Source organism: Streptomyces sp. NPDC045778, from assembly GCF_056431945.1.
Genome location: NZ_JBWKJZ010000026.1, coordinates 57,672 through 114,272, shown reverse-complemented (window position 1 = coordinate 114,272; position 56,601 = coordinate 57,672). Strand labels below are relative to the sequence as shown.

The window sequence follows — 56,601 nt, the reverse complement described above, 5'->3', positions numbered from 1 at the left end:
AAGGGCTTCCTCGGCAAGCCGGCGGACAAGGGGACCGGCCTTACGCACGTCGGGGCACGCGAGTACGACCCGGCCATCGGCCAGTTCATCAGCGTGGACCCGCTGCTCGCGCATCAGAAGCCCGGCAGCCTCAATGGCTACAGCTACGCGGAGAACAACCCCGTCACGTCGTCCGACCCGTCGGGTCTTGACAGCTACACGTGTACGGGCACCGGCTGTGACGGTGGATCGGCCGACTTCATCGATTCCAATGCCTCGCCGGACTTCTCCTCCGGTGAGACGTGGAGCGACAAGTACCCGAACTTCCCCTCGAACAATTCCGGCTACAGCCGCGAGAGGGACAGGTACCAGTGCGGACCCGGTTGCGGCGCTGGGGTGACGGGCTACGGGCCGCGCATTGACAGGCTGCACTCACTCAAGAAGGGGCCCGGCGACAACGGCAATTGGTTCACCAGGGCCGTCGGCGCTGTGATCGGTATGATCGCCCCCGATTTCGGTGCGTGGCAGCGCTGCTCGAAGGAACTGAGTGCGGGCTGCGGCGTCCTGCTGCTGGACACCCCGGTGGGCAAGCCCTTCAAAATCGGGAAGGGCGTCTTCAAGCTGACCAAGAGGGGCGAGAAGGGCGCGAGCGGGGCGAAGAAGGGGGGAGCCCGAGTCGACTGCGCCAAGTGCTTCCTGGCCGGCACCGATGTCCTCATGGCGGACGGTAAGACCAAGGACATCGAAGACGTCAAGCTGGGCGACCGGGTCCTCGCCACGGACCCGAAGAGCGGCCGAACCGAACCCAAGAAGGTAACGCGCCTCATCGTCACGGAGAGCGACAAGCACTTCAACAAGCTCTCCATCGCCACGGATGACGGCATCGAGACCCTCACCGCGACCCATGAGCATCCGTTCTGGTCACCGTCCGAGCGCCGCTGGGTCGAGGCCCGTGACTTGGCACCCGGCATGACGCTGCGCACGAATGACGGTGACACCGTCATCGTGACCAACAACCACTCCTTCTCGCAGCGAGCCCGGACCTATAACCTCACGGTCGAGGACATCCACACGTACTATGTGCTGGCAGGCGAGACGCCGGTACTCGTTCACAATGCAAACTGTGGTCCGGGAACCAAGTTTGACGTGCCGACCGAGCCGGGCGTGTACTCGATCCATCTCAAGGACGGGACAACCTACGTCGGAAGTTCCACGACAAGCATTCGGGAACGAGTGAACAAGTCGATGCGTTCCAAGCATGCGGTTCGGAAGGCTGGATACACAGCGGACGACATAGCCAACGTCACCTATTTCACTCTGCCTAGCGGAACGAGCAAGACGGCGATCCGTCGGATGGAGCAGACTATGATGGAGGGCGTCAAGACCAGAGGGGGAACTCTACTCAATCGGAGAGACCCTGAAATCGACGTACCAAGAGGCGGCTACATGCCGTAGCACTCGACTGGAGTCTGCGATGGGAACCTGGGGACCGGGTCCGTTTGATAGCGACACTGCGGAAGACTACCTGGACGAACTGGAGGAACAGCCTGCGTCCGGGCGGCTCGCAGCCGTCACGACAACATTCCGCGCAACATCCGAAGGCGGTTCTTCCGAAGTTCTTCCAGAAGAGGTAATGGCGGCCGCTGCGGTCGTTGCAGCCAACCTTCCGGCCGGCGCTTCCCTGGAATGGAGTGAGGATTACTCGGGAGTTACTGATTGGCTACCAAAGCCAATCGACTCGACCCTCGCTTCTTCTGCGATGCGGGCACTGGAAAGCGTCTTCTCGGAGAATGAATCATTCTGGCGGAGTTGGGTGAATGAGGAAGAAAGGGAAGAGGCGCGAGCAGAGTTGGATCGCGTGAAGGCGCTGTTGCGATCCGCCCACGGCGGTGGGTCGCGATAGGCCTCGGCCCCCTACGGACCAGGCAGGTGAATTCACGTTCGCGAATTCCGGCGGCAAGGGTTGTCCGGTTTGACTGGATCGCTCCGCGCTGACGGCAGTAGTTGACGGCAACGGCGGCGAACATCGGGGGTGTTCGCCGCCGTTGCCGTGCGCCCGTGCGCGGGGTCAGGGGCGGTTGAGGGCGTCGCCGAGGGCGGTCATGGCTTCGCGTTGGAGGCGGAGGCGTACGTGGGCGTAGACGGTGGCGGTGACGCCGATGTGGGCGTGGCCGAGGAGTTCCTTGATCACGACGAGTTCGACTCCCTGCTCCAGGAGCAGCGTCGCGGTCGAGTGGCGGAGGTCGTGAAAGCGGATGCGGCGGAGGCCAGCACTGCGGAGGAGCGTGAGGAAGGCGCGGGTGAGGTTGGTGGGGTCGATCGCACTGCCCTGCGCAGTGGTGAACACGTGCCCGCTGTCCTGCCACGCCGTGCCTGCGGCCTCACGTTCGCGCTGCTGCTGCTCGCGGTGGAGCTTCAGCGACTGGACGCAGCGGGCGGGGAGGGCGATGCGGCGCTCGGAGGCTCGCGTCTTGGTGGGCAGCGTGGTGAGACCGCCGGCATTGGTGCGCTGGAGTGTGCGGCGGATGGCGGCGGTACCTGCGTCGAGGTTGAAGTCTTCCCAGCGGAGGCCGAGGAGTTCGCCTTTGCGGAGTCCGGTGTGGAGGGCGAGTTCGAACAGGGCGTGCAGCCGGTGTCCGCGCGTGGCCGCGAGGAGCTGGCGGGCTTCGTCGGCGGTGAGTGGTTCGAAGCGTCGGGGCCGAGGTGTGCCGGTGCGGACGTTGCGGGCGACGTTGCGCGGGATCTCCTCCTCGCGGACGGCGTGCTCCAGGGCGGACTTGAGCACGGAGTGGATGTAGGTGAGCGTCAGAGGGGAGAGCAGCTTGGAGCAGCACTGGCCGATTGCGCAGCAGCGGGGCTGGTCGCGCCGAGCGTCGATGCGGCGGGTGCAGCACTGGCAGGTGGTGCGGAGCTGGTTGAGCCAGGTGCGGATGTCCTTGGCGGTGAGCTTGGTGAGCTTCTTCTTGCCCAGGCCGGGGATCAGGTACCGGTTGACGCAGGCGGTGTAGCGAGTGTGGGTGTTCTCGCGGAGGTGGTGGAAGGCGACGTTCTCCAGCCAGTAGGTCAGGTACGCGGCCACGCTGCCCTGTGCGGAGGGGATGGGGAGGCCGCGGTTGCTGGCGGCGATCTTCTCGGTGAGCTTGGCCAGGGCTTCCTTGCGGCTGGTGCCGTAGACGCGGACGCGCTTGCGGGTGTTTCCGGGGGCGAGGACGTACCCGGCAGCCTCCCACCGGCTGTCCTTGCGCTGGTAGACGGTTCCGTCGCCGTTGGCGCGGACGCGGCGGGAGGCGGGGGTGTCGCGGGGCGTGGTCATCAGGCGGCTTCCTGGTCGAGGCGGGTGCGGAGGAAGTCGGTCAGCGCGTGCGCGGGGATGCGTCGGGCGCGGCCGAGGGTGATGGAGGCGAGCTGGCGGGTGCGGAGGAGGTCGTAGACGGCGGAGCGGCCGAGCTGGAGGCGGGCCATGACCTGGGGCACCGTGAGCAGATCCAGCGCCGGTGCCGCCTCCGTGTGGAGGACGGCGGGCGGGGGCGAGGCCATCAACAGCCCCCTTCGGCCGCGAACTGCCGTCAAGGGCGTCCCGCTGACGCGGGCCGCCGCGCGCCGGCGGTCGGTGACCGCCGCCCGCTCCTGTCTGCCGCCCCGCTGGCGACGGCCGCCGACCACTCGGCGCGCAGGGCCGGGAGCATAGGCCGGACTGCCAACCGAGAGCCCTGCTGTCCGACCACTCACCAGCAGACCGACCGGGCGCCCGAGAGACCGTCCGGCAAGCTCGTGCCCTGCGGCGTCGGTATCCCGGCGGTGCTGTCGTCCGGAACGCCGGCCCTGGTGCCTGGCTGGGGCCGTGACGATGGAGATAACTGGGCTGATGCCGGTGCGGGGTTGAGCGAGACACACGTGACGGGTGATCGGTCGGCGCGCCCGCCGTCGTGGCTGACGTTCTGTGGCTGAGGCCAGAACCTCATGGCCATGGGCACGGCACGCACGTAAGGGCCCGCCCCTGCCAGGGCTGACGAGGAGGGGGAGCCTCGATCGACCGTGCCCGGCAGGGACGGGAGTTGGGTAGGTCAGCGCGGTGCGGCTCCTGATCGAGCGGGACTCACGTCTGCCGCCAGGCCCGCCAGGGCCGCGTGATGATCTCCCGGTAGGTGTGGTGGGACGGATTCTGGCCGCAGTGCCGCAGCACCCAGTTCTGCGGTTCGGCGAAGTCCTCGCTTGTCGGCGAGGTCTCTCCGTCCACGGCGCACTGCATCGCGTAAAAGACCGGCTCCGCGTCCGGCTCGCGGTCGGGCTGGAGCGTCCAGGTCTCGTAGCGCAGGACCGAGCGCGGGGTCACCGTCCCCACCTCCGGTTGGCCACGGCCACCTTCGCGCTCAACTCCTCCGTCGGAGTCGGCGTACGTACGTCCTCGGGCGGCACGTCCCACTCCTGGCCACCGCGCGGCGGCCGAAGCTGCACGTACGTCCCCACATGCCCCATCACCACGCCCACCTTGCCGCTACGCCGGTCGACCACCAGGGCGCCGGCATCGGGCGAGACGGTGTGCCCGTCGGCATCAGGGGTGGGGGCCGTCATGGTGACCACCCCGGCGAGGCGGCGCGCGACCGGGCGTCCAGGCGCAGGGCAGGAACACATGGGGTGGTGCTCTTTCGCACGGTGACGCTCCTCGGCGGCGTGGATGCGTGCCCCTGGGCCTGTTGGAGCCACAGGGTCGGCACCGATCCTCACGCCGGTCACCGGGACGAAGGAACCTCCGCCAAACCCCACTTCGGGACGTCCTGCACTGTGTAGAACGTCCCTAGTGCCGTCCTGAGACGAAGGGGAGACTCGTGCCGAACGAGAGACTACGAGCCGTCATGGCGGCGGGAGGCTGGACGTACGCCGCACTCGCTCAGCAGGTCGAGGTCGACCCAAAGTCGGTCGAGCGCTGGGTGAACCTCGGGCGTATCCCACGTCGTGCCACCGCCCTCCAGGCGGCCAAGGCCCTGGGAGAAGACGTGCACGCACTCTGGCCGGCGCTCCGCCAGGCCCGCCCCGCCCGCGCCATCAGCCCTGAGCTGGTGGCGCTCTACGAGCAGCGGGCCGACATCCCCGTCTCGACGTTCACCGACCTGATGGCCCAGGCCCGGGAACGGATCGACATCCTCGTCTACGCGGCCGTCTTCCTCCACGAGGCGTACCCGCGGCTGAACGAACTCCTCACCGAACGCGCCGCCGAAGGCTGCACCGTCCGCATCGCGATCGGAGACCCCGACAGCGACAACGTCCAAGCCCGCGGCCAAGAGGAGCGGTTCGGCCACGGCATCGAATCCCGCTGCCGTCTCGCGCTCATGCACTACAGGCCGCTCGCCGGCACCCCTGGCATCGAAGTCCGCACCCACGGCACCACGCTCTACAACTCCCTCTACCGCGCCGACGACCAGCAACTCGTCAACACCCATGTCTGGGGCCTCAACGCCTACGGCGCCCCCGTATGGCATCTTCGCCGACATGAGACAGGCGGCATGTTCGACACCTACGCCGAGAGCTTCGACGCTGTGTGGGCGACGGCAACGCCCGTGCGAGAGGAAGGCTGACCGTGGCCCGCACCGAGTACTACGACGACCCGAACGCGCCCAAGCCGAACAGCATGGTCGTCGCCGCGTCCGCCGTCGTCACAGACGATCACGGGCGCATCCTCCTCCAGCGCCGCCGCGACAACGGCCTATGGGCCCTGCCCGGAGGCGGCATGGACCTCACCGACTCCCTGCCAGGCACAGCCGTCCGCGAGGTCAAAGAGGAGACCGGCCTCGACGTAGAGATCACCGGCCTGGTCGGTACCTACACCGACCCGAAACACATCATCGCCTACACCGACGGCGAGGTCCGCCGCCAGTTCAACGTCTGCTTCACCGCCCGCATCATCGGCGGCCGGCTGGAGATTTCCGACGAGTCCACCGAGCTCCGGTTCGTGCCGCCGGACGAGATCGAGCAGTTGCCGATGCACCACACCCAACGGCTCAGGCTCCAGCACTTCCTGGAACAGCGCGAGAAGCCGTACCTGGGCTGAACCGTCTGACGGCGGTAGCGACGGCAACAACCCCGCGCAACCACGGACGCCCACGCACTTCACCGGACCAGCAAACCGCACTTGACCTGCGGAAAAGCAGGTCGAAGGCTTCGCGTAGCACACGTATTATGTGCTGGCGGGCAGCACTCCGGTGCTTGTGCACAATTCATGGTGCTCTGACGAGGATCGCCTCGAAGATGCCGGTGATATCGCCAGAGGGCACGCGGACAGCAAGCACGCGAAAGACTTCCCGGGCGTGTCCGCTGAGGATCTGTCGGATCTCGCCAGGGGCACGATCAAAGATCCGTCACGCACTAAGGAACTAGGCAGCGGACGAAAGGCTTTTTTGGGTAAGGACGGGTCAACTATCGTGATTCACGATCCGATGCATCCAGATGGTGGAACTATCTTCCGTAGAGACCCAAATAGGCTGGACAAGTACTGGGAGGAGCTGGAGTGATGCCGGGGGAAGACGTGGCAGCGAGTGACGTGCTCACCGCTTACGAGGTCAAGCTACTGAGGCGAGCCCTGCTGGAGTGGGGTGGGCCGGCTCGATGTAGCCACCAACTCGCGGTAGGTATGGGTTTTGCAGGGGTGCAGGATCTATATGATCAATGCGAGAGGCTGCGCAGCGCACTTAGTGGCGACACCCCGCTTTCTTCGGCGGATTGGGCGCGTGTGCTCCTGGCGGCCGAAATCGTCTTCGTTAGTGACCTCTCGGGTTCCGGGTTCGAATGGTCGACAACTACAGGAATTAGCGACGAACTGGCCATCAGGACTCTGCGGTCAATTCAACGCAAGCTGGCCAAGACCGTCAGTCCCTACTATGGGAAGACCCCGAGTGGGTGAAGTAGGTAGTCGCCTGACTGGAGCGGCACCTCGAGATGCATTGTGTCGTAACTTCAGAGGGTATAGGAGTGTTGTGAAGCGGCTAAGGGCTCCAAAGTGATGCGGGCCGCCGAAACGTTCGGAGGGGCGTAGGATCGCCTGGGCCTGATCACAACTCGTCCCCAGCCACTGGCGGTTGGGGACGAGTGGGGCGGTGACGGACGGCGCCCTGATCGCTATCTCGCTGATTGATGGCAACTTCAACGATGCCATAGCCTGACATGGCAGCGAACTCGATCTGGCCTGGGGACCAAGCGGCGGATCGTCGAGCGGGCCATCGGGCTGCTGTACAAGTTCAGTCTCTTGCGCATCCGCTGGGACTCTGCCGTGGCCTCCGTGAGGCGCCCCTCGAACTCGTCGGCTCACGGACCTGCAGGCGTCGCCCGCGAACCCGGAGCGGACCCATCCCACAACCCAGAGGTGAACAGTGGGAAGTTGGGTGTTAGCGCGGCCCCCGCGTGGATATGGTGCACAGCTAGGAGCGCACGTGAACGTCGGCGTGCGCGGACGGGAGTGTGAGGACTCGGAGCCGGGGGTGCGCGCATGCCGACCGCGATAGCCGTGACCAGCCCGGACCTGGTGCTGCCTTCGCCCGACCGGCACACCCCTACCGCCCCGGTCCTGAAGAGCGCGGCCGAGCCACCGAAGACGTACTCGCTCGACCGGGCGCTCACGGAGATGCACCAGCTCATCGAGTACCACGGGTACGTGATCGTGCTGTGCCCGGCGTCCGCGCCGCAGAGCGTGCGGCACCGGCTGCACGCGATCCGGGCCGTGCTCGAAAGTGATCGGATCGCGTTCGTCAGGAGCGAGCTGCCGCCGCTCGGGCTCTCCGTACTGGCGCTCCAGTTACGGCAGTTGTCCATCTGCGACTTCAGCCCGGGCGTGCTCGCGTCCGCCGCGCGGCTGCTCAGCCACTACATCTACGCGGGCGCCCTGCTCGGCTCCGTCGCCCGGCTCGACCGCGTGCCCGTGACGCTGCGCTCGCACACCAAGTCGTGGGTTCCGGGCACGCACTTCGCGGTACTCGCCGCCCCGCGGACCGCGATGGTGAAGGCGACGCGAGAAGCGGTGCTGCCGCCGCCGGAGTTCGGCACGAAGCTGTTGTACGCGCCGGGCCAGCTCGACCCGGCCTGGGTGACCGACACGCTCGCCGACGTCTGGCAGGTGCAGGGCGCCGTCGATGTCCCCCTACCCGCCGAGTCCGCGCGCTGGTGGGCCACCGGCAAGCTCGTCGAGTTCGCCGCGGCCATCCCGGACATCTCCGTGCTCTACCAACTGGTCTCGTCCGTGCGGAGGGAGGACTGCCACTGGTGCGGCCTCGAACTCATCGGCGACCGCTGCGCGTTCTGCGCCGCCCCGCTGCTCCCGCCGTCCGAACGGGTCGCCGCCGCCCCCGAGGTGACCTCCGGGGCGCGGGCGCTGCTGCCCCGCGGCGCCACCTAGGCCCCCTTCCGCCCAGGGCCCCACCGGCTCACGCACCACCCCGCTCACCGTCCGTAGCCACACGCAAGCCACCCGCACTCGCCGTACGAACGAACGAGGTAGGTAGTCCGGCCCATGAACTCACGCCAGCGCCGCGGTGTCATCCTGATGGTCCTGTCGGTCCTGTGCGCGATCGGCGCCTTCGCGGGCGTCCTCTCGGTGATCCGCGACGTGAACTCCAAGGTCGGCCCCGAGACCGGGGCGTACGAGCTGAAGACGGACATCGCCCCGTACAAGGAGCTGGAGCCCGGCCAGTTCAAGAAGGTCGAGATGCCCGAGCGGTGGCTCTCGGAGAACGCCGTCACCGACCTCCGCGAGATCCGCGGGAAGATCGCCGTCACCCAGCTGCGCAAGGGCTCCCTGCTCCAGAACGACATGATCGTGAAACGGCCGCGCCTGGCGCCCGGCCAGCAGGAGATCGCCATCATGATCGACGCGGCGACCGGCGTCGCCGGAAAGATCACCCCCGGCTCGACCGTCAACATCTACGCCACCTTCAAGGCCGAGACCGACCGCGGCAAGGACCAGTCGAAGGTCATCGTCGAGAAGGCCAGGGTCATCGACGTCGGCAAGCTGACGGCCCTCGAACCCGACCGCGACGACCGCAGCCGCCGCCGCACCGACGAGGCCGTGCCCATCACGTTCGCCCTCGACACGCGGGACGCCCAGCGCGTCGCGTACGCCGAGTCGTTCGCCTCGCACGTCCGGCTCGCCCTGGTCGGCAGGGGCGGCGACGCGGACGTACCGCGCGGGGACCGCACGTACACCCTCGACGAGGACAAGTAGGGGAGCCGCCAGATGAACGGTCCCTGTGGCCGGAGCCACCCGTCGCCCGAGGGAGGCCGCCCATGACCATCCGCGTGCTGCCCGCCGTCGGCGACCCGGACGCCGCCCGCACCCTGAGCGGGCTCGCCGCCCAGCTCCCGGACGCCGAACCCGCCGCGCCCGTCGCCGACTCCACCGCGCTCCTGGACACCCTCGCCCACCTCGCCGCCGAGTCCGTCGACGAGCTGCCCGAAGTCGTCCTCGTGCACGAGCGCATCACGCCCGTGCCCGCCCTCGACCTCATCCGCGACCTGGTCCTGCGCTTCCCCGCCGTCGGCGTCGTCCTCGTCACGGCCGACACCAGCCCGGCCCTGCTCACCGCCGCCATGGACTGCGGCGCGCGCGGCATCGTCACCTACCCGCTCGCCTACGACGCCCTGGCCGAGCGCGTCCAGGCCGCGGCAGGCTGGGCCACCGGCATGCGGCGCCACCTCGGCACCGGCGCCGTCGAGCTGTACGGCCCGGGCTCCGGCCAGGCGCCCCCCGGCAGCGGCCAGGTCATCGCCGTGACCGGGGCGAAAGGCGGCGTCGGCACCACCCTCACCGCCGTGCAGCTCGCCCTCGCCGCGCAGGCCTCGGGCCGCAGCGCCGCCCTGCTCGACCTGGACCTCCAGTCCGGCGACGTCGCCTCGTACCTCGACGTGCAGTTCCGCCGCTCCGTCGCCGACCTCGCCGCGATCAGCGACCTCACGCCCCGCGTCGTCCAGGACGCCGTCTACGCCCACGAGACCGGCATCGGCCTCCTCCTCGCCCCCGCCGACGGCGAACGCGGCGAGGAGATCACCGAACGCGTCGCCCGGCAGACCGTCAACGCGCTGCGCGGACGGTACGACGTCGTGGTCGTCGACTGCGGTACGTACGTCACGACCGCGAGCGCGGCCGTCGTGGAGATGGCCGACCAGGCCGTCCTCCTCCTCACCCCCGACGTCGTCGCCGTACGCGCCGCCAAGCGCATGGTCCGGCTCTGGGACCGGCTCCAGATCCGCAAGGCCGAGGAGACGGTGACCGTCGTCAACCGGCACGCGCGCGGCACCGAGATCCAGCCCGCCCTCGTCGCCCGCGTCACCGGCACACGCGCCGCCCGCACCACCGTGCCCGACGTCCCCAAGGAGCTGCACACCGCCGTCGACGCGGGCCGCCTGCACGACCTCGACGCCAAGTCCACCGTCAAGCAGGCGCTGTGGGGGCTCGCCGGTGAACTGGGCCTCGTGGAACAGGAGACCGGCGGCGCCCGCAAGGGCGGCCGCGGCCTGCGCCGCGCCGCCAGGTCGGACCGGGGTGCCGTCACCCTCGAATTCGCCGGCATGTTCCCGCTGCTCCTCGCTGTCCTCGGCATCCTGTGGCAGTGCACGCTGTACGGCTACTCGTACTCCCTGGCGGGGAACGCGGCGGACGAGGCGGCGCGGGCGGCCGCCGCGGCGACCGCCGTGGACGGCGACATGGCCGGGGCCTGCTCCCAGGCCGGCCAGAAACGCCTGCCCTCGGCGTGGCAGGGCGGCGCGGACATCTCCTGCGGGCAGGACGGCGACGTCATCAAGGCCCGGGTGCGGCTCCAGGTCCCGGTGTTCTTCCCCGGGGCGGACGCGGGCTGGACCGTCGACGCGGAGGCCGGGGCGGCGGACGAGCGGGAGGTGACGCCGTGAGAGGCCTGGCGTTACGAGGGCACTGCCGCGGCAGGCGCGCGCCCGCCCCCGGGCCGGCCCCTGCCCGGGCCGACAGGCGGCCGCGCGGCGACAAGGGCGTCTCCATGCTGGAGTTCGCCGGCTTCCTCCCCATCCTGCTCCTCGTGGGCCTCGCCGCCATCCAGCTCGGCCTGGTCGGCTACGCGACCGGCCAGGCGGGCTCCGGCGCCCGCGCCGCCGCCCGCGTCGAGTCCCGCGAGGGATCGGGCGGCGAGGCCGCGGGCCACGCCGCGATGGACTCGGGCCTGGAAGCGGACGTATCGGTCGGAGGGGGCGGCGACACCACCACCGCCACGGTCACCGTCCAGGTGCCCACCCTTCTGCCCTTCGTCGACACGGACTGGGAGGTCGAGAAGACCGTGACCATGCCCAACGACGACCCCGCGGAGCCCGGCGGCCCCGGGACAGGAGGCTGACCCGCATGAGCCTGCGCTCCCGCATCGCGTCGCCCGCCGACGCCGCCGCGCCGAGCCGCGACGACAGCCTCGTGGCGACGTACCGGGCGAAGCTGCTCGAAGAGATCGACCTGGCCGAGATGTCGTCCCTGTCGGCCGCCGACCGCCGGGCCCGCCTGGAGCGGGTCCTCGGCCACATCATCAGCCGCGAGGGCCCCGTCCTCTCGGCCTCCGAGCGCGCGCACCTGATCCGGCGCGTGGTGGACGAGGCCCTGGGCCTCGGCGTCCTGGAGCCGCTCCTCGCCGACGCCTCCATCACCGAGATCATGGTCAACGGCCCCGACTCCATCTTCGTGGAGCGCGCGGGCCGCGTGGAGCAGCTCCCGCTCCGCTTCGCGTCCGACGACCAGCTGATGCAGACGATCGAACGCATCGTCTCCACGGTCAACCGCCGCGTCGACGAGTCGAACCCCATGGTCGACGCCCGCCTGCCCACCGGCGAGCGCGTCAACGTCATCATCCCGCCCCTCGCCCTCACCGGCGCGACCCTCACCATCCGCCGCTTCCCGCGCGCCTACACGCTGCCGGAGCTGATCGGCCTCGGCTCCCTCGACGAGCACATGCTGATGCTCCTCGCGGCCTTCGTACGAGCCCGCTTCAACGTCATCGTCAGCGGCGGCACCGGCTCCGGCAAGACCACGCTCCTCAACGCCCTCTCCGGCCTCCTGCCGGGCCACGAGCGCATCATCACCATCGAGGACTCCGCCGAACTCCAGCTCCAGCAGGACCACGTGATCCGCCTCGAATCCCGCCCGCCGAACGTCGAGGGCAAGGGGCAGATCACGATCCGCGACCTGGTCAGGAACTCCCTGCGCATGCGCCCCGACCGCATCATCGTCGGCGAGGTCCGCGGCGGCGAGACCCTGGACATGCTCCAGGCCATGTCCACGGGCCACGACGGCTCCCTGGCCACGGTCCACGCGAACACGGCGGAAGACGCCCTCACCCGGCTCCAGACCCTGGGCTCCATGTCCGAGGTCCAGGTCCCCTTCGAGGCCCTGCGCGACCAGATCAACTCGGCCGTGGACGTCGTCGTCCAGCTCGCCCGGCACGCCGACGGCTCCCGCAAGGTCGCCGAGATCGTGCTGCTCGTCTCGCACGGCCGCCAGCAGTTCCGCATCGCGCCCGTCACCCGCTTCGTCCCGCACCCGGCCGGCCCCGACCGGGTCGTCCACGGCTACTTCGAGCACCTGCCGCTGCCGCGCCCCGTCGCCGAGCGCCTCTACGTCGCCGGTGAGCCGGTGCCGCCCGCGTACGGGGTGGCGGAGGCCATCGACGTACTGAACACGCGCGAAGCGATCGGCTGAGGAGACCAGAGGAGACCTGAGGACAGCCCATGGACAACCCCACGCTCCTGGCCCTCGGCGCCACGCTGCTCACCGGCACCCTGGCCGTCGCCGGAATCCAGACGTACGCCTCCGGCCGCGCCCAGCGCCAAGCGCTCGTGGACCGGCTGTCCGCCGAGGGCGGGCCCGCGGCCCTGGAGGGCGGCGGGCGCAGGCGCCGGTTCACCGCGGTCGACCGCAGGCTGCGGCGCACCCGCCTGGGCCGCGAACTCCATCTGCGGCTCTCGGCGACCGGTCTCGACCTCACGCCCGGCGAGTTCTTCACGTACGTCACGGCCGTCGTGGCGGCCGTGTGGCTGATAGCGGCGGCGTCCCTGGCCCCCTTCTTCGGCCCGATCGCGGGAGTGGTGGCCGTCTGGGGCGCGGTCATCTTCCTCAACTGGCAGCGGCAGAAACGCATCGAGGCGTTCATCAACCAGCTCCCGGACGTGGCCCGCATCCTCGCCAACGCGACAGCCGCGGGCCTGGCCCTGCGCACCTCCCTCGCGATGGCGGCGGAGGAGCTGGAGTCCCCGGCGGGCGAGGAACTCTCCCACGTGGCCCACCAGCTGACCGTCGGCCGCTCGATCGACGACACCCTGGAGGAGCTGGCCCGCCGCCTCCCGTCCCGCGAACTGATAGTGCTGGTCACGACGTTGGTCCTGGCCAACAAGGCGGGCGGCTCCGTGGTCAACTCCCTCCGCAACCTCACCCAGACCCTGGAGGACCGCAAGGAGACCCGGCGCGAGGTCCGCACGATGCTCTCGGAGGTCCACGCCACGGCCTTCACCGTGCCGCTCCTCGGTCTCGGCTCGCTCCTGCTGATCAATTCCTCGAACGAGGGCGCCCTGGAGCGCGTGACCGGCTCGCCCCTGGGGCAGACCCTGATCCTGATCTCACTGGGCCTCTACGCGGTGGGCTTCTTCGTGATCAGGCGCCTGGGCAAGATCGAGGTCTGAGGGGAGGTGGGGTCACGGTGCCGGGTCTGCTGCTCGCCCTCCTGATGGGCCTTGCCGTCGCGGGAGCCTGCCAGGGCGTCCGCATGTACCGCGCGGAGGCGAAGCTCCCGCCCGACCTCGCCGTCGCCCTGGAGGTGGGCGCGACGCGCGTCTCGGCGGCGGGCGGCGCGGTGGACCGCCTGGGCATGCGCTTCGCGCCCCTGGTCCTGCGCCTCATGGGCCCGAAGCGGGTCACGGCCAAGCGCCGCAGGATCGACATGGCCGGCAACCCCGGTGGCCTCACCATCGACCGCTACGCCGCCCGCCGCGCGGTGTACGGCCTCTTCGGCCTCGTCCTCGGCCTGGTCTTCCTCACCAACGGCCAGCCCCTCTTCGCCGCCATGACCTTCGCCTTCGGCGCCCTGGCCGCGGACGCCCTGATCTGGCAGGCCGTCCGCGAACGCCGCGAGGTCATCGACCGCACCCTCCCCGACTTCCTCGACGTCCTCGCGGTCGTCGTCTCCGCGGGCCTCGGCTTCCGCCAGGCGCTCGACCGGGTCGCCGAGAAGTACGAGGGTCCGTGGGCGGACGAACTCCGCATCACCCTGCGCCAGATGGACATGGGCGTCAGTCGCCGCCAGGCCTTCGACGAACTCCGCCGCCGCAACACCTCCGAGCAGGTCGCCCAGTTCGTCTCCGCCCTCCAACAGGGCGAGGAACTCGGTTCCCCCATCGCCGAGACCCTGATCCAACTCGCCACGGACATGCGCCGCACGGACGCCCAGAACTCCCGCCGCAGAGCGGCGAAGACGATTCCCAAGGCCACGTTGGTGACGTTGGTGTTCATGTTGCCGGCGACGATGATCCTGATCGGGGCGGGCATGTTCCTGGGTTCCGGTTCGGACTTCGGCTCGATTCTGGGGCGGTGATGTTCGTGAAAGCTTCTTCGCCCGTGCAAGCCGGTGTGGGACAGTCGCCGAGGAGCGGCGGACCGGCGTGGAGGGGCTCGGGATGATGCCAGCACGAGCGAGCGGGAGAACGAGGGAAATACGCCAACTCGTGTGTGAACCCGGGAAGGCGTTGCGCAAGCGCTCCCGACGGGCACGTGTTGTGGCGTACGTTGCGCCAATCGAGCGCGAAGTCGGTTTCCAGTGGGAGAGAAAGGTCGTCCGTCGTGCTGAAGGAACGCGTACTGGAGGCATGGGTGAAGTGGACGCTGACAGTGTCTTCGCGGCTGAGCCGGACCCGAGGGAGCGCCGGGGATCGGGGAGCGGGGTTCGTGGAGTACGCGGGGCTGATGATCCTGATCGCCGGGATCTACACCCTGATCGACGGTCTGGCTCTGGACAGCAAGATCTCCAAGGCCATCGGCGATGCGGTCGGCGACGTCATCGGCGGCTGACAGCGGGCTTCGCCCGGGAGGAACGAGGCCAGACACTGCCGATCTACATCTGGCTGACGGCCATCCTGCTCTTCGCCGCGCTCGCGTTCTTCGCTTTCGCCCAGGCGGCTTCAGCTCGTAATGGCGCTCAGTCGGCCGCGGACGCCGCCGCCCTGGCAGCCGCCCAAGCCGCGCGTGACGGCTTGCTCGACGAACTGGTCGAGGCGATCGGCTCCGGTGAGGACGGCGAGTGGCTCGATTGGCTCGACGGCATGGAATTCCCGGCCGGGGAGGGCGGCCCCGAGGCAGCGGCCCAGGCCCTGGCGGCCGACAACGACTCCAAGGTCACAGGGTTCGAGCCCCGTCAGGTGGGTGGCTACCTGGGCTACTGGGCCCAGGTCACCACGAACTACAGCGTGGGCGACTCGATCATTCCTGGCACGGAATCACAGCACGCCAAGGCCGACGCCATCGCCGTCATCAAGCCCCGATGCGAGGTCGATCCCTCGAGCGAGCCGGGGGACTCGGTGAAGTTCTCCTGCGACGGCGAGCCCATAGAGATCGATCCGGACGACTTCGACCTGGACGACTTGCCGGACGCAGCGGAGCTGTTTTCCGTGCATCTGGCCAAGTGACAAGCGACGACTGGGAAAAGGAAGCCGCTGACATGAAGCTTCGGCACACCATGAAGACCCGCAGGGCAATGACCGCGGCGGCGATCACGACTGGGCTGGTCCTCACGGTGGTCGGCTGCGGAGGCGGCGACGACGAGGGCTCCAAGTCGGACAAGCCGGATTCCTCCGAGTCGGCCGCCGGGAAGGACGACGAGGGAGACAAGGGCGAGCAGCAATCAGAAGCGCCGACTGGAGAGCAGCCACTTGCGGAGGCCAAGGGCGACGGCGTCACCCTGGTGATCAATTCGGCCGAGCGCGATCCCGGCGGCTTCGTCACGGTCTCCGGCAAGGTGACCAACGGGTCCGGCGGCCTGTGGACCGGCGGTGAATGGCGCGGTGACGAACAGGAATTGCGCAAGAACGGCGGCTCCATCGCGGGAGCGAGCCTCGTCGACAGCAAGGGAAAGAAGAAGTATCTGGTGCTGCGCGATACCAGCGGTCGCTGTCTCTGCACCAAGTTCGAGGGTGGAGTCGAATCCGGCCAGACCGTCGAGTGGTTCGCTCAATTCCCCGCTCCCCCTGAAGAGACGTCCAAGGTCAGCTTCCAAGTCGGTGCGATGCCTCCCGCACCCATTGAGATCGCCGAGGGCGAGTGACCATGACTCCCCGCCCCCACAGGACGGCCACGGCGACGGCAACCGTCATCGTCGCGGCACTCACTCTTCTCGCCCCCGAGGCCCGGGCCGACGACGACCCCAGCACACCCCCCGGCACCTCCACCACCTCCCCGCCCCCCGAAGTCGACTCCAACAGCCCCGGCCTGAAGCTCGCCGACGGTGCGACGCTCGCGCCCGCCAAGGTCCTCGACATCAAGTCCGTCGTGGAGGACCTGGGCGGGGAGGAGCGCCGCGAGGACACCAACACGGACGTGAAGTTCGCGCTACAGGCGGAGGTCCTCTTCCCCAAGGACAGCGCGAAGCTGAACCCCGAGGCGGACGCCCGTATCGAGGCGATCGCGGACGAGGCGAAGGCCCAGAAGGCGACCGACGTCCGCGTCTTCGGCTTCACGGACAACCTCGGCTCGTACGCCCACGGCAAGAAGCTCTCCAAGAACCGCGCCGAAGCCGTCCACGACCGCCTGGCGAGCTTCCTCGGCCCGCAGGTCACGTACTCCGTACGCGGCTACAGCGAGGACTACCCGATCGCGGACAACGGCTCGGAGGAGGGGCGGAAGAAGAACCGCCGGGTGGAGGTCTCGTTCCCGCGCGGAGCGTGAGGCCCCGGCTGCCACCGGGGACACAGCGGCACCCCCGATCGTTCTCCTCGTACGTACATACATACGCGACCGACAGGAGAACGTGGTGCCCGAGTACGACGCCACCGCGCGCCCGGCGACCGCCCACGACGTCCCCCGGGCAGTCCGTACCCTGGGCCGGGCCTTCGCCGACTACCCCTGGACCCGGCACACGGTGTCCGCCGACGATCACGTACGACGCGTGACGGGTCTCCAAGAGCTGTTCCTGACGCGAATAGGCCTGGTACACGGGCGGGTGTGGGTCGCCGGAGACGGCGCGGCGGTGGCCGCGTGGACCACGCCGACGACGGCGGACGCCGCGGGCGCCTTCGCCGAACTGGCTCCTTGCTTCGCCGAGTTGGCCGGGGATCGCGCGCAGGCGTACGAGGAGGCCGAGGCGGCACTGGCCCCGCACCGGCCCACGGAGCCGGTCTGGTTCCTGGGGACGGTCGGCGTCGACCCCGACCGGCAGGGCGCGGGCCTGGGCCGGGCAGTCCTGCGCCCCGGCATCGAGGCGGCGGAGCGGGAGGGCGTACCGGCGTTCCTGGAGACCTCCACCGAGACCAACGTCCGCTTCTACGAACGCCTCGGCTTCGAGGTCACGGCCGACCTCACCCTGCCCGGCGGCGGCCCACGCACGTGGTGCATGCTGCGCCGGGTGCCCTGAGCGCCCCGCGCTCAGCCGGCCCGGTACCGCACCCGCGCGAACGGCCACGCACCCGCCAGCCAGGCGGCCACGGCCTCACGCACGGGCGCGTCGAGGTGACGCCGGTCGGCCCGCACCCAGGAGCGCACGTAGGGGACAGAGGGATCGGCGCCATCGCCCTCGTACGGATAGATGTACAGACAGCCGATGACTTCGTCGCCGGGCTCCTCCAGGATCGAGTAGGTGAACCCGCGCCGCGCCGCGAAGTCGTCGGCGTGCATTTCCAGGTCACGCAGGTTGTCGGCGCGGCTCATCCCCGCGAGCGGCGGCCACTGGCGCCCCTCGAAGTCCGGCGTGGACCGTATGTACGCGATGCTCGACGTCCAAGCGGCGTGATCGGAGCCGTTGTGCCGCGGCCCGAGGGGTTCGAGCCGGAAGCCGGCACCGCTGAGAGCGAGGGGGACGGCGAAGTCGTCGGGTACGAAGGAGGGGGAAGGCATGCTGGGCAGGCTAGCGGACGGGGGCGGGGCTGCCTCGGCCGCCGCCCACCGCGACGCAGCCGCAAATACGCCGGTACTGGCCGCGGCCCTGGCCCTGTGATGCAACGGCCCCAGCTGGCCCACCGTTCACACAGCGCACACTTCTAGCCATAGTGAGCAGACGTGAGATTCGCCGTACAGCCCGTGGTGAGAGCGATGAGTGCCGGGGCGTCAGCGACGACGCGGCATGAACCCGGCGCGGGAAGTGGCGGGATCACGCCACGCACCGCGCAACTGCGTTGCGCCTGCAATGCGTTGTCGGGAGTATGTTCGATGAGCTATGAGGCATGAGCGCAGCGTGAACGGGCTGAAGCGGGGGTTGGGTGCATGAAGTTCGACATGGGCGAGACGACGCTGGCCACGCTGGGGAAGCAGACGTCAGGGTCGAGCGATGATCTGGGCGCGTTGATCCGGGCGCTGGTGTCGGCGGCGGAGCCGCTGGAGGGGAAGTTCAACGGCGCGGGCAAGGCGACGTTCGACTCTTTCAAGCTGCGGGCGGACGAGATCACGGCGGCGCTGAACGGCTCGCTCCAGTCGATCCTGGGCGGCCAGGCGGGCATGGACGAGGCGTTCGGGACCGGCACGCAGGAGCAGTCGGACAACGCGCAGCGGAACATGGGCGCGGCCAATTTCCAGGCGGCGCGTTTCTCCGGCTGAGCGGGAGCCGTGCCCGGGCCGTGAGGGCCCGTACGTCCACATTTCATCGTTGCGGGGAGTTGTGAGTCATGGCTGGGAATCAGGACCGGCGTTCGTACGACACGGGTGCGTCGGCGGATGTGCAGGGCGGGCTGCACGTCGTCATCGGCCAGCTGGAGCGGGTGCTCGGTGACCGCGACCGCGCGGTGAAGGCGGCGATGGCCGACTACCAGGCCGATGGTGTGTCGGATGAGTACCACGGCAAGGAAGTCCGCTGGAACAAGGCGGCCAACGAGGTCCGCGAGATCATCCGCCTCGTGCGCTCGACGCTGGAGGAGAACGACGGCACGGCCCAGACGACGCTGTCCCGCGCCCGGGCCGCTGTCAACAACATCGGCTGACCACAGCAGCACACCGTGCGGCGGGACGACGGGGAGCTAGGGGGCGTGTGGTGACGGCTTGGGACATCGAGCCAGGCGGAGTCGGCGGCGTGCTGCGGCGGGCCGGTGAGTCGGCCGAGCGCATGGCGAAGGCCGGCGGTGAGATGCAGAAGACGCTGCCGAGCGCGGCGGCTTCGGCGGGGACGATCGCCGAGGGCGGGCACGAAGGGGACGGGAAGGCCGGCCCTGGCGGCAAGGGCGGGGTGCAGGGGCCGGTCGGCGCCGCGCTCGGCGTGTTCGCCCGGCAGTGGTCGCAGGACCTGAAGTACGTCTCGCGGCGGACGGCCAGCTCCCTGCTCGGCGCGCGCCTCGCCACCGAGGCGTACGTCAGGGGCGACTTGGAGATGGCCGCGAACAAGCACGGTGCCGCGATTAAGGGGATCGTGCCGAAGATGCCCGGCGTCAATGGCGGTGACGGCAGGCGGGGCGGTGGCGGATGAGCGACGACGTCATCGACCCCAATGGGATCCCGCAGTTCACCGGTGACCTGGAGCAGTTGGAGCGGGACGTCGCGGACCTGCGCAGGGAGGCGTCGCGGTTCCGCGACGGGGGAGCGGACGTGCACTCCGACTTCCAGGGGCTTTCGGCCTTCTACGAGGCTCCGGAGGCGGAGCAGCTGTTCGCCACGACGAAGCCCGTGCAGACGAAGACGGACGCCTTCGCGGACGATCTGGAGAAGGTCGCGCAGGCGCTGGACGAGTACGCGAGCGAGGTGCGGCCGCTGGCCGAGAAGCTCAGGCGGCTGCGTATGGAGGCCAGCGCCTTCTACATCGACGAGGTGTCGACGGACGACGACTGGCGCAAGGACCAGGACAAGATCGACCAGAACGAGCGTCTCGTCGAGGAGGTCGGGGCGGCGGTCCTGGCCTTCCAGGCGGCCGAGCGGGACTGCCACAACAAGATCACTGCGCTGGTCGACGGCGTACAGCTGGGGGCCAGTGACGACGGCTCGGCCAGGTGCGACACCTACGGCTTCACCTCCGACGTCCTCGACCAGGCAGAGGAACTCCCCTGGGGCGGCGTGGCCGAACGGGACTACGACGGCGTCGCCTGGCTCGCCCATCAGGCCAAGGAGTTCGGCAAGGGCTTCGTCGTGGACGGCATCGTCGGCACGGCCAAGGGCCTCGGCACACTGGTGGGCAAGGACGGCTGGGGCGCGGCCGGAGAGGCCTGGACCAACCTGGCCAAGCTGTCCACCGGCCTGACCCTCACCCTCACCCCGGCCGGGGCCCTCCTCTGGAACGCCCGCGACGACCAACTCCCCTTCTGGCTCCGGGACTCGCGGCGCTCCGTCGTCGAAACGGGCAAGGGGCTCATCGCGTACGACCAGTGGGGCTCGAACCCCTCCCGCGCCGCGGGCCTGGTCGGCTTCAACGCTCTCACCATCGCGGCGACGCGGGGGGCGGGGGCGGCTGCCAAGGGGGGAGTGGCGGCGAAGGCGGGAGCGGTCATCGGTAAGGCCGGCCGGGCGGTGGATCCCTTCACGTACGCGGCGAAGGGCGTCACCTTCACGGCCACCAAGGTCGGCGACCTCCTGACTCCCCTCCGTACGGCCCGCACAGCCACGCGTCTCGATGTTCCGACAGGCCCCTACCGCCTCGCGGATGAAGGACCGGGCGCGACGGCGCGGCCCGCGGTCGTGCCGGACAACGCACGGGTGTACGCCGACAGCAAGGGCCACACGCTTTACATGACGCGTGACGGGGTCATTGTCGACGAGCACGGCAGAGCCTTGGGAGACATGAAGAAGGAGAGGGGAGGGCGGCAGGAGTTCTCTGCCGCGGAGCGTGCAGCCGCATCCAAGGTCGAAAAGCCGCTTGTTCTCCGGCCTTCTGACCGAGCTCCTGTGTCGATGGAAGCCCAGGTGGGCGATGGGACGGCAGGTGCCGCCGGCCGGACGGGCGACGGGCTGCTGAACGGCGGCACGACTCGTGGTACTCCCGGGGAAACCGGACACCACATGCCAGGAGGGAGTAGTCACAACGCGGGCAGCAGTCCCTCTGCCAGCCATGAATCGGCGAATGGCCGTGGCCACGGTACCGATGGGGGCCACGAGGGTACCGACGGGAACCGTAGCGAGGCTGCTCACAGCGGCAATGATCACGCCACAGCGGCTGATGAAGGCTGGCAGGGTGATCGACATTCGAGAGGTGGTGAGGAAGGCGGAACAGGCGACTTTCCCGGCTCACAGGGTCGAGACACCGTTCCGCCGCCGCCCCCCGGCCCAGGCGAAAAACTCTTGGACCACCTCAACGAGGCACGAGTGGAGCGCGTTGAGGGGATCATTACGCGCGTCGACGGGCAGCCGGTTGCCGACTACCTGGACGGGCTCGCTCGTGACCGTGGTGCGGCGTACCGGGCAGCGAAGGAAGCCGGGATCTTCTCTCGCAAGCAGACGGGTGCCTGCGTCGGGGCCGTGATCGACTTGCGCACGGGGAGGGTCATCGAGGGCATCAACGGCAAAGCCGAGGTCATCATTCCGCGCGACAGGCTCCATCCGACCCTGGCTGCGCGCTACGACTCCATCGGAGATCCGCCGCCGCACAACGACCACCCCTTGGGGCACGCGGAGGTCAAAGCGGCCAACGAACTACTCTGGGAGCGTCGGAAGCAAGGCTTACCGGACGGGCAGTCGGCCCTGTCAGAGATGCGAGCATCTGTGGACTTCCCTTTCTTGCTGAACAAGGCAACAGGCAATCCAGGGCGGCCTGCTCCCTTTTGTGCGAACTGTAACCATATGCTCCAAGGTGTTTCCAGCGGCCACGGGCGATTCACAGGTTTCCCTCCGAGTGATGAGAACTGGATCCCATGACGAACCATGTCAATCGAATTGACATCGACGACCCCGACGTCGATATGGACGCGGGACAGCGCCTGCTGTACCGAGGCGTCCCCTTCACCGGGGAGGTGGAAGAACGCCTCGGCGGCAGTCTGGTCAGCCTGGACAACTATACCGAGGGAGTGCAGAACGGCACTTCGCGCGAGTGGTACGAGGATGGGACCCTTCGCTCTGAAGGGACGGTGCGGATGGGCCTTCCTCGCGGGGAGTTCAAGGAATGGCATCCCAATGGTGTACTGGCGTCGCGAAAGCTGTTCGAGCAGGACGGTTTGACTCTACGTGAAGAATTTGCCTGGGATGAAAGGGGACAGCCAACACGGAGTTGGCGACTCGAGGGCGACCAGGCGACCAGCTGAGGTGACGGCGAGGGTCGCACTGCCGATGTTGTGTGACACGACGCCAGCGTGCTGGGTGAGATGCGGGCTTCTGTGTACTTCCCGTTCAAGAAGGACCGTTCACTGGACGTCCCTGCGCCCCGGCTGGCCGCCCCGTTCTGCGCGAATTGTGCAAAGATGCTTCCCGAAGTCCCAAGCAGGTGCGGCCGATTCACTGGGTGGCCGCCTGATAGGGATGCGAACTTCCTGCCGTGGTGATGAGAGTGCAACGTATCGATATCGACGATCCGGACATGGACTACGGGTACGTCTTGCTGTACCGGGACGAGCCCTACACAGGTGAGGCTGTGGAGTACCTGGCGGGCCATCTCGTGAGCAAAGTGATGTACACCGAGGGGGTCAAAGACGGTCCCTATCGCGAGTGGTACAAGGACGGCACGTTGCGAGCCGAGGGTGTGATGCGTATGGGATTCGTGTCGGGGGAATTCAAGCGTTGGCACCCTAATGGCGCTCTGGCCAAGCACATGATTAACAGTGAGGACGGCAAGACGCCCTTGGCCGATTTTGAATGGTACGAGGAAGGGCGCCCCATTCGTACGTGGCGGAAGTCGGATTAGGGGCGCTTCACTCTCAATTAGTCGGAGGGGGGATCATGGCATCTCAGGACTACGACAGTCAGTTGCTGGAGTCCGTCTCGGTTCGGCGGCGGCGGCTTCGGGATGCGTTGTTGTTCGGAGGGGAGCGGCAGCGGCGGTCCGTGGATGAGCGGTTGGGGAAGCTGTTCGGCGGGATCGTGATCGCGGCCGTGCTGTGTGCGGGCTGCGTGGGGTGGTCCTTTGTCTCTAACCGGGTGATGAATGAGAGGCCGGGGGATTCGTCGCCGGTGTCGCATTCTTCGTCACCGGGTGCGACTGAAATGCCTACTTTGGCTCCTTCTTCTCGGTGATAGGTTCGAACTTGTGATATCTGCGGGGGCGCTGAGCCGGAATCGGAGCCAAGGGGCCGTGGCGTTGAGCCGGGTGACCCTGGTGGGGGAGCGGCGGCGGGTGGATCTCGTACTGCCCTCCCAGGAACCGGTCGGGCTGCTGTTGCCCGAAGTGCTGCGGCTGCTCGGGGATCAGGTGGGGGAGCGGCCCCAGCCGCGGTATCTCGTCGGGGTCGACGGGACCGCGATCGCGCAGGACGCCACGCTGGAGTCCGCCGGCGTCGCCGATGGGGCGGTGCTGCGGCTCGTGCGGGCGGAGGACGCGCCTTCCGCGCCCGTCGTGCACGACGTCACCGATGAGGCCGCCGATGACGTGGACGTGCGCGGCTGGAGGTGGGGGCCGCGGGCCCGGAGCGTGGTCTGTGGGGTCGCCGCCGTCACCTGGGCCCTGGTCGCCGGGGTGCTGGCCCGGCAGGAGTTCGCCGACGGCCGGGCGGGAGCCGGGCTCGTCGGGGCGGCGGTCGTCGCGGGGCTCGGCGGGGTGCTGTGCGGGCGGCTGCGGCGTACCGAACTGGCCGCCACGTCGACGGCCGGCACCGGCGCCCTGGGCGTCCTGGGCGCCTGGTGCCTCGCGGACGCCGACGGCTGGTCGGCGGCCGGACGCCTCGCCGGGATGGGCGGCGCCCTCGCCGTCGCGCTGCTGCTGCTCGGGTGGTGCACCCCGCTGGGGCGCGGCGCGTTCGTCGGCTGCGGCGCGCTCGTGGGGTGCGTGGTGGCCTGGGAGGTCGCCCTCGGCGTACAGGACGGCGACAGCGCTGCGCGCGTGGGCGCCGTGCTGGCCGTTCTGTCGGTGGTCACGCTGGGGGTGCTGCCGCGCCTCGCGCTGATGACCTCAGGTCTCTCCGGGCTCGACGACCGGCGGTCGGCAGGCGCGTCCGTCAGCCGCTACCAGGTCGGTGTCGCCCTCGCCGCCACGCACCGGGGCCTCGCCCTCGCGAGCCTGGTCCTGGCCGTGTCCGCCGCAGTCGCCGGTGTGCTCGTCCTGGGTGAGGCGCCGGTATCCGTGTGGTCGGTGCTGCTCGCCGTGGTCACCGCGCTGGTGCTCGCCCTGCGGGCGCGGGCGTTCCCGCTGGTCGCGGAAGTCGTCGCCCTGCTGGTGGCCGCGGGCGTCGTGGTCGTACGGCTCGTCTGGGTGTGGCTCGACGACTCCGGCGCGGCCGCCGGGCCGCTCGCGCTGCTCATCGCGCTCGCGGCGGCACCGCTGCTCGCCCTCGCCGTACGTCCCGCCGAGCACGTGCGCGTACGGCTGCGGCGTGCCGGGGACCTGCTGGAGTCGGTGGGCGTGATCGCCCTCGTACCGCTGCTCCTCGGCGTGTTCGGGGTGTACGGGCGGCTCCTCGACACCTTCGCGTAGGAGGCCGGGACATGGCACAGGAACGGAACTGGCAGCGTGACGTGCTGCGGGAGCTGAGCACATACGCGGGACCGGGTGACGCGCCTGCGGAGCAGACCGGTTCGAGGGCGGGCACGGCCGTGGCGCGCACGGTGGAGAAGAGCACGCCGGTCGTGCCCGCGGCGACGGACGCTTCCGGGACGGAGAATTCCCCGGCCGCTCGGGCCGCTCGGGCCGCTCGGGCCGCTCGGGCCGCTCGGGCCGCTCGGGCCGCTCCGGACGCCCGGGCCCCCGAGGCCGTGAGCCCGACGCGTGCCCCCGCCCCGGCCTCGGCCCCGGCCCCGGCCCCGGCCGCCCCGCCGCCCCCGGCCCCCGTCCCCCAGCCCACCCCCACCCTCGACCCCCGCCTGGCCCTGGCCCAACGCCGCCCCCACCACGGCGACTCCGCCCTCCGCCGCACGGGGCGTACGCTCCGGCGGCTCACCGCGTCCGCCGCGCAGGAGGTAGCCGAGGAGTCCCGTACCGCGCAGGAGATTCAGCGGCCCGTGACCACCGGCAGGGTCGTGGCCGTGACGTCGATCCGGGGCGGTGTCGGCAAGACGACCGTCGCCGCGCTGCTCAGCCGGGCCTTCACGCACTACCGGCACGACCCGGTGCTCGCCCTGGAGGCGGACGCCGCGCTCGGGACGCTGCCGGTGCGGATGGGCGCGGAGTCGGTCCGGTGGGCGTGCGGGGACCTCGCCCGGATTCTCACGCCCGCCATGCAGCTCACCGACGTCACGGGCTATCTGGTGCCGGTCAGTGACGGCGGCTGGCTGCTGCCCGGCAGCCAGGGGAGGGTCGGCGCGCCCCTGGACGTGGCGACGTACCGCACCGTCACGCTCGCCCTGCGCCGCTACTTCGCCATGACCGTCGTCGACTGCGAGACGCTGCCGGGCGAGGTCGCGCGGACCGCCATGGACACCGCGCACGCGCGCGTGGTCGTCGCCCCGATGACGCCCGAGGGCGTGGGCGGGACCCGGCTCGTCCTCGACTGGCTCGGGCAACTGCCGCACTCGGCGCTCGCCTCCACCGTCGTCGCGCTCACCGCCGCCGCACCTGACATGACGCTGAACGCGAAGGCCGCCGCCGGACATCTGAGGGAGACCGGGGTGACCGTCGTCGCCGTACCGTACGACCGGCATCTGGCCGGCGGCGGCGCCATCGACCCGGCCCGGCTCGCCGACGCCACCCGGCAGGCGGCCACCCGGCTCGCCGCCGAGGCGATGCGGCGGGCGGTGCGGGTGCGTTGAGGAGAGACACGCCATGACCCACCGCCTCGTCCACCGCCCGGCCCGCTCCACCCGCCCCCCGGCCGCCCCCGCCCAGCACGTCATCGAGCCGCCCCCGAACCTGCCCGAGGGCAAGATGGGCAACGCGGCCACCGCCCTGCTGCCCATGGCGGGCGTCATGGGCTCGGTCGTGATGATGACCGTGATCCGCTCCAGCCGGTTCGCGGCCCTCGGCGCGGTCGTGCTCGTGTTCGCGCTGCTCGGCGCGGTGGCCCTCTTCCTGTCGCAGCGCGGCAAGGCCCAGCGCACCCGGCGTACGCAGCGTGAGCGCTATCTGGAGTACGTGGAGGAGCAGCGCCACGAACTCGGCGGCAGGGAACGGGAAGCCCGTGCCCGGGCCCGCCTCCTGAACCCGCCGCCCTCGGCCCTCTACGACCTCGCCCGGGACCCCGCCCGCCGCTGGGAGCGCCGCCGCGCCGACGCCGACTTCCTGCACGTGCGCGTCGGTACCGGCGACGTTCCCGCGCAGGACGTCGTGATCGGGCAGAACAGCGGGAGCGGCGTGCTGACGCCGCCCGACCCGTTCATGCTGAACGAGGCGCGCGCCTTGCAGGCGCGGTTCACCGTGGCGCCGGACTTCCCCCTGACCGTGCCGCTCGACCGGGCGGGCAACGTCAGCGTCATCGGCGACCGCGACGGCGTGCTGCGCGTGGCCCGCGCGCTGCTCGTGCAGACGGCCGTCACACACGCGCCGGACGACGTGGCGATCGCGCTCGGCGTGCCCGGCGACCGGATCGCCGACTGGGAGTGGGCCAAGTGGCTGCCCCATGTGCTGGATCCGAGCGCGGTACCAGAGGCTCACGACGATCCTGTCGCCGTACGGCGTATCGCTCCCGGTCTCGACGGGGCCGACGGGCTCGCCCGGCTGTGCGCCGCCGACCTGCGCCGCCGCGCCTCGTACGCCGCCGAGGTCCGCCGTGGCCTGTCCGACAAGCGGGCGCTGCTCATGGCGGACCGGATGCTCGTCGTGAGCGACATACACGGCACGACCGCCGTCGAACTGCCGCGTCCGGACGCCGCCGTGGGGCTCGGCGACATGGGCGTCACCGTGCTGCACTTGCTGGCCGAGCAGATCCACGAGCCGGACGAGGTCAGCGTCCGCATCACCGTCGGCGGGGAGGGAGACCAGGTCACCGTCGAGGACCTCCGCGCCCCCGAAGACCGCCGCTCCCAGGGGCTCGCCGACACCGTCAGCGTCCCCGGCGCCGAAGGCCTCGCCCGCCTCCTGGCCCCCCTCCGCCTCACCCCCGAATCCGCCGCCGAAGGCACCCCGGTCTCCGGCCCCGTCGGCTTCCCCGCGCTCCTCGGGGTCGAAAACCCCGCCGACCTGGACATCGGCGGGCTGTGGGCGCCCCGCGGCGAGCGGGACTTCCTGCGGGTGCCGATCGGTCTCGACGACCGGCACGAGCCCGTGCTGCTCGACCTGAAGGAGTCCGCCGAGCTGGGCATGGGCCCGCACGGCCTGTGCGTGGGGGCCACCGGCTCCGGCAAGAGTGAGCTGCTGCGCACGCTCGTCCTCGCCCTGACCGCCACGCACCCGCCCGAGGACCTGGCCATGGTCCTCGTCGACTACAAAGGCGGCGCGACCTTCGCCCCCTTCACCGGCCTGCCGCACGTCGCCGGAGTCATCACCAACCTGGAGAACCAGGCCGACCTCGTCGAGCGCGTCCACACCAGCCTCGCCGGCGAGATCACCCGCCGCCAGCAGGTCCTGAAGGACGCGGGGAACGTCGCCGACATCGGGCACTACGCGGCGCTGCGCGCCAAGGAGCCGGGGCGAGGACTCGAACCTCTGCCGCATCTGTTCGTCGTCATCGACGAGTTCGGCGAACTCATCACCGCCAAGCCGGACTTCATCGACCTCTTCCTGTCCATCGGGCGCATCGGGCGGTCGATCGGCGTGCATCTGCTGCTGGCCAGCCAGCGCATCGAGAGCGGCAAGTTGAAAGGCCTGGAGACCTATCTGTCGTACCGGCTTGGACTGCGTACGTTCTCCGCCGACGAGTCGCGGACCGTTCTCGACACCGTCGACGCCTTCCAGCTGCCGCCGCTGCCCGGCTTCGGCTATCTGAAGGTGGACACGTCCACGTACACGCGCTTCAAGGCCGGGTACGTGTCCGGGGCCCACCACGGGTCTTCGGCGCACGGCCAGGACACCGACGCCGGGCCGCCCGCGTGGACGTATCCGGCCTACAACACGCCGGTACGGGACGACGGCGGGCCGCGCGAGGAGGGCCCGGCGCGTGAGCGCGAGACCGGGCCGACCGTGATGTCCACGATGGTGGACCAACTCGCCACGGCGGCACCGCCCGTACGCCGCATCTGGCTCGCCCCGCTGCCCGGCGCGATCCCCCTCGACGCCGCGGCCGGGCCCCTGCGCGTGTCCGAGCGCGGCCTGCACCTCGCGCGCGGCGACGGCCGGCTGCGGGTGCCCCTCGGCGTCCTGGACGACCCGGCCAAGCAGTGGCAGGGCCTGTGGACCCTCGACCTGAACGTCGCGGGCGGGCACGTCGCCGTCATCGGCGGCCCCCAGTCCGGCAAGACCACGCTGCTGCGCACCCTGACGCTGTCGCTCGCCCTCACCCACACCCCCGCCGAGGTCGCCGTGTACGGCCTCGACCTGGTCGGCGGCGGGCTCACGGCGCTGGTGGGCCTGCCGCACGTCGGGGGCGTGGCGTCCCGGGCCGACCGCGAGCGCCTCGCCCGTACCGTCGCCGAGCTGACCGCGCAGCTCGCCCTGCGCGAGGAACTGTTCCGCGAGCACGGCATCGACTCCCTCGACCAGCTGCGGCGCATGCGTGCCACCGGGCAGCTGCCCGAGCTGGGCTCCACGGACCTGGTGCTGCTCGTCGACGGCTTCGGCGCGCTGCGCGAGGAGTTCGCGGAGCTGGACGACGCGATCGCCGAACTGCTCAAGCGCGGCGGCGGCTACGGCATCCACGTCGTCGCGGGCATGCTCCGCTGGAACGACGTGCGCATCGCCACCCAGTCGATCTTCGGCACCCGGATCGAGCTGCGCCTGAACGACCCCACCGACTCCACGGTCGACCGCAAGCTCGCGGAGACGGTCACGGCGGACACCCCCGGCCGGGCCCTCACCGACGGCAAGCTCTTCGCGCAGACCGCGCTGCCCCGCACCGACGGCGGCACCGGCACGGGCGACCTCGGCACCGCCCTGGAACACGCCGCCCGTACCGTGGCGGCCACCTGGCACGGCGAGCCGGCCGCCCCCGTCCGGGTCCTGCCGCTCGGCCTGCCCGCCGCCCGGCTGCCCTCGCCCGCCGCGGAGCCCGACCTGGTGCCGATCGGCGTCGACCAGGACACCCTCGGCCCCGTCCGCCTCGACCTCTTCGACCGCGACCAGCACCTGCTGATCCTGGGCGACAACGAGTGCGGCAAGACCAACCTGCTGAAACTGATCACCGGGCAGCTCATCGCGCGGTACGGCACCGAGGACCTCGTGTTCGGTGTCTTCGACCCCCGCCGCGGCCTGCGCGGCCACATCCCGGAGCCCTACCGCGGCGGCTACGCCCACAACGCCAAGCTCGCCGCCGCGCTCGCCACCGGCATCGCGGGCGAGCTGGACAAGCGCCTCCCGGACACCGCGGATCCCGACGACCCCGACACCGGCGACCCCGCCTTCACCGGGCCCCGCATCGTCATCCTCGTCGACGACTACGACATCCTCACCACCGCGGGCCAGCAGCCCCTCGCCCCTTTCCTGCCCTACATCTCATCGGCCCAGGACATCGGCCTGCACTTCGTCGTGGCCCGTCGTGTCGCCGGGGCCTCCCGCGCCCTGTACGAGCCCTTCCTCACCGCCCTGCGCGAGACCGGCGCCACGGCACTGCTGATGACAGGCGACCGCGCGGAGGGGCAGCTCTTCCCCGGCGTCCACCCCTCCGCGCAGCCCCCCGGCCGCGGCACCCTCGTCCGCCGCGGCCACCGCCCCCTGCTCATTCAGACGGCCCTGACGCCAGAGGCGTCCGCCGAGGAGAAGCCGTGACCAAGGACGTCATCGCCCTGACGCCCGAGATGCCCGACGCGGCGGCCCTGCTGGCCGGACTCCACGCGGGCGGCCCGGACCTCGGCGTGACCATGAGCGCCGACGACGCGGTGATCCACCTGTGCACGCCGACGGGCCGGCCGCTCGTGTCGGTCGAGGCACCCGTCATCGTCCACACCCGGGGCGAGGCCGAGCGCCTCCTCGGCTCTCACATGACCGTGCCGGAGGTGCCGTTCTGGTGGACCGAGGCCCGCGCCTCGACGGCGGCGCCGGAGGCCGAGGACCTCGCAGGATCGTTCTGCGGCCGCCTCACGCTGCTGCTCGGCGGTACCACCTGGCCTCCGGACGCCGCCACCGTGCGGGTGGTCGACACCCCTGGCGGCGGCGAGGTCACGGCGGCCCCGGCCCCCGAGGGCGCCCTGCCCGCCGTCGACGTCCTCACCGACTCCACGGCCGTCGTCATCCTCGACCGGCCCGTCATCGGCCTGAGCACATGGCTCTCCGACGTCCTGCGCACCACCGTCACCTCCGGCCGCGCCCTGCACATCGTCACGCCGCCGCACGCCCGCCTGAGCCTCCCCCTGCGCACGGCCCTCACAGGACCGCCGAACCGCTGGGTCGTCCAGGACCCCGACCACGGCTACTACGACGGCCTCACCGGGGCCGTGCTGCGCTGGCAGGACGGCACCTTCGCGCCCGCCCTCGACCAGGGCGGCGAGGCCACCGTGGCGGAGGCCTTCGCCCCGCCCGGGCCCACCGCCGAGCGGCAGCTCACCGTCTCCTTCCGCACCCGGCACGCGCCGGACCGCGACCTCGTCCTGGGCCAGGGCCTCGAAACCGCCTGGCAGCACCTCACCGGCACCGCCCCCGCGGGGTGGGGCACCGCCGAGCCCGTCAACCTGCCCTGGTCACCGCGGCAGTTGACCGCCCTCGCCCGCGACCGCGCCCCGGAACCCAGCCATCTGCTCGCGGTCGGTCACCCGGACCGCCCCGCGCTCGCCACCCTCCGCGTCCAGCGCACCCGGACCGGCGTCGCCCAGGAGGTCACCCTCGACCTCGGCCTCCCCGCCGGTGAGCCCACGCCTCTCGACGTGATCGAGCCGCTCGCCGAGGCCCTCGTGGCGCGGCACGGCCTGTGCACCATGCTCGTCACGCTGCGCCCCGCCCGCGCCGACCTCACGGTCGCCGCGCGTCTCGCGCACCCGCCCGTGCCCGTCTCCTTCACCCTCGGCGCCGCCGACGTCCGCGCCGTCGGTCTCGCGCACGCCCGCCGCCCCCCGCTGCCGCACCGGCCGGTCCCGCTCGGCCCCGCATCCGGGCCCGCGCTCCACTACCGCTTCGGCGACGGTACGGATCCCGCCGCCTGGGACCGCGTCGACCAGCTCACCCGGCACCTCTCGGTGGCGCGTACGTAATTCCGGGCGGGTCGGGCCCGCGCTTGAGAGCATCGGATCATGAGCACCTCCCGTGACAGCACGCCCACCGGACCCCGCACGTTCGACGACCTCGTCGCCGAGGCCGAAGCCGCCCCTACGGCGGGCTGGGACTTCTCCTGGTTCGAGGGCCGGGCCACCGAGGCGCGGCCCTCGTGGGGATACGCGCGGGCCATGGGGGAGCGGCTGGGGGCGGCGTCGGCCGCGCTCGACGTGCAGACCGGGGGCGGTGAGGTGCTGGCGGCCGCGCCCTCGCTGCCCCCGGTCACCGTCGCCACGGAGGGCTGGCCGCCGAACGTGGCGAAGGCGACGGCGCTGCTCCACCCGCGCGGCGCGGTCGTCGTGGCCTCGGCCGAGGACGCGCCGCTGCCGTTCGCGGACGGCGCCTTCGACCTCGTCACCAGCCGGCACCCGGTCACGCCGCACTTCGCCGAGATCGCGCGGGTGCTGCGGCCCGGCGGGACGTACTTCGCCCAGCACGTGGGCCCGAGCAGCGTGTTCGAGCTGGTCGAGTACTTCCTGGGGGAGCAGCCCGACGCGGTCAGGAAGGCCCGCGACCCCGAGGACGAGCGGGCCGCGGCCGAGGCCGCGGGGCTCGACGTGGTGTCGCTGCGCGCCGAGCGGTTGCGGATGGAGTTCTTCGACGTCGGGGCCGTCGTCCACTTCCTGCGGAAGGTGGTGTGGATGGTGCCGGGCTTCACCGTCGACGCGTACCGGCCGCGGCTGCGCGAGCTGCACGAGCAGATCCGGGCGGAAGGGCCGTTCGTGGCCCACAGCACCCGGCACCTGTTCGACGCGCGCAAGCGCTGAGCGCTGCTTCGGCGGTACTGTCGATCCGGTAAGTGAGCGGCCGTTCATCCACGCGGACGAGGAGTTGGCACATGGCGAAGGGCAAGGGGCCGTACGTGTGCGGTCTGGACGCGGCCGTGGACGTCGTCGGCGGCAAGTGGAAGCCCCTGATCCTGTGGGCGCTGCACGCGGGCGGCACCCTGCGGTTCGGCGAGCTGCGGCGGCACGTCCCCGGGGTCAGCGAGAAGATGCTGATCCAGCAGCTGCGGGAGATGGAGACGGACGGCATCGTGCATCGCGAGGTCTACCGCGAGGTGCCGCCCAAGGTGGAGTACTCCCTCACCGATCTCGGCCAGTCGCTGAACCGGGCCCTGGGGCCGCTCGGGCAGTGGGGCGACGAGAACATGGAGCGCCTGGTGGCCAACCAGGAGGCCAAGGTCGCGGCGGTCGCACGCGGCGCCTGAGAGCCAGTAACCGGAAGGCCGGTACGCGGAAGGCCGGTACGCGGAAGGCCGGTACGCGGAACACCGGTGCCCGGCCCGTCAATTCGGGCAATTCGGGGCGACTTCGTCATGAGGTGGCCGCCGATTCAACATCGTTATCGATTGTTGCGCACACGGGCTCGATTCGGCCGCTGAACTCACGTAAGTTCAGACCAACGGTAATTCGCGGGCGCAAAGCTGCGCGGGGCGGTGCCGCGCAGTGGAGGGGGCTGCGCGGCCTCGTGCACGCCCCTGCCGGGCGCGAGCGCCGCAGCGTACTCCTAGGCGCCGCCGCGGTCCGCCCCGTCCAGGTCCACCACCAGGCGCACGCCCCCGCGGATCCCCCACCCCGCCATCGCGCCGGCCTCCGCCTCCACGACCCGCCGGGCCCGGAGCCGGGGCAGGCCCACCCGGCCCGGCCGCATCGTCCGCACCACGAGGACACGGGACCGCCGGTCCAGGTAGGCCACGTCCACGGCGAACCGCATCCCCAGGGTGTGCACGGCACTCGTACGCGGAAGCAGCAGGGCACCCCGGACGCCGTCGCGGCCGAGCAGCCCGCGCCGCCGCGCGCGGGGCGAGTCCGCCACCTCCAGGGGCACCACCACCGGGCCCCCGGGCCCCGCCACCGTCAACGTCGCCATGGCGCGACGCTAGCGCCCGCCGCGTCAAGCGCGCGCCCCGCCTCCGCATCACCCTTCGGAGCTACCGGCTCCGGCGGCCGGAACGCGCCGCGGGGGCCGGAATCCGGTGGGGGGCGGGGGCCAGGCAGTCGCCGGGCGGTCTCGGAGAGTAGTTGTGGCACGCCGATGCACCGCGAAGCACTTACGAAGGGTTATGGTGGAAACCCCCCCTCGGGCCGGTCCGTCTCCCCCCCCACGGACCGGCCCGTTTCTTTTGGCCGCGCCGCGACCGACGGCTCAGCGCCGCCCGGCCCAGATGTTCGTCCCCGGCGTCGACACCGCGAAGGCGTCGATCTCGGCGAGGTCCGCGTCCGTGAGCTTGGGCCCGGACAGGGCCGCCACGTTCTCCTCCAGCTGCCGCACGCTGGACGCGCCGATGAGCGCCGACGTCATGCGCTCGTCCCTGAGCACCCAGTTCAGCGCCAGTTGCGCGAGCGACTGACCCCTCCGCGACGCGATGTCGTTCAGGCCATTGAGACGGCGTACGACTTCGTCGCTGAGGAGGCCGGGGTCCAGCGACTTGCCCTGGGTCGCGCGCGAGCCCTCGGGGATGCCCTTCAGGTACTTGTCGGTCAGCAGGCCCTGCGCGAGCGGGACGAAGGAGATGCAGCCCATGCCCTCCGCCTCCAGGGTGTCGAGGAGGCCGTCGTCCTCGGTCCAGCGGTTGATCATCGAGTACGAGGGCTGGTGGATGAGGGGACGCACCCCCATCTCGCGCAGCAGCCGCGCGGCCTGTGCGGTCTGCTCGCTGTTGTACGAGGACACGCCGACGTACAGCGCCTTGCCCTGCTGGACCGCGGACGCGAGCGCGCCCATGGTCTCCTCCAGCGGGGTGTCCGGGTCGAAGCGGTGCGAGTAGAAGACGTCGACGTAGTCCAGGCCCATCCGCGCGAGCGAGGCGTCGAGCGACGAAAGCAGGTACTTGCGCGAGCCCCACTCGCCGTACGGGCCCGGGTGCATGAGGTAGCCCGCCTTGGTCGAGACGATCAGCTCGTCCCGGTGGGAGGCGAAGTCCTGCGCGAAGAGCTTGCCGAAGTTCAGCTCCGCGCTGCCGGGCGGCGGGCCGTAGTTGTTCGCCAGGTCGAAGTGCGTGACGCCCAGGTCGAAGGCGCGGCGCAGGATCGCGCGCTGGGAGTCGAGGGCGCGGTCGTCGCCGAAGTTGTGCCAGAGGCCGAGGGAGACGGCTGGCAGCTTCAGGCCGCTCCTGCCGGTGCGGCGGTACTCCATCGAGTCGTAGCGGGTGGGGGCGGCTCGGTAGGGGGAGACGTCGTTCATGAAACGAAGCTACGCCACTGCGTTTGGCTTGGGCGGGTTGTGTCGGCCTGCGGCCTCGTCCTCAATCGCCGGACGGGCTCGGTGTCGGCCTGCGGCCTCGTCCTCAATCGCCGGACGGGCTTGATCTGTGGCCTGCGGTTTCGTCCTCAGGTGCCGGACGGGCTTGGTGTCGGCCTGTGGCCTCGTCCTCAAGCGCCGGACGGGCTTGATCTCGGCCTGCGGCCTCGTCCTCAGGTGCCGGACGGGCTTGGTGTCGGCCTGTGGCCTCGTCCTCAAGCGCCGGACGGGCTTGATCTGTGGCCTGCGGTTTCGTCCTCAGGTGCCGGACGGGCTCGTGGGGCTCAACCTCCGTCGTTGGGGCCCGGTTTCTGGGGTCGGGGTGGTACCCGGGCCGGGGGAGCGGTCGCGCAGCGGTACCCTTTCGGCTTCGGGGGCTGCCGTCGGGCCCCAGGACCCCCCGGCCGGTCGGCCCCCGGGGCAGCGGCCGATTTTCGTGAGAGGTGGAATCTCGTGAGCTTGCGCGACCTGGTGTACCGGCTGTACGCACACCGGGTGGAGGGCCGCCTCGACCACGCGCAGGTGCCCAAGCACATCGGCGTCATCCTCGACGGCAACCGCCGCTGGGCGAAGGCCTCCGGCGGCACCACCGCGCAGGGCCACCAGGCGGGCGCGTACAAGATCGAGGAGTTCCTCGGCTGGTGCGCGGAGACCGACGTCGAGGTCGTCACGCTGTGGATGCTCTCCACGGACAACCTCGACCGCCCCGACGAAGAGCTGGTCCCGCTCGTCGGCATCATCGAGGAGACGGTCCGCAGCCTCGCGGCCGACGGCCGCTGGCGCGTGCACCACGTGGGCACCCTCGACCTGCTCCCCGGCCGCACCCAGCGGGTCCTGAAGGAGGCCGAACAGGCCACCGACACCAACAAGGGCATACTCGTCAACGTCGCCGTCGGCTACGGCGGCCGCCAGGAGATCGCCGACGCGGTCCGCTCCCTCCTCCTCGACCACGCCGAGCGCGGCACCTCCATCGAGGACATCGCCGACAGCGTCGACGTCGAGCAGATCTCCAAGCACCTCTACACCAGCGGCCAGCCGGACCCCGACCTGGTGATCCGGACGAGTGGTGAGCAGCGCCTGTCCGGGTTCATGCTCTGGCAGTCCGCTCACTCCGAGTACTACTTCTGCGAAGTCTTCTGGCCGGCGTTCCGGAAGGTGGACTTCCTGCGTGCGCTGCGCGACTACGCCGCGCGCCACCGCCGTTACGGTGGATGACGTGCCGTGACGGCCCGGCGGCCTGAGGACCCGGTAACCAGGAGTTAACCAACGCGCCGTCATATGCCATGGCATGGCTGCGCTTGTTCGAGGGAATAAGCCCTCCAGGTCGGCGTCCGATTCACGGGCGCCGTATCTCAGCGGACGGCACGGGGCCGTCCGCCCGGGAGGCCCTTTGCGCAAGGACGACCGCGCGGTGAGCGCGGACGACACGGAGGGCCGGTGCCCGGCCCGCGCATGGGGGCCGCACACCGGCCCAGTTCCCTCCGTCGCTCCCCGACCTCATCCGAGGGGGTACGTCCTTCCGTGGTGACCAGCACGAAGCGCCAGCAAGGCCGGCGCACCTATGTTCTCGACACCAGCGTCCTGCTCGCCGACCCGAACGCGCTCGCGCGTTTCGACGAGCACGAAGTGGTGCTGCCGATCGTCGTAGTGACGGAGCTAGAGGCCAAGCGCCACCATCCCGAACTCGGCTACTTCGCCCGGCAGGCCCTGCGCCTGCTCGACGACTTCCGCGTCAGGTACGGGCGCCTGGACGCGCCCATCCCGATCGGCAGCCTGGACGGGACGCTGCGCGTCGAGCTGAACCACTCCGACCCCGGGGTGCTCCCGGCCGGCTACCGCCTGGGCGACAACGACTCGCGGATCCTCGCCGTGGCCCGCAACCTCCAGGCCGAGGGGTACGACGTCACCGTCGTCTCGAAGGACCTGCCGCTGCGGATCAAGGCGTCCTCCGTCGGCCTCCTCGCCGAGGAGTACCGCGCGGAGCTGGCCATCACGGACTCCTCCGGCTGGACCGGCATGTCCGAACTGACCCTCTCCGGCGAGCAGGTCGACCTCCTCTACGAAACGGAGACGCTGTACGTCCCCGAGGCGTCCGAGCTGCCCGTGCACACCGGCCTGACCATCCAGTCCGAGCGCGGCAAGGCCCTCGGCCGGGTCACGGCCGAGGGCAACGTCCGGCTCGTCCGCGGCGACCGCGAGGCCTTCGGCCTCAAGGGCCGCAGCGCCGAGCAGCGCGTCGCGCTCGACCTGCTCCTCGACCCGGACGTCGGCATCGTCTCCATGGGCGGCCGCGCGGGCACCGGAAAGTCGGCGCTCGCCCTGTGCGCGGGCCTGGAAGCCGTCCTGGAGCGGCGCCAGCACCAGAAGGTGATGGTCTTCCGGCCGCTGTACGCGGTGGGCGGGCAGGAGCTGGGCTATCTGCCCGGCACCGAGGCCGAGAAGATGGGGCCCTGGGCGCAGGCCGTCTTCGACACGCTCGGCTCGGTCGCGAGCAAGGAGGTCATCGAGGAGGTGTCGGCGCGGGGCATGCTGGAGGTCCTGCCGCTCACGCACATCCGGGGCCGCTCCCTCCACGACGCCTTCGTCATCGTGGACGAGGCCCAGTCCCTGGAGCGGAACGTCCTGCTGACGGTCCTGTCCCGGATCGGCGCCAACTCACGCGTCGTCCTGACCCACGACGTCGCCCAGCGCGACAACCTCCGGGTCGGGCGGTACGACGGAGTGGTCGCCGTCATCGAGAAGCTGAAGGGGCATCCGCTCTTCGCCCACGTGACGCTCACGCGCTCGGAGCGCTCCCAGATCGCGGCCCTGGTGACGGAGATGCTGGAGGACAGCCAGGTCTGACCGTTTCGCCCGAAGCGCGAAAATCCTCCGTTCCGCAAGGAACGGGGGATTTTCGCGGTTCAGGACTGAGTTGGGGTCAATCACCCCTGGTGCGGCCGGGCTTGGCCGCGACCGGTGAAGCGAGAGAGCCTAGTGTGGCCTCGGCCCCGAGCGTCTGTGTTTCCGTAAAACTGCTGGGACAAACGGGATGTGAGCTTTCACACGCAACTCGGAATTGCCTCCCGGCGTCTCGCTACGGCAGAGTCTGGGTCCTGTCAGGCCCCGCATACGGCACTCCTGTACCCCCAGCGGTACGGAACAACAGAACTTCATAGTGGTCGCCGTATGCCGCCCGAAGCACCACGCGTCGCTCCCGCCACGGGAGTTGTCCACCGGGCCCGCGCCTCCCGTGACCGATCAGCAAGCGGAGGCCAGCGTCAGGGGCACGATTGCGTCCGCGAGGTCACCTATGCGGGCGATGCTGGAAGGAAACCGTGTGAGCCGGATCTCGGTCCGGGGATTCGCGGTGGCGTCGGCCACCGCGGTCACCACCGTCGGCGCCGTCGTGGGCGTTGCCTCGGGCAACACCCAGTCCTCGAACTCGAACGACATCGAGGCGACGGCCAGCGACTCGACTCTCCTCGCAGACATCCCGGCGGGCGAGCAGGCCCAGGTGCAGACCACTTCGGTGGCGCAGCAGGCCGACGCCCAGGCGATGGCCGCCGACTCGGCCGCGAAGAAGTCCGCCGCTGAGGCCGCCCGCGTCCAGGCCGCCAAGAACGCCGTCGCGAAGCAGGCGGCCGCGAAGCAGGCGGAAGCGGACAAGAAGGCCGCCGCGAAGAAAGCCGCGGAGAAGAAGAAGCAGGACGAGAAGGAGCGCCTGGAGAACAAGGCGAGCCGCTCCTCCTCGCGCGACGCCTCCGACTTCGCCCCGCAGAGCTCCTACACGGTGGCCCAGGTCCAGGCGATGGCCCGGCAGATGGTCCCCGCGGGCCAGTTCCAGTGCTTCAGCAACATCGTGAACCACGAGTCCACGTGGAACTACCGCGCCACCAACGCCTCCTCCGGCGCCTACGGCCTCGTCCAGGCGCTGCCCGGCTCCAAGATGTCCTCGGCGGGTGCCGACTGGCGCACCAACCCGGCCACGCAGATCAAGTGGGGCCTCAACTACATGAACGACCGCTACGGCAGCCCGTGCGGTGCCTGGAGCTTCTGGCAGGCGAACAACTGGTACTGAGCGATCACGCTCAACCACGCGCAGCCCCTCATCGTCACTACGGTGGGGGGCTTCGCCATGTACGGTCGGTTCGAACGCCCCAGCGGAAAGACCGGGGCTTCCGGTGGGGAAAGACGGGGGGAAGAGGACGGATCATGTCGCGAGTTCCAGGGTGGCGCCGACGCGTCGGCGCGGGCCTGACCAGGCTGGGCGAGCGCCTGGACAACGGCCGCGCCCAGAGGGGCCCGGACACCCCCGGTCCCGAGCCGGCCGGAGCACCCGAACCCGAGCCCGCACCCGCCCCCGTGCCCGGACCCGAGCCCGTTGAGGACACCGCGCCCGACGGCACGCACGCGCGCGCCGATGAGCCCGCGCCCGGCACACGGCCCACCGAGGACGGCGCCCCCACCGGGGAGCACGCCCCGGCGGGCCCCAAGCTGTCGCTGCGCAAGCGGTACGCCGACATGGTGCGGCACGCCGCCGACGTGCGCGCCGAGGCCGAAGGCCGGTCCCTGGGCGACGATCCGGCCGAAGCGGACGAGGCCGTGACCGCGGACCAGGTGCCCGCGCCGCCCGCCTACGCCCCCGCCATAGCGGCCCGGCCCGACCCCGTGGCCGCCGTGCCGTGGGGCATGCGGGTCGCCGCCGAGGCCGGGTGGCGGCTGCTCGTGCTCGCGGGCACGGTCTGGGTCCTGATGAAGGTCATCAGCGCGGTTCAGCTCGTCGTGTTCGCGTTCGTCGCCGCGCTGCTCATCACGGCGCTGCTCCAGCCGACCGTGGCCCGGCTCAGCAGGCTCGGCCTGCCGCGCGGGCTCGCCACGATGGTCACCGCCGTACTCGGCTTCGTGATCATGGGTCTTGTGGGCTGGTTCGTGGTCTGGCAGGTCATGGAGAACGTCGACACGCTCTCCAGCCAGATCCAGGACGGCATCGAGGACCTGCGCAAGTGGCTGCTCAACAGCCCCTTCCACGTCACCGAGGACCAGATCAACGACATCGCGAAGAGCCTGCGCGAGGCGGTGGGCGCCAACTCCGAGGAGATCACCTCCGCGAGCCTCGAAGGCGTCACCGTCATCATGGAGGCCCTCACCGGCATCCTCCTCGCGGTGTTCTCCACGCTTTTTTTGCTGTACGACGGGCCGCGCATCTGGAAATGGTTCCTCAGGCTCGTGCCCGCCGCGGCCCGGCCCGGCGTCGCGGGGGCGGGGCCGCAGGCGTGGCGGACGCTCACCGCGTATGTGCGGGGCACGGTGATAGTGGCCCTCATCGACGCGGTCTTCATCGGCCTCGGGATCTACTTCCTGGGCGTGCCCATGGCCGTGCCGCTGGCCGTCTTCATCTTCCTGTTCGCGTTCATCCCGCTGGTGGGCGCGGTGGTCTCCGGCGCGCTCGCGGTCGTCGTCGCACTGGTCACGCAGGGCGTGTTCACGGCCGTGATGTCGCTCGTGGTGGTCCTCGCGGTGCAGCAGATCGAGGGGCACATCCTCCAGCCCTTCATCCTCGGCCGCGCGGTGCGGGTGCATCCGCTGGCCGTGGTGCTCTCCGTGGCCGCCGGTGGTGTGGTGGCCGGGATCGGGGGAGCGGTCGTGGCGGTGCCGCTCGTCGCCGTGACGAACACGGTGGTCGGGCACTTGCGTGCCTACTCCCGGGAGCTGGCCCTGCGCCAGGCCGAAGCGGTGGCGGACACCGCCCCTGCGCCGGAGCAGGTGGCTTCCCCGCCCGCCCGCCCCTCCTCCGGCTGACGGCCGTCCCGGGCCGTCGGTCGTCCGCTGGTCCGTCGTGGCTGGTCGCGCAGTTCCCCGCGCCCCTACGGGGCGCTCCCGTACGCCGAAGGGCCCCACTCGTGGGATGCGAGTGGGGCCCTTCGGGGTTGTGCGGGGAAGCGCGGCCGCTAGGCCAGGTGCGCCTCGGACTCCAGCGTGACGCCGACGGCCTGGATCACGGACGCGATCTTGAAGGCCTCCTGGATCGTCTCGCGGTCCACACCGGCCTTGCGCAGCACCTGCTCGTGCGAGTCGAGGCACATGCCGCAGCCGTTGATCGCGGAGACCGCGAGCGACCACAGCTCGAAGTCGACCTTCTCGACGCCCGGGTTGCCGATGACGTTCATCCGCAGGCCCGCGCGCAGCGTCCCGTACTCCTGGTCGGAGAGCAGGTGGCGCGTGCGGTAGAAGACGTTGTTCATCGCCATGATGGCGGCCGCGGACTTGGCCGCGGTGTACGCCTCAGGGGAGAGGTTCGCCTTCGCCTCGGGCTCCAGCTCACGCAGCACCTGCGCGGAGCGCGAGGCGATGGCGCAGGCGAGCACCGTGCCCCAGAGCTGCTGCTTGGGCAGTTCGGAGTTGCCGATGACCGAGCCGAGGTTCAGCTTCAGGTCCTTGGCGTAGTCCGGGACGGCGGCCTTCAGCTCATCGAGGGCCATGGTCACTCACCGGCCAGCAGCGCGACCGGGTCCAGGGTGTCCTCGCCCTTGCTCCAGTTGCAGGGGCACAGCTCGTCCGTCTGGAGAGCGTCGAGGACCCGCAGGACCTCCTTGGGGTTACGGCCGACGGAGCCGGCGGTCACCATCGTGAACTGGATCTCGTTGTTCTGGTCGACGATGAAGACGGCGCGCTGCGCGAAGCCGTCCTCGCCCTCGATGCCGAGCGCGCGCATCAGCTCGTGCTTGGAGTCGGCCAGCATCGGGAAGGGCAGGTCGGTCAGGTCCGGGTGGTCCTTGCGCCAGGCGTGGTGCACGAACTCGGAGTCGCCGGAGAAGCCGAGGACCTGGGCGTCACGGTCGGCGAACTCGTCGTTCAGCTTGCCGAAGGCGGCGATCTCGGTCGGGCACACGAAGGTGAAGTCCTTGGGCCACGCGAAGACGATCTTCCACTTGCCCTCGTAGGTCTTGTGGTTGATCTGCTCGAACTCCTTGCCCTTCTCCAGCGAGACACAGGCAGTCAGGTCGAACTCGGGGAACTTGTCACCGACAGTGAGCACGCGCTCTCCTTGCAGCGGAGGAAACCCTGGTCGAGAGTCTCCAAAGGGGTTGGACTCCAGTGATCGTGGCACAGGGTGCATTGATTAGGGAAATAGCTACACTGGGTCGCGTTGATTGGAGGTAGCTATCAGTGGCCGCCGTAAATAGGGGCAAGCAGCCCAGTCTGGCGCAGCTGCGCGCCTTCGCCGCCGTCGCCGAGCATCTGCATTTCCGGGACGCCGCCGCGGCGATCGGGATGAGCCAGCCCGCGCTGTCCGGGGCCGTCTCCGCCCTGGAGGAGGCGCTGGGTGTCCAGCTCCTGGAACGCACCACCCGCAAGGTACTGCTCTCCCCGGCCGGGGAGCGGCTCGCCGTGCGCGCCAAGGCGGTCCTCGGCGAGGTCGAGGCGCTCCTGGAGGAGGCGGACGCCGTGAAGGCGCCGTTCACGGGCGCGCTCCGGCTCGGCGTGATCCCGACCGTGGCGCCGTACCTGCTGCCGACCGTGCTCGCCCTCGTCCACGAGAGGTATCCGCACCTGGACCTCCAGGTGCACGAGGAGCAGACGTCCTCGCTGCTCGAAGGCCTGGCCGCGGGGCGGCTCGACCTGCTGCTCCTCGCGGTGCCGCTCGGGGTGCAGGGCGTCACCGAACTGCCCCTGTTCGACGAGGACTTCGTCCTGGTCACCCCGCTGGACCACTGGCTGGGCGGCCGCGAGGGGATCCCGCGTGAGGCGCTGCGGGAGCTGAACCTGCTGCTCCTCGACGAGGGCCACTGCCTGCGGGACCAGGCCCTGGACATCTGCCGCGAGGCGGGCCGCGCCGACGCGCCGGTCACCACGACCGCGGCCGGGCTCTCCACCCTGGTGCAGCTCGTGGCCGGCGGGCTCGGCGTGACGCTCCTGCCGCGGACCGCCGTGCGCGTCGAGACCAGCCGCAGCAGCCAGTTGCTCACCGGGTACTTCGCCGATCCCGCGCCCACGCGGCGGGTCGCGTTCGCGATGCGTTCGGGGGCGGCCCGGGCCGCGGAGTACGAGGAGCTGGCCGAGGCGCTGCGGGGGGCTTTGCGGCCGCTGCCCGTGCGAGTGCTCTGAGCGGTCATGGCGAAGTCCGCCGCGTTACGGGAGTGCCCCGAAGGGGCGCGGGGAACTGCGCGACCAGCCGCGACGGAGCCGCAGAGTGATGCAGACCTGCGCCCCTCCGCGCTCGTGCCGCTGGGGCGGGAGTCCATGAACTCCCGCCCCCGGCGATGTACTTGCCTCACTCCGTCCGCAAGCCGTCCGGCCGCATCATCCGCCACAGCGGTGGCAGGCTCAAAGCCGTCACGACCGCGACCAGGACCGCGCCCGCGCCCGCCAAGGGGATGAACACCAGCCAGTCCGTGACCTGCTTGTCGACCATGCGGCACATCACGGCGCCGAGCGCCAGGCCGCCGGCGACGGCGAGGCCGAGCCCGAGCGCCACGGGGATGGCGGTCTGCCACAGGACCGACCAGCCCATCGAGGTGCGGCGGGTGCCGAAGGCGGTCAGGGCCGCGAGCAGGCGCTTGCGCTCGCGGAGCTGCTCCAGCATCGACACCAGCATGGACGCGGCGATCAGCATCATCGTGGCGATGGCCCCGGCCTGGAGGCCCCGCTGGACGGACGCGTACTGCTTGTCGCGTTCCATCATCTCGATGGTCCCCACGCGCACCAGCGGATCCATGTGGGCCGCGGCGTTGCGCACGTATTCCTCGGCGTCCGGCACGCTCCGGTCGATCTGGACCATGGCGTTGGTCGAGGCGTCGACCATGCGGTCCACGTCGAGGGCGCGCGGAGTGGCGAAGATGCCGTAGTACTCGTCGCCCACCGGGTCGGGCCTGGCCTGCACGGTGCGTGTCGACTTCGGCAGCGTCCACGGGGCGTGCTTGCCGTGCGGCTTGCCGTCGTAGCTGAACCAGGAGTCGGAGTTGAGGTCGATCGGCTTGCCGGGGCGGGCCACCAGGTCGACCTGCGCGGTCATCTCGCGGTCCCCGGAGCGCACGATGAACGTGTCGCCGTTGGCGCAGGACTTGACGTGGGCCAGTTCGCGCAGCGTCTCGCAGGTGCCGACGCGCAGCTCCGTGGTGGGCCGGTAGCCGTCGGACTCCTGGCCCTTCGGCAGCTTCCCGGGCCTGACGACGTACGAGGAGACGCTGCCCATGACGTTCTCGACGCCCTTGGTGGCGCGGAAGCCGTCGATCATGCGCTGGGCGAGCGCGCCGCTGGCCTGCGACGAGCTGACGCTGAGCTGGGCGCGGCGCGGGTCGTTGTCCGTGACGGTGTTGAAGTCGTCGTGCATGGACGCGAAGAGCATCTGGAGGGCGACCGCGCCCGCCACCGCGACCGTGATGCCGCTGACCGCGCGGGCCGCGGTGCCGCTGCTCAGCTGGAGCCGGCGGGTGGCCAGCTGCCAGGGCACCGGCCCGCCGCGCAGCTTGGCCACGGCGGCCTCGACGAGCCAGGGCAGCAGCGTGGCGAGCCCCACGAGGGCGAGGGTCGCCCCGCAAGCGATGACGTAGACGTGCACGTCGGCCGTGGTGGACTGGGTCGAGATGCGGTCCTGGCCGAGCAGGATGCCGAGGCCGACGACCGGAAGGAGCAGCCGCCACCACAGGCGGCGCTTGCGCGGCGCCGAGCTGCGGACGACGCCCAGCGGCTCGATGGTCACGGCACGCAGCGACACCAGCGTGACGACCACCGCGGAGACGGGCACGGCCACGAGGATCAGCGCGGCGAGCCCGGGCAGCGGCACCATGTCGGAGGGGAAGGCGCTGACCTTCCAGATGTCGACCATGCCGACGAGCTGCCGCGCGAGCAGGAAGAACGCCCCGCCCGCGACGAGTCCGAGCAGCGCCCCGCACAGCGCCTCGCCCGCCGCGATCCGCCGCACCGCCCGCCGGTCCGCGCCGACCAGGCGCAGCGCGGCGAGCCGCTCGTCGCGCCGCTCGCCGCCGAAGCGGACCGCGGTGCCGATGAAGATGACCACCGGGGTCAGCAGCACGACGCAGATCAGCACGATGAGGACGACCAGGAGCGGGTCGAGCGGCTCCGCGGGCTCCTTGTAGCCGAAGGACGCCGTGCGGTAGGCGCCGTCGGCCTTGGTGAGGGAGTCGGAGCCGAGGTAGTAGTACAGCTCCTTGGGGTGCATCAGGCCCGCGTCGCCGATGGTGCCGACCTGGCGGTACTGGCTGAAGCGCTCCTTGAGGAGCTTGCCGCCGGAGCTGTCCATCAGGTCCCGCAGGGCGGGCGAGACGACCAGCTCGCCGGGCTTGGGCAGCTTGTCGAGGCCGGGCGGCAGGACCGGGTGGGCGCCGTCCGCGCGCAGCATGCGGCCGGTGATCTCGGAGTTGCGGAAGTCCGTGCCCACGTTGATGGACAGGACCGTGGTGTCGCCGGGCTCGACCCGCTTGCCGTTCATCTCGGCGAGCGGGGTGCGTGCCGTGGAGCGGGCGTCGCGCTTGTTCAGCATGTCCGGCACGGACGCGGCGCCCAGCAGGAGCGCCACGCCGAGGCCCACGCCGACGGCGGTGAGGATCGTGCGGGTCCAGCCCTGCCGGCCGCCGCCCACCGCGAAGCGCAGGCCGAGGGCCAGGTCGCGGAGCCAGGCGCGGGCGCCGGTGGGCCCGGGGTGCGGGACGGCGGGGGCGGGGGTCACGGCCGGCTCGGTCCGCGTCGTACTCATACGAGGCGCTCCATGTCGCGTGACTTGCCGTCGCGGACCACGATCTCGCGGTCGGAGTACGCCGCGACGCGGGTCTCGTGCGTGACCAGGACGACGGCGGCGTTGGTGGACCGGGCGGCGTCGGTGAGCAGCTCCATCACGCGCTCGCCGTTGAGCGAGTCGAGCGCGCCCGTGGGCTCGTCGGCGAAGATCACGCGCGGGCTCGTGGCGAGGGCGCGGGCGACGGCGACGCGCTGGCCCTGGCCGCCGGAGACCTCGCCGGGGCGCTTGCCGCGCACGTCGTCGACCTCCAGGCGCTCCATCCAGGACAGGGCGGTGCGCTCGGCGTCCTTGCGCTTCGCGCCGTTGAGCCGCAGCGGGAGGGCCACGTTCTCGACGCAGGTCAGCTCCGGCACGAGCTGCCCGAACTGGAAGACGAAGCCGAACTCGCTGCGCCGCAGCGCACTCAGGGCGTTGTCCGTCATCGATGTCAATGAGTGGCTCTTGTACGAGATTTCGCCCGCGTCGGGGCGCACGATCCCGGCCAGACAGTGCAGGAGCGTGGACTTCCCGGAGCCGGAGGGGCCCATGACGGCGACGACCTCGCCCGGGTGTATGGAGAACTCGGCGCCGTCGAGCGCGGTCGTGGGCCCGTAGGCCTTGCGCAGGCCGTGCGCGGTGAGCAGGGAACCGGCGGGGGTCATGCGGGGAGCACCTCCTTGGCGAGCCTGCCGAGGCGGGCACTTGTCAGTTCGAGCCACCGCAGGTCGGCTTCGAGGTGGAACAGGGCGTGGTCGCAGATCAGCTGGTCGGCGAGGTCGCCCTTGCGCTTGCGGTCGGTGAGGACGCGCATCATGCGCAGGTGCTCGGACCGCTGGGTGTCGAGGATGTCGGCGGCGTCCCGGTGCGTGAGCAGCGCGAGGACGACCTTGGTGTAGAGCGTCGACTGGAGGTACGGCTCGGGCTTCTCCGGCGTCGCGAGCCACCGCTGGACATCGGTGATGCCCGCCTCGGTGATGGCGTACCGCTTGCGCTCGGGGCCGTCGCCCGCCTCTATGCCGTCGACCTCGACGAGGCCGTTCTTCAGCAGGCGCGACATGGTCGAGTAGACCTGGCCGTAGTGCAGCGGCTTGTCGTGCCCGAACTTCTCGTCGAAGGCGCGTTTGAGGTCGTAGCCGTGGCGCGGGCCGGACTCCAGCAGACCGAGGAGAGTGTGACCGATGGACATGCGGAGCACTATACACACCACGTATACGTGGTGTGTATACGCCGAGTGTGTAGCAGGGACCGCGGTCGCCCGGGGCCGCGGGTGTGACCGCTCCGGCAGAAATGAGAGGCAACCGTACGCGCTTGCGAGGAGTCGATTCCGGTGGAGTGGCAAGGGTTCCCCTGGCATGGGTGCTCATTGTCACGTCCGGAAAAGACCGGATCGGGCGCCTTTTGTCCTTGGGTGCGGTGTTAGCTTCATGAGCTGACCTGACCCGTACGAGACGTACGAGAAGTACGCGAAGTGCGGGGCGCGCGAGCGGTACGAGACGGACCAGAGAAGAAGCGGAGCGACCACAGTCATGGGCCGAGCGGAAGAGCGAAAAGCGCGGCAGCGCGGTGCGCGCCGGGCAGCGCGCGGCCGCCCGTCCGGCGGCGCCCCGGCCACCGGCACGCCCGCCGAGGCCGGCACGAGCCCCTCCGAGAGCACACCGGAGGGCACCGGCGCCGGGACCGGCTCCGGCGGCCGCCCGGCGCGGCGCACCCGCAGCGGCAAGCCCAAGCGCACCGGCATCCGCCGCTTCTTCACCTGGAAGAAGCTCCTCGGCTATTTCTTCGGCTTCATCCTGCTCGGCATGCTCGGCTTCGTCGTGCTCTACCTGGTGGTGGACATCCCCAAGGGCAACGCCCTGGCGAAGAAGCAGAGCAACATCATCAAGTACAGCGACGGCACGGTCCTGTACCGCGACGGCGAGGTCAACCGCGAGATCGTCGACCTGGACAAGATCCCCAAGAAGGTGCAGCGCACCTTCGTCGCCGCCGAGAACAAGTCCTTCTACAAGGACACCGGCGTCGACTTCAAGGGCACCGCCCGCGGCGTGATCAACACGCTGTCCGGCAAGGGCAAGCAGGGCGGCTCGACGATCACCCAGCAGTACGTCAAGAACTACTACCTGTCGCAGGAACAGACCGTCACGCGCAAGCTCAAAGAGCTGGTCATCTCGCTGAAGGTGGACCGCGAGAAGAGCAAGGAAGACATCCTCGCGGGCTACATCAACACCAGCTACTACGGCCGCGGCGCCTACGGCATCCAGGCCGCGGCCCAGGCCTACTACGGCGTCGACGCCGCGAAGCTCGACGTCGCGCAGGGCGCCTACCTCGCCGCCCTGCTCCAGGCGCCCAGCTCCTACGACTGGGCCACCGCGACCCCCACCGCCAAGAAGCTCGTCAAGCAGCGCTGGAACTACGTCCTGGACAACATGGTCGAGGAGGGCTGGCTCGACTCCGGCGAGCGCGACGGGCTGAAGTTCGCCTACCCGGACCCGCCGAAGGCCGCGCCCGGCATGAAGGGGCAGACCGGCTACCTGGTCCAGTTCGCCAACGAGATCGTCCAGCGGCAGCTCACCGAGCAGGGCTACTCCAAGTCCGAGGCCGAGGCGCAGCTCAAGGCGGGCGGCTACACCATCACGCTGAACATCGACCGCAAGAAGCAGCGCGCGCTGGAGAAGGCCGTCGACCGCAAGCTCAACGAGCGCCTCGACCCGAAGAAGAGCAAGGCCGACGCGCGTGTGCAGGCCGGCGCGGTGTCCGTGGACCCGAAGACCGGCGCGGTCGTCGCGATGTACGGCGGCGACGACTACCTCAAGCACTTCAGGAACAACGCGACCCGCACCGACTACCAGCCCGCCTCCACCTTCAAGCCGCTGATACTCGCCGCCGCCCTGGAGGAGGGCGCCACCACCCAGGACGGCGATCCCATCACGGCGAACACGATCTACAGCGGCCGCAGCGAGCGCCCCGTCAAGGGCAGCGACATCGCCTTCGCGCCGCCGAACGAGGACGACCGCTCCTACGGCCCCGTCACCGTGCAGACCGCGATGAACAAGTCCATCAACTCCGTCTTCGCGCAGATGGGCGTGGACGTGAAGATGGACAAGGTCCTGGAGGTCGCGGGCAAGCTCGGCATGAGCACCAAGGGCATCCCCGCGGTGCCCGCGCAGACGCTCGGCACCATGGGCGCGAGCCCCCTGGAGATGGCCGGGGTGTACGCGACGCTCGACAACCACGGCAAGCAGGTCACCCCGCGCCTGGTGAAGTCCGTCCAGCACAAGGACCGCACGGTCGACCTGCCGGACGCGATCGGCGACCAGGTCATCAGCCGGGGCGCGGCCGACTCGGTGACGTCGGTGCTCACCGGCGTGGTCGACGACGGCACCGCCCGCACGTCCGTGCGCGACGCGCCCACCCGCAAGGGCCAGCAGGTCGCGGGCAAGACCGGCACGTCCGACGACAACAAGTCGGCCTGGTTCGTGGGCTACACGCCGAATCTGGTCACCTCGGTCGGCCTGTTCGGCGAGCAGCCCAAGGACGACGGCAAGGTCAAGCGGGGCACCCAGGTGCCCATGCGGGGCGCGGGCGGCAAGCCCCGCGTCGACGGCGGCAGCTTCCCGGCCGAGATATGGGCCGCGTACACCTTCGACGCGACCGGCTCGCGCACCAAGTTCAAGCTGAAGACCGACATGGGCGCCGCCGTCGCGCCGCCGCCCGACCCGACCACGCAGGCCCCGTCGACCCCGACGACGAGGCCCACCGAGACGGACGAGGACAAGGACAAGCCGAGCACCAAGCCGCCGTCGACGAAGCCGCCGTCGACGAAGCCCCCGTCGACGAAGCCGCCGACGACTCCGACGTCGCCCACGCACCCGTCGACGAAGCCGCCGACGACCCCGCCGACGACTCCGACGTCGCCCACCTTCGGGATCCCGGACGACCCGGACGACCGGCGGGCCGACAGATCGTCGCGCTCGGACGAGTAGCGGCGGACACGGAAGGTGCCCGGAACCACACGGTTCCGGGCACCTTCCGCGTGGGCGCGGCTCAGGTCTGGTTCAGCTCGAACCAGACCACCTTCCCCGTGCTCAGGCGGGTGGCGCCCCAGCGTCGCGCCAGCCTGTTGACCAGGTAGAGGCCACGGCCGCCCTCGTCCGTGGCACGCGCCTGGCGCAGCCGGGGCAGCTGCGGCACGTCGTCGCCGACCTCGCAGCGCAGGACGTCGGTCCGCAGCAGACGCAGCGTGATCGGGCGCGTGGCGTACCGCACGGCGTTCGTGACGACCTCGCTGACGAGCAGCTCGACCGCGTCGTTCAGGTCCGTGAGGCCCCAGCGCTCCAGGGCGCTGCGGGCGAGCCGGCGGGCGCGCGACGGGGTGGCGTCCTCCGGTTCCAGGAACCAGTACGCCACGTCGCTGGGCGCGATCCCGTCGAAGCGGGCGGCGAGCAGTGCGATGTCGTCGTCGCGGTCGCCGGGCCCGAGCATGTCGAGCACCTCGTCGCAGAGCGCCTCCAGGGGCGGCGGATGGTCGGGCCCGGTGAGCTGGGCGGTCGCGGCGAGCCGCTCGCGCAGCTGCTCTATGCCCGTCCACACGTCGCGCAGGCGGGACTCCACGAGCCCGTCCGTGTACAGGAGCAGCGTCGCGCCCGCCGGGGCGTCCAGCTCGACGGCCTCGAAGTCCACGCCGCCCACGCCGATGGGCGCGCCCGGGGGCACGCGCAGGACCTCCGCGCGCCCGCCCAGGTGCAGCAGGACCGGCGGCGGGTGGCCCGCGTTGGCGATGGTGATGCGGTGCGAGACCGGGTCGTACACCGCGTACAGGCAGGTCGCCATGCGGTCCGAGCCGAGCCGCTGGGCTTGCTCGTCCAGGTGGTGCAGGACCTCCTGCGGCGGCAGGTCGAGCCCGGCGAGGGTCTGCGCGGTGGTGCGCAGCTGGCCCATGATCGCTGCGGACGTCATGGAGTGCCCCATGACGTCGCCGACGACGAGCGCCACACGGCTGCCGGGCAGCGGGATCGCGTCGTACCAGTCGCCGCCGACGCGGGCGGTCTCGGCGGCCGGGAGGTAGCGCGAGGCGAGCCGCACGCCGGTGGCGCGCGGCAGGGTCTCGGGCAGCATCGTGCGCTGCAACTCGTCCGCGATGTACGCCTCGCGGCCGTACAGGACGGCCTTGTCGATGCCCAGGGCGCTGTGCGTGGCCAGCTGGGCGGCCACGAGCAGGTCGTCGGGCTCGAAGGCGTGCCGGTCGGGGCGGCGCAGGAACACCGCGGCGCCGATGACCCGCCGCCGCCCCCGCAGCGGCGCCAGGATCGCCCGCTGCCCGGCCGGGACCGTGCGGCCCTCGCCGAGCAGCTCGGGCAGCGCGCCGAGCGCCATCGCGGAGTCGGCGAACACCGGGCGCACCCCGCACAGCACGTGGTCGAGGGCGCTGTTGGGGCGGACCTCGCACAGCTCGGCGGCGGTCGCCAGGTCGGACTGCACCTGGAGCGCTGGCAGCGTGCCGCCGTCGGTGTCCAGGTCCTCAGGGATGCGGTCGGTGCGGCGCAGGCGCAGCAGCAGCGGCCCGGCGGGGCGCTCGTCGCCCACCGGCAGCGGGTCGCGCAGATAGACGAGGATCGCGTCCGAGAACGTGGGAACCGTGGCCCGGCACAGGCCCATCACGATCTCGTCGAGGTCGATGCCGCGGGCGATGCGCCGCGTCGCCGCGCCCACGAAGCGCAGCCGGTCGCCGTCGCGCCGCATCGCGGCCGGGCCCGGCGGGCGCGGCTGCCCCGAGCGGCGCTCGGTGCCCCCGGGCGGGCCGGGGGCCGCGGCGGGCGCCAGGTCGGTGGCGGGGCGGGACTCGCCGACGCCGGCGTGGGCCTGGCCGGGAACGGCCTCCGGAGCGGGGCGCGGCCGGTGGCCGCCGGGCCCGTTCGTGGCCGCCGTCGACGACTGGGCGTGCTCGCTGCCCGCGTCCTGCTCACCCGTACGCGCCTGCGCGGGCATGGCGTTCACCCCCGCGGCGCCGCGCACCTCCGGCTCCGGGGTACGCAGCAGCGCCCCGCGGGGGTCCGCGGGGGCGGGGGGCCGGGCAACTGGTGCCTTGCGGCCCTCGTAGGGGCTGAGGTGCTCCGTCACGCGTTTTGAATCCGTCCGTCCGGGGCTGCGCGCCGCGCGCGCCGTCCAAGCGTTGCTCAGCCGCGTCGGCAGTGCAGGAATAACTGGTGCTCAGGTGGTGCGTCGGTGCTCGCCGGGGCGTACGCGTACGACTCCTCGTGGGCGATGTCGAGACCGGCGTCCCGCACGACCTGCCGCAGTTCGTCCCGCAGGTAACCGGATACCCGGATTACGTGCCCCAGGAACGGAATCGCCGCGTCGTCCAGGTCGGCCTCGACCATCGACAGCGCGAGCAGACCACCGGGCCGGAGCAGCGACCGCAGCAGCCGAAGAGCAGACGGTATCTCCTCCCGGGGCAGCATCAACAGCGCGAAGAAACAGGCAATCCCGTCGAACTGCCCCACAGCGCCCGGCCCTTCGCCGTCGACCCGCAGGTCAGCGAGGTCGAGGCGGCGGAACTCGGCCGCGGGAGACGGTACATTCCCGCGCGCGAGGTCCAGCATTCCGGCTGACAGGTCGACACCGAGCACGGTGTGCCCCGCGTCGGTGAGCTGACGGGCCGTGGGCAGACCGGTGCCGCAGCCCACGTCCAAGACGCGCGACCCGGCAGGCAGTTCGCCGGCGAGCCGCTCGCCGGCCGCGAGCTGGCCCTCCTTGTGCGGGAACGCGACGTCGTACGCCGCGCCGATGGCGTCGAACGCCGCGGCCTGGCCCGTGCGGTCGCGGACGCCACGTGCTCCGTATTCCTCGCTCACGTTCAGCCGCTCCTCGATGACATCCTGTCAGGCCGCGCGGGGGCATTAAGAGTTGCTGTGGTGCGCCCTTGCGGAGGACGATCCTACGTTTGAACCACGGGGACGCATCAAGGGTCTCACGACGAGACATGCGCGGGCGTGCGGTCCCAGTCACCCGGCAGGGCGGGAACGCGCCAGGCCGGGTCAGGGCGCCAGTGCTCCCAGCCGTCGGTGAAGGGGGTGCCCCACGCCTCGATCGCCGCCACCGCATCGCGGCCCGCCCGGCGGACCGCCGCCGCCCGCCCGTCGTCCATCAGGCCGGCGCGCCGGGCCTGCTCGAACTCGTCCTCGTCGTGCCACCGCCAGGTGCCGTCCGGGCGCACGGAGAGGTCGAGGAAGTGGTCCTCGGAGTCGACGCCGCCGGACCAGCGGACGCGCGGCTCCTCCAGGTTCACGTACCAGTTCTTGAACCGCCAGCCCGGCTCCCAGAACAGCCACACCGACCAGGGCTCGTCCGGCCGGGCCAGCTTCAGGACGCCGGTGCCGAACCAGTGGTCGCGGCGGGTGGTGCGCGGCTTCGTGTACCGGGTGGCCAGCGGCTCCTCGTGGACGGCGGTGCCGTCGGCGAGCACCGGCCGCACGCACTCCGTGCCCGGCGCGAGCCAGACGGCCAGCAGGTCCTCGCTGTCCTCCACGACGGTGACGGGGCGGCAGATGTGGATCCCGTCACCGCCGTTGGCGCGGTAGCGCCACAGGATGGGTGTGCCGGGGGTCCAGCGCGGGCCCCCCGCCGGTGCCGTGGTTCCGTCGTGGTCGTCTGTCATGAACAGATACTAGGACCCGCCCCGTGGACCCCGCCGGGGCGGAGGGCCGGTGCCTACGGGTGGGTCATGCGCAGGACGTCCAGGGCCTCGCCCAACTGCTCGAGGGTCAGCTCGCCCCGGTCGACGTAGCCGGACTCCAGGACGACCTCCCGGATCGTCTTGCGCTCCGCGAGTGCCTTCTTCGCCACCTTCGCCGCCTCCTCGTACCCGATGTACTTGTTGAGCGGGGTGACGACGGACGGCGAGGACTCGGCGTACTCGCGCGCCCGCTCCCGGTGCGCGACCACCCCGTCGACCGTCCGGTCGGCGAGCAGCCGCGAGGCGTTGGCGAGCAGCCGCACCGATTCGAGCACGTTCTTCGCGATGACCGGCAGCATCACGTTCAGCTCGAAGTTGCCCGCGGCCCCGGCGACGGCCACGGTCGCGTCGTTCCCCGTCACCTGCGCGGCGACCATCAGGACGGCCTCGGGGATCACGGGGTTGACCTTGCCGGGCATGATCGAGGAACCGGGCTGGAGGTCGGGCAGGCTGATCTCGGCGAGCCCGGTGCGTGGCCCGGACGCCATCCACCGCAGATCGTTCGCGATCTTCGTGAGGCCGACGGCGATGGTGCGCAGCTGCCCGCTGGTCTCGACGATGCCGTCGCGCGCGCCCTGGGCCTCGAAGTGGTCGCGGGCCTCGGTGAGCGGCAGGCCGGTCGCCCGCGCGACCTCGGCGATGACGGCGGCCGAGAAGCCGGGCGGGGTGTTGATGCCGGTGCCCACGGCGGTGCCGCCGAGGGGCAGTTCGGCCAGGCGCGGCAGGGAGGCCCGCAGCCGCTCCACGCCGTAGCGCACCTGGGCCGCGTACCCGCCGAACTCCTGCCCGAGGGTGACGGGCGTGGCGTCCATCAGATGTGTACGCCCGGACTTGACGACGTCGGCGAACTCCGCGGCCTTGCGCTCCAGGGCGGCGGCCAGGTGCTCCAGGGCCGGGATCAGGTCGCCGGTGACGGCCGCGGTGGCGGCGATGTGGATGGAGGAGGGGAAGACGTCGTTGGACGACTGCGAGGCGTTGACGTGGTCGTTCGGGTGTACGTCACGGCCGAGCCGCTCGGTGGCGAGCGTGGCGAGGACCTCGTTGGTGTTCATGTTGGACGAGGTGCCGGAGCCGGTCTGGAAGACGTCGACGGGGAAGTGGTCGTCCCAGCGCCCTTCGGCGACCTCGCGGGCCGCGTCCGCGATGGCGTCGGCGATGTCCTGGTCGAGCACGCCGAGCCGCGCGTTGACCTTCGCCGCCCCCGCCTTGATCTCGGCGAGCGCGGCGATGTGCGCGCGCTCGATGCGCTGTCCGGAGATCGGGAAGTTCTCCACGGCGCGCTGGGTCTGGGCACGCCACTTGGCGTCCGCGGGGACCCGCACCTCGCCCATGGAGTCGTGCTCGATCCGGTACTCGCCGCTGCCGTCGTTGCCTGCGCCGCCGCTCATGGTCCGACTGTCCTTCCGTTCCCTCTTGCCCGCAACTGCCCCGGTGGAGGGGCAACTGCCTCAGAAAGTTGAGCCCTTGTCGTGTTCGGAGTATTCCCAAGACTCTTACCCACCAGTAAAAACCCTGGGTAACACCACACCGGGGAGGCGCAATGAAGCGCACGACACGCGTCAGAGAAGGCGGCGCGGGCCGCCTGCGAGCCGGGGCCACCGCCGCTGTGTCCCTCACGGCACTCGCGGCCCTGCTCGGCGGCGCGGTGGCGGCCGCACCCGCCCACGCCGCACCGGCCGGACCGAAGGGCCCGGCCACGACCGCCGTCCCGCTGCCGCAGGACCTGGAGAAGATCCGCGCGGCCGAGGCGACCAAGCTCTACGGAGACGCCGCCGAGCGCCCGCTCGCCGAGCGCAAGACCGGCCTGATCTCGCTGGGGGACAGCGAGATCAGCGGCGAGGGCATCGGCCGCTACGAGCCCGGCACGGACGGCCCGGACAACTGGTGCCACCGCTCGCCGGACGCCGCCATCCACCGCACGGGCATCCCCGCCGACGTGACGTACAACGTCGCCTGCTCGGGGGCGACGACCGCGAACGTCCGCATCGGGGGCCAGAAGCAGTACGCCGACGAGCTGGTGCAGAGCGACAACCTCGCCATCAAGGCCCGCAACACCAGGATCAAGGCGATCATGCTGGTCATCGGCGCCAACGACGACCTCCAGTTCGCGCCCGTCATGACCGACTGCGTGACCCGCTACCTCACCCTCCAGGGCCCGTGCGCGCCCAAGTACGCGGGCGGCTGGCAGGCCCGTGTCGACGCGCTCGTGCCCAAGGTCGAGCAGACGGTCCGCGACCTGCGCACCGTCATGAGCCAGGCGGGGTACTCCGGCAGCGACTACAAGCTGGTCGTCATGGGGTACCCCAGCCCGATCGGCCCCGACTTCCGCGACAACCCGAACTTCCCGGGCAAGCTGGCCTGCGGCGGCCTCGGCTACGACTCCGACACCCAGTGGGGCCGCAACGAGGCCGTGCCCGCCTTCGAGCGCGGCATGCGGCAGGCCGCGCGGAGCGCCGGGGCCACCTACCTCGACAACTCCCGCCTCTTCCACGGCCACGAGGTCTGCACGGAGGACACCTGGGCGCGGGGCCTGTACGTCGAGCTGTCCAACCCCTTCCCGCCGGACTCCAACTCGGTGCGCCAGTCCTTCCACCCCAACGCCCGCGGCCACGCCGCCTTCGCCTCCTGCCTGACCCAGCTGTACGCGTCCGGCTGGGACGAGGGCGGCTGCGCCGACCCGGCGAGCACCGGCGGCGCCAAGCTCCACAAGGGCGGCTGGGACGACGTGTTCAAGCCCCTGAGGAACGAGGCCACCGGCACCTGCCTCGACGCCGACGCCTCCAGCAGCCGCAACGGCACCAAGGTCCAGGGGTGGGACTGCACCGGCAACCGCAACCAGACCTGGTGGTACGACTCCGAGCAGCAGGCCCTGCGCACCGGACTGACGCACGACCGCTGCGTGGACGTGCCCGAGGGCGCCTACAAGGAGGGCACCGCCGTCACCCTCTGGAACTGCCACGGCGGCGCCAACCAGGCCTTCGTACGCCAGTCGGGCACCCTGCGCCCCGCCGGGGCGACCGGACTCTGCCTGACCCTGGCGGGCGCGAAGGAGCCGCTGAGGCTCCAGAAGTGCACAGGGGCTGCGAGCCAGCGGTTCGCGTAACACCTGCGGGTCCCTGGGGGCTGGGCGCGCCCACGCGGCGGAGCCGCATATCGACACAGGCCCGCGCCCCTTCGGGGCGCCCCTACGCCAGGCCCGGCCCCCGTACCGGAATGCTCGTGAACGTCGGCTCGGGGGCCGGGTTCTGGAAGAAGTCGTTGCCCTTGTCGTCGACGACGACGAACGCGGGGAAATCCTCGACCTCGATCTTCCAGACGGCCTCCATGCCGAGTTCCTCGTACTCGACGACCTCGACCTTCTTGATGCAGTCCTGTGCGAGGCGCGCCGCGGGGCCGCCGATCGAGCCCAGGTAGAAGCCGCCGTGCGCGGCGCA

Annotated in this window: 54 protein-coding genes (2 of these 54 running past the window's edge); 37 read left to right on the top strand and 17 right to left on the bottom strand. The window is 70.9% G+C overall.

Features of this window, described 5'->3' with window-relative positions; translation table 11 throughout:
- Nucleotides 1-1,434 carry the final stretch of a polymorphic toxin-type HINT domain-containing protein gene (locus AC07GB_RS28930; RefSeq protein WP_478850483.1) on the top strand. The gene continues 5,478 nt to the left of window position 1, outside the view, so only the last 1,434 of its 6,912 coding nucleotides appear in the window; its start codon lies beyond the left edge, outside the window; the stop codon is at nucleotides 1,432-1,434.
- 19 nt (nucleotides 1,435-1,453) lie between these two features.
- The gene (locus AC07GB_RS28925; RefSeq protein ID WP_478850481.1) at nucleotides 1,454-1,882 is read left to right on the top strand and encodes a DUF4259 domain-containing protein; all 429 of its coding nucleotides are present in this window, start codon (nucleotides 1,454-1,456) and stop codon (nucleotides 1,880-1,882) included.
- 165 nt (nucleotides 1,883-2,047) lie between these two features.
- On the opposite strand, the gene AC07GB_RS28920 is transcribed toward AC07GB_RS28925, so the two are convergent.
- The 4 genes from AC07GB_RS28920 to AC07GB_RS28905 all read right to left on the bottom strand — a co-directional run bounded on the left by AC07GB_RS28920 (nucleotide 2,048) and on the right by AC07GB_RS28905 (nucleotide 4,560).
- Nucleotides 2,048-3,292: a tyrosine-type recombinase/integrase gene (locus AC07GB_RS28920; protein ID WP_478850479.1), complete on the bottom strand. Its 1,245-nt coding sequence runs from the start codon at nucleotides 3,290-3,292 to the stop codon at nucleotides 2,048-2,050.
- Nucleotides 3,292-3,516 carry a helix-turn-helix domain-containing protein gene (locus AC07GB_RS28915; RefSeq protein ID WP_478850477.1) on the bottom strand — a complete coding sequence of 75 codons (225 nt, stop codon included), beginning with the start codon at nucleotides 3,514-3,516 and terminating at the stop codon, nucleotides 3,292-3,294. Before AC07GB_RS28915 ends, AC07GB_RS28920 begins: the two co-directional genes overlap by 1 nt.
- A 559-nt stretch (nucleotides 3,517-4,075) precedes the next feature.
- On the bottom strand, nucleotides 4,076-4,321 hold the full coding sequence (locus tag AC07GB_RS28910) for a DUF7848 domain-containing protein (protein ID WP_478850475.1): 246 nt from the start codon (nucleotides 4,319-4,321) through the stop codon (nucleotides 4,076-4,078).
- Complete coding sequence (locus tag AC07GB_RS28905) at nucleotides 4,309-4,560, bottom strand: hypothetical protein (protein ID WP_478850522.1); 252 nt, start codon at nucleotides 4,558-4,560, stop codon at nucleotides 4,309-4,311. Before AC07GB_RS28905 ends, AC07GB_RS28910 begins: the two co-directional genes overlap by 13 nt.
- A 272-nt stretch (nucleotides 4,561-4,832) precedes the next feature.
- Between AC07GB_RS28905 and AC07GB_RS28900 the strand changes: the two genes are divergently transcribed.
- The 15 genes from AC07GB_RS28900 to AC07GB_RS28830 all read left to right on the top strand — a co-directional run bounded on the left by AC07GB_RS28900 (nucleotide 4,833) and on the right by AC07GB_RS28830 (nucleotide 17,579).
- A complete protein-coding gene (locus tag AC07GB_RS28900) occupies nucleotides 4,833-5,552 on the top strand; it encodes an XRE family transcriptional regulator (RefSeq protein ID WP_478850520.1) in 720 nt (239 codons plus the stop codon).
- 2 nt (nucleotides 5,553-5,554) lie between these two features.
- Nucleotides 5,555-6,025 carry an NUDIX domain-containing protein gene (locus tag AC07GB_RS28895; RefSeq protein WP_478850473.1) on the top strand — a complete coding sequence of 157 codons (471 nt, stop codon included), beginning with the start codon at nucleotides 5,555-5,557 and terminating at the stop codon, nucleotides 6,023-6,025.
- A 130-nt stretch (nucleotides 6,026-6,155) separates the two neighbouring features.
- Entirely contained in the window at nucleotides 6,156-6,485 is a 330-nt protein-coding gene (locus AC07GB_RS28890; protein WP_478850471.1) for a hypothetical protein, read from the top strand.
- Between the two features lie 971 nt (nucleotides 6,486-7,456).
- Complete coding sequence (locus AC07GB_RS28885) at nucleotides 7,457-8,359, top strand: hypothetical protein (protein ID WP_478850469.1); 903 nt, start codon at nucleotides 7,457-7,459, stop codon at nucleotides 8,357-8,359.
- 114 nt (nucleotides 8,360-8,473) lie between these two features.
- Nucleotides 8,474-9,184, top strand: coding sequence for a Flp pilus assembly protein CpaB (cpaB, locus tag AC07GB_RS28880; protein WP_478850467.1), 711 nt, complete (start codon nucleotides 8,474-8,476; stop codon nucleotides 9,182-9,184).
- A 62-nt stretch (nucleotides 9,185-9,246) separates the two neighbouring features.
- Nucleotides 9,247-10,866 (top strand): CpaE/TadZ family protein, encoded by a 1,620-nt coding sequence (locus tag AC07GB_RS28875; RefSeq protein ID WP_478850465.1) that lies wholly within the window; start codon nucleotides 9,247-9,249, stop codon nucleotides 10,864-10,866.
- 104 nt (nucleotides 10,867-10,970) lie between these two features.
- Complete coding sequence (locus AC07GB_RS28870) at nucleotides 10,971-11,321, top strand: TadE/TadG family type IV pilus assembly protein (RefSeq protein WP_478850463.1); 351 nt, start codon at nucleotides 10,971-10,973, stop codon at nucleotides 11,319-11,321.
- 5 nt (nucleotides 11,322-11,326) lie between these two features.
- On the top strand, nucleotides 11,327-12,667 hold the full coding sequence (locus AC07GB_RS28865; RefSeq protein ID WP_478850461.1) for a CpaF family protein: 1,341 nt from the start codon (nucleotides 11,327-11,329) through the stop codon (nucleotides 12,665-12,667).
- 29 nt (nucleotides 12,668-12,696) lie between these two features.
- Nucleotides 12,697-13,644 (top strand): type II secretion system F family protein, encoded by a 948-nt coding sequence (locus AC07GB_RS28860; protein ID WP_478850460.1) that lies wholly within the window; start codon nucleotides 12,697-12,699, stop codon nucleotides 13,642-13,644.
- A 17-nt stretch (nucleotides 13,645-13,661) separates the two neighbouring features.
- Entirely contained in the window at nucleotides 13,662-14,552 is an 891-nt protein-coding gene (locus AC07GB_RS28855) for a DUF5936 domain-containing protein (RefSeq protein WP_478850458.1), read from the top strand.
- A gap of 275 nt (nucleotides 14,553-14,827) precedes the next feature.
- Nucleotides 14,828-15,025, top strand: a complete 198-nt coding sequence (locus tag AC07GB_RS28850) for a hypothetical protein (RefSeq protein WP_478850518.1) — start codon at nucleotides 14,828-14,830, stop codon at nucleotides 15,023-15,025.
- Nucleotides 15,022-15,639: a pilus assembly protein TadG-related protein gene (locus tag AC07GB_RS28845; RefSeq protein WP_478850516.1), complete on the top strand. Its 618-nt coding sequence runs from the start codon at nucleotides 15,022-15,024 to the stop codon at nucleotides 15,637-15,639. The genes AC07GB_RS28850 and AC07GB_RS28845 overlap by 4 nt, the downstream gene beginning before the upstream one ends.
- Nucleotides 15,640-15,671: 32 nt before the next feature.
- A complete protein-coding gene (locus AC07GB_RS28840) occupies nucleotides 15,672-16,274 on the top strand; it encodes a hypothetical protein (protein ID WP_478850457.1) in 603 nt (200 codons plus the stop codon).
- Nucleotides 16,271-16,894 (top strand): OmpA family protein, encoded by a 624-nt coding sequence (locus AC07GB_RS28835; RefSeq protein ID WP_478850455.1) that lies wholly within the window; start codon nucleotides 16,271-16,273, stop codon nucleotides 16,892-16,894. Before AC07GB_RS28840 ends, AC07GB_RS28835 begins: the two co-directional genes overlap by 4 nt.
- A gap of 85 nt (nucleotides 16,895-16,979) precedes the next feature.
- The gene (locus tag AC07GB_RS28830) at nucleotides 16,980-17,579 is read left to right on the top strand and encodes a GNAT family N-acetyltransferase (protein WP_478850454.1); all 600 of its coding nucleotides are present in this window, start codon (nucleotides 16,980-16,982) and stop codon (nucleotides 17,577-17,579) included.
- Between the two features lie 11 nt (nucleotides 17,580-17,590).
- On the opposite strand, the gene AC07GB_RS28825 is transcribed toward AC07GB_RS28830, so the two are convergent.
- Entirely contained in the window at nucleotides 17,591-18,058 is a 468-nt protein-coding gene (locus tag AC07GB_RS28825) for an N-acetyltransferase (RefSeq protein ID WP_478850452.1), read from the bottom strand.
- Nucleotides 18,059-18,424: 366 nt separating this feature from the next.
- On the opposite strand from AC07GB_RS28825, the gene AC07GB_RS28820 reads away from it, so the two are divergent.
- The 13 genes from AC07GB_RS28820 (at nucleotide 18,425) to AC07GB_RS28760 (ending at nucleotide 32,688) form a co-directional block, all read left to right on the top strand.
- The gene (locus tag AC07GB_RS28820; RefSeq protein ID WP_478850450.1) at nucleotides 18,425-18,754 is read left to right on the top strand and encodes a hypothetical protein; all 330 of its coding nucleotides are present in this window, start codon (nucleotides 18,425-18,427) and stop codon (nucleotides 18,752-18,754) included.
- 68 nt (nucleotides 18,755-18,822) lie between these two features.
- Nucleotides 18,823-19,134 (top strand): pore-forming ESAT-6 family protein, encoded by a 312-nt coding sequence (locus AC07GB_RS28815; protein WP_242722071.1) that lies wholly within the window; start codon nucleotides 18,823-18,825, stop codon nucleotides 19,132-19,134.
- A 50-nt stretch (nucleotides 19,135-19,184) separates the two neighbouring features.
- Nucleotides 19,185-19,613, top strand: a complete 429-nt coding sequence (locus tag AC07GB_RS28810; protein WP_478850448.1) for a DUF6507 family protein — start codon at nucleotides 19,185-19,187, stop codon at nucleotides 19,611-19,613.
- Nucleotides 19,610-21,985 carry a hypothetical protein gene (locus AC07GB_RS28805; protein WP_478850446.1) on the top strand — a complete coding sequence of 792 codons (2,376 nt, stop codon included), beginning with the start codon at nucleotides 19,610-19,612 and terminating at the stop codon, nucleotides 21,983-21,985. Before AC07GB_RS28810 ends, AC07GB_RS28805 begins: the two co-directional genes overlap by 4 nt.
- Nucleotides 21,982-22,368, top strand: a complete 387-nt coding sequence (locus tag AC07GB_RS28800) for a toxin-antitoxin system YwqK family antitoxin (RefSeq protein WP_478850444.1) — start codon at nucleotides 21,982-21,984, stop codon at nucleotides 22,366-22,368. Before AC07GB_RS28805 ends, AC07GB_RS28800 begins: the two co-directional genes overlap by 4 nt.
- 242 nt (nucleotides 22,369-22,610) lie before the next feature.
- Nucleotides 22,611-22,964, top strand: coding sequence for a toxin-antitoxin system YwqK family antitoxin (locus AC07GB_RS28795; RefSeq protein ID WP_478850442.1), 354 nt, complete (start codon nucleotides 22,611-22,613; stop codon nucleotides 22,962-22,964).
- 35 nt (nucleotides 22,965-22,999) lie between these two features.
- Nucleotides 23,000-23,293 (top strand): hypothetical protein, encoded by a 294-nt coding sequence (locus tag AC07GB_RS28790; RefSeq protein ID WP_478850440.1) that lies wholly within the window; start codon nucleotides 23,000-23,002, stop codon nucleotides 23,291-23,293.
- A gap of 58 nt (nucleotides 23,294-23,351) precedes the next feature.
- Entirely contained in the window at nucleotides 23,352-24,686 is a 1,335-nt protein-coding gene (gene eccD / locus AC07GB_RS28785; RefSeq protein ID WP_478850438.1) for a type VII secretion integral membrane protein EccD, read from the top strand.
- 11 nt (nucleotides 24,687-24,697) lie between these two features.
- Nucleotides 24,698-25,957: a CpaE/TadZ family protein gene (locus AC07GB_RS28780; RefSeq protein WP_478850436.1), complete on the top strand. Its 1,260-nt coding sequence runs from the start codon at nucleotides 24,698-24,700 to the stop codon at nucleotides 25,955-25,957.
- A gap of 13 nt (nucleotides 25,958-25,970) precedes the next feature.
- Entirely contained in the window at nucleotides 25,971-30,002 is a 4,032-nt protein-coding gene (gene eccCa, locus AC07GB_RS28775) for a type VII secretion protein EccCa (protein ID WP_478850434.1), read from the top strand.
- Nucleotides 29,999-31,417: a DUF6177 family protein gene (locus tag AC07GB_RS28770; protein WP_478850432.1), complete on the top strand. Its 1,419-nt coding sequence runs from the start codon at nucleotides 29,999-30,001 to the stop codon at nucleotides 31,415-31,417. Before eccCa ends, AC07GB_RS28770 begins: the two co-directional genes overlap by 4 nt.
- Before the next feature lie 39 nt (nucleotides 31,418-31,456).
- Nucleotides 31,457-32,245, top strand: a complete 789-nt coding sequence (locus tag AC07GB_RS28765) for a class I SAM-dependent methyltransferase (RefSeq protein WP_478850430.1) — start codon at nucleotides 31,457-31,459, stop codon at nucleotides 32,243-32,245.
- A 71-nt stretch (nucleotides 32,246-32,316) separates the two neighbouring features.
- Nucleotides 32,317-32,688: a winged helix-turn-helix transcriptional regulator gene (locus AC07GB_RS28760; protein ID WP_478850429.1), complete on the top strand. Its 372-nt coding sequence runs from the start codon at nucleotides 32,317-32,319 to the stop codon at nucleotides 32,686-32,688.
- Between the two features lie 299 nt (nucleotides 32,689-32,987).
- Here the strand turns inward: AC07GB_RS28760 and AC07GB_RS28755 are convergent, their stop codons facing one another.
- Entirely contained in the window at nucleotides 32,988-33,350 is a 363-nt protein-coding gene (locus AC07GB_RS28755; RefSeq protein WP_478850427.1) for a DUF192 domain-containing protein, read from the bottom strand.
- 276 nt (nucleotides 33,351-33,626) lie between these two features.
- Nucleotides 33,627-34,664, bottom strand: coding sequence for an L-glyceraldehyde 3-phosphate reductase (gene mgrA, locus AC07GB_RS28750; RefSeq protein ID WP_478850425.1), 1,038 nt, complete (start codon nucleotides 34,662-34,664; stop codon nucleotides 33,627-33,629).
- A gap of 510 nt (nucleotides 34,665-35,174) precedes the next feature.
- On the opposite strand from mgrA, the gene AC07GB_RS28745 reads away from it, so the two are divergent.
- From AC07GB_RS28745 to AC07GB_RS28730, 4 genes are all read left to right on the top strand, one after another.
- On the top strand, nucleotides 35,175-35,936 hold the full coding sequence (locus AC07GB_RS28745) for an isoprenyl transferase (RefSeq protein ID WP_478850423.1): 762 nt from the start codon (nucleotides 35,175-35,177) through the stop codon (nucleotides 35,934-35,936).
- Nucleotides 35,937-36,242: 306 nt separating this feature from the next.
- Nucleotides 36,243-37,565 carry a PhoH family protein gene (locus AC07GB_RS28740; protein ID WP_478850421.1) on the top strand — a complete coding sequence of 441 codons (1,323 nt, stop codon included), beginning with the start codon at nucleotides 36,243-36,245 and terminating at the stop codon, nucleotides 37,563-37,565.
- Nucleotides 37,566-38,040: 475 nt separating this feature from the next.
- Complete coding sequence (locus tag AC07GB_RS28735; RefSeq protein WP_478850419.1) at nucleotides 38,041-38,781, top strand: aggregation-promoting factor C-terminal-like domain-containing protein; 741 nt, start codon at nucleotides 38,041-38,043, stop codon at nucleotides 38,779-38,781.
- Nucleotides 38,782-38,915: 134 nt separating this feature from the next.
- A complete protein-coding gene (locus tag AC07GB_RS28730) occupies nucleotides 38,916-40,502 on the top strand; it encodes an AI-2E family transporter (protein ID WP_478850417.1) in 1,587 nt (528 codons plus the stop codon).
- 149 nt (nucleotides 40,503-40,651) lie between these two features.
- Here the strand turns inward: AC07GB_RS28730 and AC07GB_RS28725 are convergent, their stop codons facing one another.
- Together AC07GB_RS28725 and AC07GB_RS28720 are read right to left on the bottom strand one after the other, a co-directional pair.
- Nucleotides 40,652-41,182, bottom strand: a complete 531-nt coding sequence (locus tag AC07GB_RS28725; RefSeq protein WP_478850415.1) for an alkyl hydroperoxide reductase — start codon at nucleotides 41,180-41,182, stop codon at nucleotides 40,652-40,654.
- A 2-nt stretch (nucleotides 41,183-41,184) separates the two neighbouring features.
- Entirely contained in the window at nucleotides 41,185-41,739 is a 555-nt protein-coding gene (locus tag AC07GB_RS28720; RefSeq protein ID WP_018536446.1) for a peroxiredoxin, read from the bottom strand.
- A 131-nt stretch (nucleotides 41,740-41,870) separates the two neighbouring features.
- On the opposite strand from AC07GB_RS28720, the gene AC07GB_RS28715 reads away from it, so the two are divergent.
- A complete protein-coding gene (locus tag AC07GB_RS28715; RefSeq protein ID WP_478850413.1) occupies nucleotides 41,871-42,809 on the top strand; it encodes a LysR substrate-binding domain-containing protein in 939 nt (312 codons plus the stop codon).
- Nucleotides 42,810-42,975: 166 nt separating this feature from the next.
- On the opposite strand, the gene AC07GB_RS28710 is transcribed toward AC07GB_RS28715, so the two are convergent.
- From AC07GB_RS28710 to AC07GB_RS28700, 3 genes are read right to left on the bottom strand one after another with little or no spacing between them, the layout of a single operon-like run.
- On the bottom strand, nucleotides 42,976-45,417 hold the full coding sequence (locus AC07GB_RS28710) for an FtsX-like permease family protein (protein ID WP_478850411.1): 2,442 nt from the start codon (nucleotides 45,415-45,417) through the stop codon (nucleotides 42,976-42,978).
- Nucleotides 45,414-46,100 (bottom strand): ABC transporter ATP-binding protein, encoded by a 687-nt coding sequence (locus AC07GB_RS28705; RefSeq protein WP_478850409.1) that lies wholly within the window; start codon nucleotides 46,098-46,100, stop codon nucleotides 45,414-45,416. Before AC07GB_RS28705 ends, AC07GB_RS28710 begins: the two co-directional genes overlap by 4 nt.
- The gene (locus tag AC07GB_RS28700; protein ID WP_478850407.1) at nucleotides 46,097-46,624 is read right to left on the bottom strand and encodes a PadR family transcriptional regulator; all 528 of its coding nucleotides are present in this window, start codon (nucleotides 46,622-46,624) and stop codon (nucleotides 46,097-46,099) included. The genes AC07GB_RS28705 and AC07GB_RS28700 overlap by 4 nt, the downstream gene beginning before the upstream one ends.
- A gap of 340 nt (nucleotides 46,625-46,964) precedes the next feature.
- Here AC07GB_RS28700 and AC07GB_RS28695 point away from each other — a divergent pair, with 340 nt between their 5' ends.
- Nucleotides 46,965-49,418, top strand: coding sequence for a transglycosylase domain-containing protein (locus AC07GB_RS28695; protein WP_478850405.1), 2,454 nt, complete (start codon nucleotides 46,965-46,967; stop codon nucleotides 49,416-49,418).
- Between the two features lie 61 nt (nucleotides 49,419-49,479).
- Here AC07GB_RS28695 and AC07GB_RS28690 read toward each other — a convergent pair whose 3' ends face one another.
- The 4 genes from AC07GB_RS28690 to AC07GB_RS28675 all read right to left on the bottom strand — a co-directional run bounded on the left by AC07GB_RS28690 (nucleotide 49,480) and on the right by AC07GB_RS28675 (nucleotide 54,555).
- Nucleotides 49,480-51,420, bottom strand: a complete 1,941-nt coding sequence (locus tag AC07GB_RS28690; protein WP_478850514.1) for an ATP-binding SpoIIE family protein phosphatase — start codon at nucleotides 51,418-51,420, stop codon at nucleotides 49,480-49,482.
- 188 nt (nucleotides 51,421-51,608) lie between these two features.
- Nucleotides 51,609-52,286, bottom strand: a complete 678-nt coding sequence (locus tag AC07GB_RS28685) for a class I SAM-dependent methyltransferase (protein WP_478850403.1) — start codon at nucleotides 52,284-52,286, stop codon at nucleotides 51,609-51,611.
- A gap of 116 nt (nucleotides 52,287-52,402) precedes the next feature.
- The gene (fomD, locus tag AC07GB_RS28680; RefSeq protein ID WP_478850401.1) at nucleotides 52,403-53,089 is read right to left on the bottom strand and encodes a cytidylyl-2-hydroxypropylphosphonate hydrolase; all 687 of its coding nucleotides are present in this window, start codon (nucleotides 53,087-53,089) and stop codon (nucleotides 52,403-52,405) included.
- A 53-nt stretch (nucleotides 53,090-53,142) separates the two neighbouring features.
- A complete protein-coding gene (locus AC07GB_RS28675) occupies nucleotides 53,143-54,555 on the bottom strand; it encodes a class II fumarate hydratase (protein WP_478850399.1) in 1,413 nt (470 codons plus the stop codon).
- A gap of 152 nt (nucleotides 54,556-54,707) precedes the next feature.
- Here AC07GB_RS28675 and AC07GB_RS28670 point away from each other — a divergent pair, with 152 nt between their 5' ends.
- A complete protein-coding gene (locus AC07GB_RS28670; RefSeq protein ID WP_478850397.1) occupies nucleotides 54,708-56,270 on the top strand; it encodes a ricin-type beta-trefoil lectin domain protein in 1,563 nt (520 codons plus the stop codon).
- A gap of 82 nt (nucleotides 56,271-56,352) precedes the next feature.
- Here the strand turns inward: AC07GB_RS28670 and AC07GB_RS28665 are convergent, their stop codons facing one another.
- Nucleotides 56,353-56,601: the 3' end of a fumarate hydratase gene (locus AC07GB_RS28665; protein WP_478850395.1), read on the bottom strand. It continues 1,416 nt past the right edge of the window; 249 of the gene's 1,665 nt are visible here — the last part of the coding sequence; its start codon lies beyond the right edge, outside the window; the stop codon is at nucleotides 56,353-56,355.

Bases quoted from the DNA above. Each gene is read 5' to 3' on its own strand.
- AC07GB_RS28915 (WP_478850477.1), bottom strand. From the start codon at position 3,516: ATGGCCTCGCCCCCGCCCGCCGTCCTCCACACGGAGGCGGCACCGGCG.
- AC07GB_RS28675 (WP_478850399.1), bottom strand. From the start codon at position 54,555: ATGAGCGGCGGCGCAGGCAACGACGGCAGCGGCGAGTACCGGATCGAG.
- AC07GB_RS28725 (WP_478850415.1), bottom strand. From the start codon at position 41,182: ATGGCCCTCGATGAGCTGAAGGCCGCCGTCCCGGACTACGCCAAGGAC.
- AC07GB_RS28800 (WP_478850444.1), top strand. From the start codon at position 21,982: ATGACGAACCATGTCAATCGAATTGACATCGACGACCCCGACGTCGAT.
- AC07GB_RS28860 (WP_478850460.1), top strand. From the start codon at position 12,697: ATGGACAACCCCACGCTCCTGGCCCTCGGCGCCACGCTGCTCACCGGC.
- AC07GB_RS28710 (WP_478850411.1), bottom strand. From the start codon at position 45,417: ATGAGTACGACGCGGACCGAGCCGGCCGTGACCCCCGCCCCCGCCGTC.
- AC07GB_RS28840 (WP_478850457.1), top strand. From the start codon at position 15,672: ATGAAGCTTCGGCACACCATGAAGACCCGCAGGGCAATGACCGCGGCG.
- AC07GB_RS28885 (WP_478850469.1), top strand. From the start codon at position 7,457: ATGCCGACCGCGATAGCCGTGACCAGCCCGGACCTGGTGCTGCCTTCG.
- AC07GB_RS28670 (WP_478850397.1), top strand. From the start codon at position 54,708: ATGAAGCGCACGACACGCGTCAGAGAAGGCGGCGCGGGCCGCCTGCGA.
- AC07GB_RS28705 (WP_478850409.1), bottom strand. From the start codon at position 46,100: ATGACCCCCGCCGGTTCCCTGCTCACCGCGCACGGCCTGCGCAAGGCC.
- AC07GB_RS28695 (WP_478850405.1), top strand. From the start codon at position 46,965: ATGGGCCGAGCGGAAGAGCGAAAAGCGCGGCAGCGCGGTGCGCGCCGG.
- AC07GB_RS28820 (WP_478850450.1), top strand. From the start codon at position 18,425: ATGAAGTTCGACATGGGCGAGACGACGCTGGCCACGCTGGGGAAGCAG.
- eccCa (WP_478850434.1), top strand. From the start codon at position 25,971: ATGACCCACCGCCTCGTCCACCGCCCGGCCCGCTCCACCCGCCCCCCG.
- AC07GB_RS28690 (WP_478850514.1), bottom strand. From the start codon at position 51,420: ATGCCCGCGCAGGCGCGTACGGGTGAGCAGGACGCGGGCAGCGAGCAC.
- AC07GB_RS28875 (WP_478850465.1), top strand. From the start codon at position 9,247: ATGACCATCCGCGTGCTGCCCGCCGTCGGCGACCCGGACGCCGCCCGC.
- AC07GB_RS28865 (WP_478850461.1), top strand. From the start codon at position 11,327: ATGAGCCTGCGCTCCCGCATCGCGTCGCCCGCCGACGCCGCCGCGCCG.
- mgrA (WP_478850425.1), bottom strand. From the start codon at position 34,664: ATGAACGACGTCTCCCCCTACCGAGCCGCCCCCACCCGCTACGACTCG.
- AC07GB_RS28920 (WP_478850479.1), bottom strand. From the start codon at position 3,292: ATGACCACGCCCCGCGACACCCCCGCCTCCCGCCGCGTCCGCGCCAAC.
- AC07GB_RS28780 (WP_478850436.1), top strand. From the start codon at position 24,698: ATGGCACAGGAACGGAACTGGCAGCGTGACGTGCTGCGGGAGCTGAGC.
- cpaB (WP_478850467.1), top strand. From the start codon at position 8,474: ATGAACTCACGCCAGCGCCGCGGTGTCATCCTGATGGTCCTGTCGGTC.
- fomD (WP_478850401.1), bottom strand. From the start codon at position 53,089: ATGACAGACGACCACGACGGAACCACGGCACCGGCGGGGGGCCCGCGC.
- AC07GB_RS28760 (WP_478850429.1), top strand. From the start codon at position 32,317: ATGGCGAAGGGCAAGGGGCCGTACGTGTGCGGTCTGGACGCGGCCGTG.
- AC07GB_RS28790 (WP_478850440.1), top strand. From the start codon at position 23,000: ATGGCATCTCAGGACTACGACAGTCAGTTGCTGGAGTCCGTCTCGGTT.
- AC07GB_RS28755 (WP_478850427.1), bottom strand. From the start codon at position 33,350: ATGGCGACGTTGACGGTGGCGGGGCCCGGGGGCCCGGTGGTGGTGCCC.
- AC07GB_RS28870 (WP_478850463.1), top strand. From the start codon at position 10,971: ATGCTGGAGTTCGCCGGCTTCCTCCCCATCCTGCTCCTCGTGGGCCTC.
- AC07GB_RS28925 (WP_478850481.1), top strand. From the start codon at position 1,454: ATGGGAACCTGGGGACCGGGTCCGTTTGATAGCGACACTGCGGAAGAC.
- AC07GB_RS28765 (WP_478850430.1), top strand. From the start codon at position 31,457: ATGAGCACCTCCCGTGACAGCACGCCCACCGGACCCCGCACGTTCGAC.
- AC07GB_RS28700 (WP_478850407.1), bottom strand. From the start codon at position 46,624: ATGTCCATCGGTCACACTCTCCTCGGTCTGCTGGAGTCCGGCCCGCGC.
- AC07GB_RS28900 (WP_478850520.1), top strand. From the start codon at position 4,833: ATGGCGGCGGGAGGCTGGACGTACGCCGCACTCGCTCAGCAGGTCGAG.
- AC07GB_RS28825 (WP_478850452.1), bottom strand. From the start codon at position 18,058: ATGCCTTCCCCCTCCTTCGTACCCGACGACTTCGCCGTCCCCCTCGCT.
- AC07GB_RS28815 (WP_242722071.1), top strand. From the start codon at position 18,823: ATGGCTGGGAATCAGGACCGGCGTTCGTACGACACGGGTGCGTCGGCG.
- AC07GB_RS28805 (WP_478850446.1), top strand. From the start codon at position 19,610: ATGAGCGACGACGTCATCGACCCCAATGGGATCCCGCAGTTCACCGGT.
- AC07GB_RS28730 (WP_478850417.1), top strand. From the start codon at position 38,916: ATGTCGCGAGTTCCAGGGTGGCGCCGACGCGTCGGCGCGGGCCTGACC.